This is a genomic window from Frateuria sp. sgz306004 (genome assembly GCF_057750885.1).
This window is the reverse complement of the sequence record NZ_JBYLFE010000006.1, coordinates 226,408-284,078: the sequence shown is the minus strand read 5'-3', so window position 1 is coordinate 284,078 and position 57,671 is coordinate 226,408. Positions and strand designations below refer to the sequence as shown.

Below are 57,671 nucleotides of genomic sequence, written 5' to 3'. Positions count from 1 at the left end.
AGGGCGCGCTGCAGCTGGGTTTGCGCGGCCTTGCGTAGTGCCATGGGGCGCTCGTCTTGGAGCGCCACGGCGGATTTCATCATCTGCTGCACGACCGACGCTGCGGGTCGGAGATCGCCGGCAGCGATGCCTGGCGCATGTATCGCGAGAATCTGACACAGATAATCGCGCATGCGCTGACGTATGGTGCGCCCCAGCAAAGAAGGCAGCTCATGGACCAGGTCCACCAGCGCGACGTAAGACGGATGCTGGCGCCGGTAGTCGGCAAAGGTGCGCAGCAGGCGGGCCGCCAGTTCGTCGGTGTCCCAGCCGGGCGCCTGCGCAACGAGGCGTTCCATGCGGGTGTAAAGCGCCTCGGCGTGCTGTAGCAACAGGGCTTCGGCCAGCGCCTCCTTGGTGGGAAAGAACTGGTAGAGCGAGCCGATCGAGGCCCCCGCCTGCGCGGCGATCTCGGTCATGGTGGTGGCGTCGTAACCTTTTGCGACGAAACAGTCGGAGGCAGCAGCCAACAGGGCGGCAACGCGCTCGTGGCCGCGCCGGCGTTGCGGCGAGCGGCTCTCTTGCCTTGAATTATGTGAGGACATCCTCATAAACTCCTATGTGAGGATTCCCTCACTTATCTATTCTCGCACGGCAGCTCCGCCACGCGCCGAAAACCCGGTTGGCGGATGCGCGCCCGCTCGTTGTTTACCGTCACGGCAGTGTCCCGGCAAGCCGCTCCCCCGGTGCCCGGCACCGCCCCTCGTGGAGCCCGACCATGGAAAAGCTTGACCCGCAGCAGACCGCCCTGGTGTTGATCGACTTGCAGAAGGGGATCGCCGCATTCGCAGGTGGACCGCACACTTGGCAAGAAGTGACTGAACGCGCGGGTCGCCTCGCTGCCCGTTTTCGGGCGTTGGGGGCACCCGTGGCGCTGGTGCGCGTCGGCTTTTCCGCCGACGGCCGCGATGCCTTGCGTCCGCTGGCGGACCAGATGCCACCCTCACGCGAAGTACCGGCGGACTGGCTGGAATACGTGGAAGAACTCAACGCGGGTGATGGCGATATCCACATCATCAAGCGCCAATGGGGCGCCTTCTACGGCACCGAGCTGGAGCTGCAGCTGCGCCGTCGCGGCATCAAGCAGATCGTGCTGGCCGGCGTGTCGACCAACATCGGCGTGGAGTCCACCGCGCGCAATGCGTTCGAGCTAGGCTTCCAGCAGGTACTGGTGGAAGACGCGATGAGCGCGGCCAATGCTGAGCATCACCGCTTTGCGGTGGAGAACATCTTTCCTCGACTGGGTCGCGTGCGCTCCACCGAGCAGGTGCTCGCTGCGCTGGCCTGACGGCTCGCTCTCTCGCTACTCTCCCGCGTATTCCGCTGGAGAGGGTGGTGAGCATGAAGCACATGAAGGGCTGGTTGGCGGCTGGGTTGCTCGGCATGGCGATGTCCGCGCACGCAGGCGGGGCGCATTTCGAGGCGCGTTCGGTCACGGTGGACGGTCACGTGTATCCCTACCAGGTATTCGTACCGCGCGACTGGTCGCCGGAAAGGGAATGGCCGGTGGTGCTGTTCCTGCATGGCAGCGGCGAGCGCGGGCACGACAACCAGGCTCAGCTCAAACAGGGGTTGCCGCCGTGGCTCAAAGAGCATGGCCAGGATTTCCCGGCGGTGGTGGTCGCGCCACAAGCGCCTGACGACACGGTCTGGGATGGCCCGCAGGAACGCGCCGCCCTTGCCGCGCTGGAAGCCAGCGTTCAAGCCTTTCACGGTGACCGTGGCCGCCTCTATCTCACCGGCCTTTCCATGGGTGGGTACGGCGCCTGGCAATTTGCCGCCGATCATCCGCAGTTGTTTGCGGCGGCGGCGGTGATCTGCGGCGGCGTGCGCGCACTCAGCGACATGCCTGAGCTGGCCGTGCATGGCGTGCCTGCGGGGGACGATCCTTTCGCCTGGGTGGCGACCAAGGTGGCGCCGATGCCGGTGTGGATATTCCATGGCGCCGCCGATGACGTGGTGCCGCCGGAGGATTCGCGCGCCATGTATGCGGCCTTGCAGAAGACCTCTAGCGAGGTGCGCTTTACGCTGTTCCCCGGGGTGAATCATGGTTCCTGGGTGCCTGCCTACGCCTCGCCAGCGCTATGGCCTTGGATGTTCGCGCACCGCCTGCCTCGCGTTTCGTAGCGTAGCCATGGGTCAATGGTCTCTGTAGGGACATCGCTCATCCGTTATCGGTGCATGACTTTTGTTGCAGTGCATACCGGGGCGCGCAAGTACCTGAGGCGCTGTGTTAAAGCCTTGAGTCCAGGCTCGTGTGCGCCTGCTGCGCAAGAAAATATTGCGGTGCAGCGAAAGTGCTTTTGTCAGGTTCTTTACAAGGTTTCATGAAAACGTTTACGTTGGCGCCGCCGTGACCCTTTGGTCATGTTTTGCGACGCAGCCACCGTGACGACCAGGAAAGCGACCATCAAAGATGTTGCGCGCGAGGCCAAGGTGTCCGTGGCCTCCGTATCGCGCGCGCTCAACGGCCAAGGTGGCGTCACCGCCGAAACGCTGGAGCGTATCCGTGTTGCCGCGAAGCATCTGCGCTATATCCCGGACAACGCCGCGCGCAGCTTGATCACCCGCCGCACGCATACCATCGGCGCGCTGTTACCCGACCTGTACGGCGAGTTCTTCTCCGAATTGATCCGCGGCATCGACCTGGCCGCGCGCTCGCGCGGACTGCAATTGCTGGTATCCAGCTCGCACGACGGCGTGGAAGACGCCGCCACCGCCATGCGCGCCATGCAGGGCCGCGTGGATGGCATGCTGATCCTGTCGCCCTGGGTGAACGCCGACTTTCTGCATGCCAATTTGCCGGACGACCTGCCCACCGTGCTGATGAACAGCCCGCTCGACGCCACCGGCTGGAGCGTGCTGAACATCGACAACAAGGGCGGCGCGTATGCCATGACGCACCACCTGCTGAGCGCGGCCGGCCATGCCGATGTCGCTTTCATATCCGGCCCGGATACCAACTACGACTCGCAACAGCGTGAGCTGGGCTATCGCGAGGCAATGGCTGCGTTCGCGCCCAAGACGCCGCTCAACATCGTGGCGGGCAACTTCACCGAGCAGTCGGGCTACGACGCGGGCCGCGCCATCCTGGCGCAGCCCACGCGCCCCCGCGCGGTGTTCGCCGCCAACGACATGATGGCTGTGGGCTGTCTCTACGCCTTCAAGGAAGCTGGGCTGCGCGTGCCACAGGACATCGCGCTCGCCGGTTTCGACGATATCCCCATCGCGCGTTACCTCAACCCGCCGTTGAGCACGGTCAGCGTGCACATCGCCGAGCTGGGGCGCAGTGCGCTCGAACGACTGGCCGCGCTATTGGACGGCCAAGCCCAGTCGCCTACCTCGGACACGCTCGGTTGCGCGGTCGTGATCCGGGAAACCTGCGGCGCCAGCCGCGACAACGCTTCAGCAAAAAATCCTTACCAACCTTAACGCCAATCGATCGTTACATCGCTTTGGAGGGGAGCCATGAAGTTGCTGCATCTCAAGAAGAAACTGCTCGTCAGCTTGATCACCGGCTCGGTGATCGCCACGGTTGCCGCTCCCACCATTGCGTGGGCGCAGACCGCGAACGCGACGCTGCGCGGCAAGGGCCCGGCCAACACCGAGGTCACCGCCAAGAACATCGCCACCGGCGCTGTGCGTCGCACCAAAACCGACGCCCAGGGCGGCTACGCACTGGTCGGCCTGCCGCCGGGCACCTATCAGGTGGACGCGGGCGCGGGCACCGAGCGCAACGTCACGCTGACTGTGGCTTCCACCGCGACGCTCGACTTGAGCCAGCCGGCGCCCGCCGCCAATGCGGCTGAAGCGAAGAGCCTCGGTGGAGTGACGGTGTCGGCCACCACGCTGCAGGAAGTGAAAACGCCGGAAGTGGGCTCCACCATTTCGCTGCGCCAGATCGACACCATTCCGCAGGTGTCGCGCAACTTCCTGGAGTTCGCCGATACCGTGCCGGGCATGGTGTTCTCGGTCGATTCGGCCGGCCACACTTCCTTGCGTGGCGGTGCTATGAATAATAGCTCTGTAAACGTTTACATCGACGGCGTGGGTCAGAAGAGCTACGTCAAGGAAGGCGGTGTGAGCGGCCAGGGCAGCAGCCAGGGCAACCCGTTCCCGCAGTTGGCGATCGGCGAGTACAAGGTGATCACCTCCAACTACAAGGCGGAGTACGACCAGCTCTCCAGCGCCGCGGTGACCGCGCAGACCAAGTCGGGCACCAACGAATTCCACGGCGAAGCCTATTACCGCTACACCGACGACTCGTTCCGCGAGAAGACGCCGGCGGAAGAAGCGGCCGGCAAGAAGACGGCGTCGAACGAGAAGGAGTACGGCTTCGCTGTTGGCGGCCCGATCATCCAGAACCAGATGCACTTTTTCATGGCGTACGAAGCCAAGCGCTTCGACACGCCGGTGACCGTGGCGCCCAGCTCCGACGGTGCGCCGGGCGTGCCGTACCTGCCGGCTTCCGCGGCCAGCCAGTTGGGTCCTTCCAACCTACCGTTCCAGGAAGACCTGTACTTCGCCAAGGTCGACTGGGAGCCCACCGACCGCGACCGTTTCGAGATGAGCGCGCAGGTGCGCAACGAAACCCAGCTCGATGGCATGGGCAGCGGGCAGCAGAGCGGCCCGCAGGCGGCGTACAACATCAAGAACGACGACAAGCGCTATTCGCTGCGTTGGCAGCATAGCGGCGAGGCGTACTTCAACGAGTTGCTGTTCACCTACGAAGACGCCAAGAACGCGCCCACCGCGGTCACCCAGGGCAATGGCTACGTCTACACCTGGCAGCGCCCCACCGATGATCCGATCATCGTGATGGCGGGCGGTGCCAACCCGCTGGCCACGCAGAACAAGGGCCAGCGCGGTCCGGCGTTGCAGGAAAGCCTGACGCTCAACGATCTGCAGTGGAACGGCGACCACGTGGTCAAAATGGGCGTGAAGCTCAAGGACGTCACGCTCAACGCAGCAGACGCGGCCGACATCAACCCGCAGTTCTATTACAACGTGACGCCGGATGGCACGGCGAGCACGCCGTACAAGGCGTTCTTCACCAAGCCGGTGCTTGGCCTGGGCCTCACGCCGACGGTTACCACCAAGAGCCGACAGCTGGGCACCTTCATCCAGGACGACTGGGCGGTGAACGATAAGCTCACGGTGAATCTTGGCGTGCGTTGGGACTACGAGCGCACGCCGTCCTACGTGGACTTCGTGACGCCCGCCAACGTCATTGCCGCGTTCAATAGCCAGGACCCGAATGCGCCGGCCGGCCAAACCTACGCGCAAACCCTGGCCAAGGGCGGCGTGAACATCAACGACTACATCAGCAACGGTCACAACCGCTCCGCCTATAAAGGCGAGTGGCAGCCGCGCCTGGGCTTTTCCTACGACCTCAATGGTGACGAGGAGCATGTGATCCACGGTGGCTACGGCCGCGCCTACGATCGTGACCTGTACGACTACCTGCAGCTGGAAACCACCAAGTCGGCGCTGCCGCAGTACACGATCTACTTCAAGGACCCGGCCACCGGCCTGTGCCATCGCAACAGCACGCCGTGCTACGACTGGAACCCGGCGTTGCTTAATGGCCTGCCGAACTTGCAGGCGCTGATCGGCGCGGCGTCCAACGCTGGCACCGAGGTGGACATGCTCAACAACAACCTCAAGGCGCCGTACTCCGACCAGTACAGCCTGGGCATGTCCAACCAGATCGGCCAATGGCACACGGACGCCACCGTCACGCGCATCCTCAGCTATGACGGCTTTGCGTTCACGCTGGGCAACCGCTATCCGGATGGCTCGTTCTTCAAGAACAACAGCCAGCCGTGGGGTAATGGCATCCCGGGCTTCGGCGCGCTGATCATCGGCAACAACGGCATTGCCACGCGCACCACGCAGCTCCTGTTGTCGGCCGAGAAGCCGTATGACAAGGCTTCGGGTTGGGGTGCCACGTTTGCCTACACCTACACCAACGCCAAGCAGAACCGTGACATCAACGAGCACTACTCGTTCGATTACGCCACCGTCCAGGATTACCCGTTCATCACCTCGAATGCGGCCTCCAAGCACCGCTTCGTGGCCACGGGCAACATGGACGGCCCGTGGGGCACGGTGATTTCGGCCAAGCTCACCCTGGCCACGCCGCTGCCGTACAACGGTATCGCCTGCTACTCGGGCGTGACGCTGGCCAACGGCAGCAGTTGCCAGGCGGTGGCAGCCATTCCCAGTGCTTCGCGCTTCCTGCTCGGCGGCAAGATCTGGGGCTACCGCGATATCGACCTGCAGGCCACGAAGGACTTCGACTTGGGCAATGGCCTGACGCTGTACGGTCGTTTCGACGTGCTGAACGTGTTCAACTGGCACAACTACTCTGACTACCTGACCACGTTTGCACCGGGCTCCACGTCGGTGAGCTACAACCCGACCGGCAACATCACGTTTGTGCCGCGTACGTTCAAGTTCGAAGTGGGTCTGAAGTTCTAAGTGTCACCGTTCGCGCAGCCGGCCTTCCCCCTCCCCTTGGGGGCCGGTCTGCCCCCGGCGGCGGGTGCCCCATGGCATCCGCCGCCACCTTTTCAAAGAGAGTGATTGCCATGCGTCCGTTCCTGCGTTCCCGTCTTCTCCCCTTGGCCGCCAGTGCCATGTTGGCCTGGGCCGGCGGTAGCCAGGCGGAACCGGCGCAGCCTGCGCAGTACGCCGAGTTGCCGGCGGCGCAGAAAGCGATGGTCGATGATCTGCAAAAGCGCACCTTCCAGTGGTTCTGGGACAGCGCCGATCCGCAAACGGGCCTGGTGCCTGACCATTACCCGGGTCCTTCGTTCGCTAGCATCGCCTCGTCTGGTTTTGCGCTGACTGCCTACGGTGTGGGCGTGGAGCGCGGTTACATCACGCGTGAGCAGGCAGTGGATCGCACGCTCGTCGCGCTGCGCTTTTTCAACGAAGCCCAGCAGGACGGCAGCGAAGACAACGCTACCGGCTTCCACGGTTTCTACTACCACTTCCTGGACATGAAGACCGGCAAGCGCTTTGCGCGATGGGTGGAGCTATCCAGCGTGGACACCACGCTGCTGCTGGGTGGCGTGCTGTTCTCGCAATCCTATTTCGATCGCGATACGCCCAAGGAAAAGCAGATCCGCGACCTGGCCGACGCCATCTATCGCCGCGTGGACTGGCCGTGGATGCAGGCACACTCGCCGCTGATCAGCATGGGCTGGACCCCTGGCGGCAAGTTCATCCCGTCCGACTGGAAGGGTTACAACGAAGGCATGCTGGTCTACGTGCTGGCGCTGGGCTCGCCCACGCACCCGGTGGGCGACAACGCGTGGCCGGCCTGGACCAAGACCTATCCCGAGCATTGGGGTGAGTTCCAGGGACGCACGTTCCTGAACTTCGCGCCGATGTTCGGTCACCAATACAGCCATGTCTGGATCGATTTCCGCGGCATCCAGGACACCTGGGCGCGCGAGCACCATACCGACTACTTCAAGAACAGTCGCGAAGCGACTTACGCGCAGCGCGCCTACGCCATCGCCAACCCCAATCATTGGAATGGCTACGGGGAGAACGTGTGGGGACTCACGGCCTGCAACGGTCCTGGCGACGCAGTGGTGAAGCGCGACGACGGCAGCACGCGCGCCTTCTATGGCTACACCGCGCGCGGTGCAGGCATCGATTACATTTCCGACGATGGCACCATCGCGCCTACCGCCGCCGGCGGCTCGATCGCCTTCGCACCGGAGATCGTGGTGCCCGCGCTGATGGAGATGAAGGCACGCTACGGCAAGGACATCTACAATCGCTACGGATTCGTCGACGCGTTCAACCCGAGCTACGGCACCGACATGACGCCCAAGGAAGGACGCGCGGTACCCGGCATGGGCTGGGCCGACGACAAGCACATCGGCATCGACCAGGGTCCCATCGTGGTCATGATCGAAAACTGGCGCAGCGATTTCGTATGGCAGGTCATGCGCAAGAACCCGTATGTGCGCAAGGGCCTCAAGCGCGCCGGCTTCACGGGCGGCTGGCTGGACGAGGCGCCCGGCAAGTAAGCCATGCACCAGTCCACGCGCAGCCTTGGCGAGCGAATCCGGCGCGGCCTGCTTGCCGCGCTGGGGCTGGCATGGCTGGCAGCGTGCACACCGGCAGCGCACGAGCCGCGCACGTTGGTGTTCTGGACCATTGGTCGCGAAGGTGAGGCGGTGCAGAAGCTGCTGCCCGACTTCGAGCGAGAGCATCCAGATATTCGCGTTACCACCCAGCAGTTGCCACTGAGCGCGGCGCACCAAAAGCTGCTAACCGCCTTTGCTGGAGATTCCACACCCGACCTGACCCAGCTCGGCAACACCTGGCTGCCGGAGTTCGCCGCGCTGGGGGCGTTGGAGCCGTTGCAGGCACGTGTGGACGCTTCGCCCGTCGTCCAGCCGGACGATTACTTCGCCGCCATCTGGGCCACCAACCGCATTGATGGCGTGCTTTATGGCGTGCCTTGGTACGTGGATACGCGCCTGTTGTTCTATCGCAGCGATCTGCTCAAGGCCGCGGGCTTTGCCTCGCCGCCGCGCGATTGGCACGAATGGCGCCGCGCGCTGGCGGCGCTCAGTCACCCCGAGCGCGGTGTCTACGGCATCCTGCTGCCGACCAATGAGTTCGAGCAGCTCATGTCACTGGCCTTGCAGCAGCCCGATCCGTTGCTGCGCGATGGCGATCGCTACGGCAACTTCGAAAGCGAGGGTTTCAAGCGCGCGTTGGCCTTTTACGTGGATATCTTCCGTTCACGCCAAGCACCCGCCATCACCGCGATGGAGGCGGGCAACCCTTGGGATGAGTTCGGCCGTGGCGTCTACGCCTTCTATTTTTCTGGGCCCTGGAACATCGGCGAGTTCCGTCGGCGTTTGCCGGCCTCGCAGCAAGGTGATTGGTCCACCGCGCCGTTGCCAGGGCCGGTGGGTCCGGGAGTGGGCGCGGCGGGTGGTTCAAGCCTGGTGATCTTCCGCCACTCCGCCAACAAAGACGCGGCCTGGGCGTTGATCGAGTATCTATCCCGGCCCGACGTGCAGCAGCGCTTCTACGACCTGCTGGGCGATATGCCAGCACGACGCAGCGCCTGGGAGGGTGAGCGCTTGCGCAGCGATCCGCAGGTGCGGGCCTTTCGCGAGCAGCTCGAACACGTCAAGCCCACCCCGGCAGTGCCGGAGTGGGAGCGCATCGTCAACGAAATGCAATTGGTGGCCGCCGAAGCGGTGGCGGGTCGCCTCACGGTGGATCAAGCGGCGGCGGAGATCGATCGCCGTGCCGATCGCATTCTGGAGAAGCGTCGCTGGGTGCTTGATCATGACCACCGCGCGCAGGCTGGTGCGCCATGAGTCCGCGTCGCGCTGCTTGGTGGTTCCTTGCGCCGGCCCTGGTGGTGCTGGGTGTGTTCTTCGTGGTGCCGGTGCTGGCGGCGCTGCTGCTCAGCCTGACTGATTACGACCTATACGCGCTGGCGGATATCCGCCATTTGCGCTTCGTGGCGTTGGGCAACTACTGGGAGTTGCTGCATCAGTCGCGCTTCTGGGCGGCGCTTGGGCACACGGTGTACTTCGTAGCGGTGGGTGTGCCGCTTTCCATGGGGGCGTCGCTGGGCGCCGCCTTGCTGCTGAATTCACCCTTGGCGCGTGCCAAGTCGTTTTTTCGTACCGCGTTGTTCGCGCCGGTGGTCACCACCGTGGTGGCCGTGGCTGTGGTGTGGCGTTACATCCTCAACACCAAATACGGCTTTGCTAATTACGTGCTCGGCTCGCTGGGTATCCATCCGGTGGATTGGTTGGGCGACCCGCACTGGGCGATGCCAAGCATCATCCTATTCGCCGTGTGGAAGAACTTTGGTTACAACATGATCATCTTCCTGGCCGGCCTGCAGGCGATTCCTGCGGACCTTTACGAGGCCGCGCGCATTGACGGCGCCTCGGTGCCGCAGCAGTTCCGCCATATCACCCTGCCGATGTTGCAGCCGACCCTGCTGATGGTGGCCATCCTTACCGTATCGGGCTACTTCCAGCTCTTTGCCGAACCCTACGTGATGACCTGGGGCGGCCCGCTGGAGAGCACCACCAGCGTGCTTTACCTGATGTACAACGAGGGCTTCCAGTGGTGGAACTTCGGCACCGCGTCGGCGGTGGCGTTCCTGTTGTTCGTGATCATGTTCGGTGTGACGGCACTGATGCTGCGGCTGGGTCGCCGTAAGGGGGCGTTGTGAGCCAGCGTGCGGCCAAGGCGGTGATCAACGGCTTGCTCATCGGCGCTACGGTGGTGGCGCTGTTTCCTTTGCTGTGGATGCTGTCGGTGTCCTTCATGCAGCCAGGGGCGGCCAGCGCTTTGCCACCGCCGCTGTGGCCGAGCAATCCCACGCTGAGCAATTACGAAGCGCTGTTCGTGCGCGCGGGCATGGGGCGCTACTTCCTCAATAGTCTTTTCATCGCCGGCGCCATCACGGTGCTTTCGCTGGCTTGCAATCTTGCAGCGGGCTACGCCTTTGCCAAGTTACGTTTTGCCGGGCGCGAACGCTTGTTCCGTACCTTGCTTGGCCTGCTGGTGATACCGGCGCAGGTGGCGATGCTGCCGCTGTTCCTGCTGCTCAAGTACCTGGGGCTGGTGAACAGCTACGCGGCAGTGATCATGCCCGCCATGGCGACAGCCTTCGGCATCTTTTTGGTGCGCCAGTACGCGCGCAGCATTCCGGATGAGCTGCTGGAGGCCGCTCGCATCGATGGCGCGAGCGAGGCGCGCATCTTTGGTCAGATTGTGTTGCCGTTACTCAAGCCCATCATGGTCACGCTGGCGATCTTCACGTTTCTCACCGCATGGAACGACTTCATGTGGCCGCTGATTGCCCTGACTGGGCAGGAGCATTACACGCTGCCCATCGGTCTCGCCTCGCTTTCGCGCGAGCACGCGCAGGACAGCGAGCTGATGATGGCTGGCTCGGTGGTTACGGTGATTCCAGTGCTGGCCTTGTTCCTCGCGATGCAGCGCTACTACATCGAAGGCCTGTTGCTGGGCAGCGTGAAAGGCTGAGCGGGGTCAGCCGATGCGAGCGCCGGTTTCGGCGTCGAAGAAGTGCAGGCGCCCCGGCGTCAACGCAAAGGGCAGGGCGCTGCCCGGTGTCGGCAATGCCCCTGGCGGCACGCGCGCCACCAGGGCCTGGGCGCCGTGATGCAGGTTGAGGAACATCTCGTTGCCGATGGGCTCCACCACGTCGAGCACGGCGGTGAGCGCAGCTGCGCTCGGCTCGCAGGGGCGCAGATCCTCCGGGCGAACGCCCAGGATCAGCTCGCGCTCCAGCCACGCCTGCAACGGGGCGGCCTGTTCGTCGGACACGCCCAAGGGCACGTCGCCCTGCGCCGTACGCAGCTGCCAGCCGTCCATGCGATGCAGGCGGCCGCGCCACAGGTTCATCGCCGGCGAGCCCAGAAAGCCTGCCACGAACAGGTTGGCCGGCTGCTCGTAAAGCTTCATCGGCGTATCGATCTGCTGGATCTTGCCGCCATCGAGCACCACGATGCGCTGGCCCAGCGTCATCGCCTCCACCTGGTCGTGCGTGACGTAGATCATGGTGGCGCCAAGCTGGCGATGCAGGCGGGCGATTTCCACGCGCATGGACAGGCGCAGCTTGGCATCCAGGTTGGACAGCGGCTCGTCGAGCAGGAACACCTTGGGCTCGCGCACCAGTGCGCGACCCAACGCCACGCGCTGGCGCTGGCCGCCAGACAGCGCGGCGGGCAGGGCATCCAGGCGATGCTCCAGCTCCAGCAGTTGCGCGGCCTGGCGCACGCGTGCGTCGATCTCGCCCTTGGGCTTGCCGCGCAGGCGCAGGCCGAACGCCAGATTCTGCGCCACCGTCATGTGCGGGTAGAGCGCGTAGTTCTGGAACACCATGGCGATGTCGCGATCCTTGGGCGACACCTCGTTCACCACGCGCCCGTCGATGCGCAGCGTGCCGTCGGAGATCGTCTCCAGCCCCGCGATCATGCGCAGCAGGGTGGTTTTACCGCAGCCGGATGGGCCAACCAGTACCAGCAACTCACCATCGGCGATGTCGAAGCTGGCCTCATCCACCCCCACGTGTCCGTTGGGATAGACCTTGCGTACCCGATCCAGATTCACAGTTGCCATCGACGCTTGCCACTCCTTTCACGGGCGACGCCGAATGCGTTGCCCCCTCCGAATGTGAGCGTACCCGCTGCACATTCGGGGGCCGCTCGGCTATTCTCGTCATGTAATCGTTTACATCAAGCCGCACTGCGGCATAAGGGGACCCTCCCAGATGACCCACAGCTATCGCTTTCCGGCGGACTTCCATTGGGGTGCCGCCACCTCGGCCTATCAGATCGAAGGCTCTCCGCTGGCCGACGGTGCGGGCCCGAGCATCTGGGAGCGATTCGCGCACACGCCCGGCATGATGGCCAATGGCGACACCGGCGACATCGCCTGCGATCACTACAACCGCTACAAGGACGACGTGCAGCTGATGCGCGCGTTGGGCTTGGCGGGCTACCGCTTCAGCATCAACTGGGCGCGCGTGCTGCCGGAAGGCACCGGTCGCATCAACCCCAAGGGTTTGGACTTCTATTCGCGCCTGGTCGACGAGCTGCTGGAAAACGGCATCGAGCCCAACATCACCCTGTTCCACTGGGATTTGCCGGCGGCGCTGGACGATCGCGGCGGCTGGCTCAACCGTGACATCGCCCATTGGTTCGCCGAATACGCCGGCGTGATGTTCAAGGCGCTGGACGATCGCGTGAAGCGCTGGTCCACCCTCAACGAACCCTGGGTGGTGACCGACGGCGGCTACCTGCACGGCGCGTTGGCGCCGGGGCATCGCAGCAAGTACGAAGCTCCCATCGCTGCGCACAACCTGATGCGCGCCAGCGGCGCGGGTATTCAGGCGTATCGCGCGCTGGGCAAGCATGAGATCGGCGTGGTGTTCAACATCGAGCCGAAGTACCCGGCCAGCGACAGCCCGGAAGACCTGGCCGCCACGCGTCGCGCGCATGCGTACATGAACGAGCAGTTCGCCGACCCCGCATTGCTGGGCAGCTACCCGCCGGAACTCAAAGAGATCTTCGGCGCGGCCTGGCCGGATTTCCCCGCCGAGGATTTCAAGCTTACGCAGCAGAAGGTCGATTTTGTCGGCCTCAACTACTACACCCGCGCGGTGGTAAAGCACGACCCGCAGCAGTATCCGCTCAAGGCTTCGCCGGTGCGCCAGGCCAACAAGACCTACACCGAAACCGGTTGGGAAGTGTTTGAGCAGGGCTTCACCGATACGCTCACCTGGTTCAAGCAGCGCTACGGCGACATTCCCCTGTTCGTCACCGAGAACGGGTCGGCTTTCTACGATCCGCCGGTGGCCGAAAGCGCGGTGCTGGACGATCCGCTGCGCACGAACTACCTGCGCAAGCACCTCAAAGCGATGCATCGCGCCATCGACGCTGGCGTGAACCTCAAGGGCTATTACGCCTGGTCGTTGCTGGACAACCTCGAATGGTCGTTGGGCTTCGGCAAGCGTTTCGGCCTGTATCACGTGGATTTCGCCACGCAAAAGCGCACCCCCAAGGCCACGGCCAAGTTCTACGCCCAGGTGATCGAAACCAACGGTGCCGTGCTGGACGACTGATCCCGCGTCACGAATGCCGTAGCCCGGAAACGACATCGGCGCGAACGCAAGCGTCCGCGCCGATGGAATACTCGCTGAGCTGGCTTACTGATACACGTGCAGGCGATCGAAGATCCACGCGTGGTACGACTTGAGAAGCTCCGGCTGCGCGCAATCCATGTACAGGCCATTGCAGCGCGTGCGCAGCGCGATGGCCGCTGAGAAATACGGGTCGGTCGGCAGGTCGGCCGCCTGCAGCACCATGCTCGGTAGCAACGCGATGTCGAGCATCGGGTAGCGCGGTAGCGGCGCACCCTTAAAGTTGCTCTTGATCATGTAATAGGTCAGGTAGTCCTTGTATGGCGACAAAGCTTCCGGCCAGGTGCGTGGCATCTGGCGGATCAGGCCGCTGAACGACGGCTGGTGGTCGCCGAAGTGCACGATCACCGTGGGCTGCTCACGATCGAGGAAATCGTGTTCCAGGCCGCGCATGGCCAGGTCGGAGTTGCGCAGGTTCGACAGGTAAGTGTTGAAGTTCTGCGCCTGGTGCGCGTCGAGCCCCTTCAGCACGCCCTTGTTGAACGGCGCCGGCAGCGACGACTGCGGGTCGGTGTCGTGCGGGCCGTGCTGGGCCAGGGTGAGGATCATGATGAAAACCGGCTGGCCCGGCTTCTTCACCTTGTCGTACACACGCTTGGCCGCATCGAACATCTGCTTGTCGGTTTCCTCCCACTCCTCCAGGCCGAGTTGGCCGGCATCGTAGAACTGGTCGAAGCCGTAGGCCGTGTACGCATTGCGGCCGTTGAGGAAGCTGCCGTTGGTGGGATAGATCGCCACCGTGAGGTAACCCAGTCGCTGCAGTTGGCGCGGCAGGCTGTCCTGCACGTGCGGCGCGAGCACGTAGGGCGCGTACATGCCGCCGGGGCCGAAGATGTCCTGCGGCATGCCGGTGAGCGTGGCGAACTCGCTCACCCAAGTGCCGCCGCCGAACGTGTGCACGCGCATCGGGCCGGTGGCACGGGTGCGCGCGTCCGGCTTGAACATGCCCACGCGGCACTCGGGCACGTTGCAGCGGTCGAAGTTGGCCGGGTTGAAGGTGCTTTCCTCAAGCACCTGCACGATGTCGGGATAGCTCTCAGGCGAACGAGGCGTGGCGGCCGGTTCGCCCGCGGCGGTGGCGCCCCATTCCTGTTCGGCCACCGCGCCGTCGCTCATGGAGGGCAGGCGGATGTCCGAGTCGCTGAAATTGACGAAGAAGTTGGTGATCTGCGCGTCGTCGGAGAGCTTTTCCCACACGTTCTTGGCGTGCACTTCCGCAAACGGACCATCCGGCAGCAGGCACACCCAGAATGCCACGGCCCACAACGCCACGCCGCCGCTGCGCAGCATCCAGGCGCGACGCCGACTCACATGGGCCAGCATGCGCCGATCCCAGCGCCACACTGCCCACAGCACCAGTGGCGTGATCACGCCGATCAGTAGGCACAGCGTCCACAGGTGGGGGTAATGGCCGAGGGTCTCGACCAGGCTGCTGCGCGCGTAATAGACGAAGTCCGCCGGCATCAGCGGCGAATCCAGGTAGCGCAGCTTGAGTACGGAGAGAAAGTTCAGGCCCAGGAACAGCCCGCCAGTCACCACCAGGGCGGTGGCCGGGCGCGCAAAGGCAAACAGCAGTACGCCAAAGGCGCACACCATCAGCGCGATGACGAACGCTTGTTGCAGCAGTTCGGGCTCTCGCAAGGCGGTCATGCTGACGCAGAACAGGAAGAACCCTGCCGCGCACAGCCATGGACCACTCTTCCGCAAGAATGAAAGCGGTTGTCGCGGCATGGTAAGGAAAGGCCCCCTGTTCGGCCTCGGTGTCATCGGAGCGCAATTCTACGGTCTTGTCATCGTCACAGGCACAATGGCCGGCAACGGACAAACGGCGGCCCCAAGCGGTTCAGCAGCGGTTTCGCTGGGCCTGAGACCGGTCGGTCTGTTAGCGTTCCCAACCCCCACCTAGCTAACGCGGATTGCTCGCCATGCTGTTTCGCCTGCGCCCCCTCGCCCTCGTCGCCACGGCCTTGCTCGCCGGGTGCGCCCACCAGGCTTCCCGCCCGGTCGCGCTGCCCGACGGCACGCGCGCCCAGGTCGCCATCCTGGAGACCACCGACGTGCACGCCAACGTGCTCAGCTACGACTACTACAAGCAGCGCGAGGACACTTCGGTCGGTTACGAGCGCACCGCCACGCTGATCCGCCAGGCGCGCGGGCAGTTCCGCAACAGCTTCCTGTTCGACAGCGGCGACACCATCCAGGGCAGCGTGCTGGCCGACTACCAGGCACAGGTGAAGCCGATCGGTTGCGGCGAGGAGCTGGGAATTTATCGCGCCATGGACGCCATGGGCTACGACGGCGGCACCGCCGGCAATCATGAGTTCAACTACGGCCTGGGCTTCCTCTCCCAGGTCACCGGCACGCCCATGAACGTGGACGGCGGCCGCAGCGACCGTTGCGCGGGGCCGCACTTCCCGCTCGTGCTGGCCAACGTGTTCAGCGCCCGCGACGGCGCACCGATCTTCCAGCCCTGGACGGTGGTGCAGAAGACCATCCGCGTGACCACGCCCGACGGCGCCACCCGCGAGGTGCCGCTCAAGGTCGGCATTATCGGCTTCACTCCGCCGCCGATTCTGGATTGGGACAAGCAGAACCTGGCCGGCAAGGTCACCGTCACCGGGGTGGTGGAGGCCGCCAAGAAATACCTGCCCGCGCTTGAGGCCGAGCATCCCGACCTCGTGGTGGCCGTGTTGCACGGCGGCCTCAATACCGAGCCCTATACCCCGGACCAGGAAAACGGCGGCTGGCACCTGGCCGGCGTGCCCGGCATCGACGTGCTGTTGATGGGTCACTCGCACACCGAGTTCCCCGGCCCGCACTACAAGGGCCTGCCCGAAGTCGACGCCGAGCGCGGTTTCGTGCGCGGCAAGCCAGCCATCATGGGGGGCTTCTTTGGCAAGGACCTGGGCGTGATCGACCTGGCACTGGCCCGCAAGGATGGCCGCTGGGTGATCGATGCCAGCCAGACCCACAGCGAAGTACGCCCGATTTGCCCCAAGAAGAACGAATGCGTGCCGGCCGACCCTGCCATCGCCCCGCTGGTGGCGCAGGCACACAAGGCGGCGGTGGCCTACGTGAATACCCCCATCGGCGACACCCTGGTGCATCTGAGCAGCTACTTCGCCGATGAGGGCAATATGACAGCGCTAGCGCCGATTAACGCGGCCATGCGCGACTACGTGAAAGCCGAGCTGGCCAAGACCCGCCCAGACCTGACCGACCTGCCAGTGCTCTCGGCGGCGGCGGCGTTCCGTACAGGCTTTGGCGGCCCTGACGACTACACCGATGTGGCCCCCGGCCCGCTCACCCTGCGCAGCGCGGCCGACCTGTACTTCTATCCCAACACCCTCGCCGCGGTGCAGGTGGACGGCGCCGGCCTCAAGGCATGGCTGGAGACCTCGGCCGAGCGCTTCAACCGCATCGAGCCAGGCAAGGAGGGCGAACAGGCGCTCATCAACGACCACTACCCGGGCTTCAACTTCGACCAGTTGCAGGGTGACCTGAGCTACGAGATCGACGTGTCCAAGCCGGTGGGCGAGCGCATCCTCAAGCTCAGCTACCGTGGCAAGCCGGTGACGTCGAAGCAGCGATTCATCGTGGCCACCAACAACTACCGCGCCAGCGGCGGCGGTAACTTTCCGGGTCTGGATGGCAAGAACATTGTGCTGGCCGCGCCGGATGGCGCCCGCGAGATCCTCGCCAAGTGGCTGCAGAAAAAGCAGACCCTCACCGCCAAGGAGCTGCCCCGCACCTCGTGGCGCTTCGCCCCGTTGAAGACGCGCGGCGAGGTGGTGTTCAAGGGCGCGGCGGGCAAGGCCGAAATCGCTAAGGAAGCCGGTCTGCATGGCATTCGCCAGCTCAAGGATCACGGCGACGGCACGGCGACCTACGCCATCGACCTGTCGCACTGATCCAACGCGGCGCGGTGGCCCGGGGGTTGCCGCGCCGTGCTTAGGCTGAGCAGGCCAGGACGGCTGGACGTCCAAAGTTTCATCTGTACCTGTTGACTGCAATGCAGCAATCGCCCTAAGGTCGGAACCATGTCGCCGTCATTCCTGCCAGCACGCATGTGGTTCAACCCGGTTTCCACCGGGCACATGCTGCCGCGCGCCGGCGTCACGATCATCGCCACTACCACCACCACGACCACTATTACCACCGGGTCGGGGTGGGTGTCCGTGCGCGAGTAAGTTTCCCCTACGCAAACGGCCCCGCCCTCGATGAGGCGGGCCGGAGCACACCCCGAAACCCGCCAGCGAGCACGGGCCCCGAATGGAGGCTACCGTGAACATTGCTGCATCTCCCTTGCTTGAACAGCCCTCGCTGCCACCCCATGCCGTGGCGCTGCCGAGAGTCACCGCACGCACGCGCGTGCTCGCCGTGGGCGTCATCGGCCCTGGCCGCGTCGGCAGCGCGTTGCTTGAGCAGTTGCGGGTGGCGCAGCCGCGTCTGGCGCGTGCCGGATTGCAGCTCAAGCTGTGCGGCGTGGCAGCCAGCCGTCGCATGTGGCTGGACGCCGATGACCCCGAACTCAATGGTCGCCACGGCAGCGCGCAAACCTGGCGCCCGGGCAACCTTGACGAGTTCGTCGCCCATGTGCGCGGTAACGACGGACGCCATGCATTGCTCATTGACTGCACCGCCAACGAAGCAGTGGCGTCGCGCTATCCCGAATGGCTGGCGGCTGGCGTGCATGTTGTCACGCCCAACAAACTGGCCGGCAGCGGCCCGCTGTCTCGTCTGTCGGCCATTCGCGCTGCGTGCGGTGACGGTGCGCGATTCCGTTACGAGGCCACCGTGTGCGCGGGTTTGCCGGTCGTGCAGACGCTGCGCGACCTACTCGATACGGGCGACGAGCTGCTGGCGGTGGATGGCATGTTCTCCGGCACGCTGGCTTGGTTGTGCCATCGCCACGATGGCAGTCGTCCGTTCTCCGCGCTGGTGCGCGAGGCGCATGCGCTCGGTTATACCGAGCCCGATCCGCGCGACGACCTCTCGGGGCTGGATGTGGCACGCAAGCTGGTGATTCTCGCGCGCGAGGCGGGCTGGTCGTTGTCATTGGACGACGTGGAAGTGGAGAGCCTGGTGCCGCCCGCGCTGGCGGCGCTGGATGCCGAACAGGCCATGGCCCAATTGCATCTGCTGGATGACCCCATGGCCCAGCATGTGGCGCGTGCGCAGACTCAAGGTTGCGTGCTTCGCCATGTGGCCAGCCTGGATGCCAAGGGCCATGCCAGCGTGCGCCTGGCTATGCTTCCGGTATCGCATCCCTTCGCGCACACGCGCCTCACCGACAATATCGTGCAGTTCACCACGCAGCGTTACCGCGATAATCCGATGCTGGTACAAGGCCCCGGCGCCGGTCCGGAAGTGACGGCAGCGGGCGTGTTCGCCGATCTGCTGCGCATCGCCGAATCCCTGGAGGTGCGGGCATGAGTGCGCAATGGGCTCCCGTCATGACGTCATCGAAACACGCACTCAGCGCCCACGCCAAAGCCTATGCCAGCATCGGCAACGTGGCGGTGGGCTTCGACATCCTCGGCCACAGCGTCGCGGGCGCGGGCGATCGCGCCATCGTCCGGCGCATCGACGAGCCCACTGTGCGCATCGCGGCCATTCACGGCAGTTCGCATGCGTTGCCATTGGATGCCGCCAGCAATACCGCTGGTGCCGCCTTGCTCTCGTTGCGCCGCGCACTGGGTCTGCGCCACGGGTTCGAGGTGGAGCTGCACAAGGGCATTGCACTCGGCTCCGGCATGGGCGGCTCGGCAGCCTCTTGCGTGGCAGCGCTGGTTGCCGCCAACGCCTTGCTCGAGCGTCCGTTGCCGCGCGAAGCGCTGTATGGGTTTGCACTTGATGGCGAAGCGGTGGCCAGCGGCAGTCGCCATGGCGACAACCTCGGCCCAATGCTGCTGGGCGGTCTGGTGCTCGCCACGCGTGAGCGCTTGGTGCGGCTTAGCGTGCCAGACGCCTGGCACTGCGCCCTCGTGCATCCGCATGTGGTGTTGGAAACGCGCCGTTCGCGCGCCGTGCTGACGGAGGGCTTCGCCTTGTCCGAGGTGGTAGCTCAGCACGGCAACCTTGCTTTGGTGCTAGTCGGTTGCCAGCGCGGCGACGCGTCGCTGGTGCGCGAAGGCCTCAAGGACGTGCTGGTGGAACCTCGCCGCGCGCCGCTGGTCCCAGGCTTTGCCCGTGTGAAGCAGGCTGCCCTGGATCATGCCGCGCTGGGCGCGAGCATCTCCGGCGGTGGTCCCAGCGTGTTCGGATGGTACGAGCGTCGTGCCGATGCCGAGCGCGCGGCGGCGGCCATGGTGGCCGCCTTCGCCGAGCAAGGCATCGCCAGCGACGCGCTGGTATCACCCATCAATGGGCCGGCCGCCGAGCTGGTCGACGAGGACGCTGCATGAGCGAGCCCTTGCACTACCGCAGCACGCGCAGCGCGCAGCACACCGCGCGCATCGATGAGGTCATCGCTGCCGGTCTCGCACCGGATGGCGGCCTCTACGTACCCGAGGCATTGCCGCGGTTGGACACTTCCGCTTTCGACCCACACGGTGCGCTGGCCGATACCGCTATCGCGTTACTCGACCCCTTCTTTCGGGGCAGCGAGCTGGCTGCCGCGTTGCCCGCCATCTGTCGCGAAGCGCTGGATTTCCCGGTGCCGCTGCGCGCTCTACCGCACCACCCGCATGCGCAGGTGCTGGAGTTGTTCCACGGCCCCAGTGCCGCCTTCAAGGATGTCGGTGCGCGCTTTCTGGCCGCGTGCTTCCGTCGCCTGCGCCAGCCCACCCAGGCACCGCTCACCATCCTGGTGGCCACATCCGGCGATACGGGCGCGGCGGTGGCGGCTGCGTTCCATCGCCAACCTGGCGTGCGCGTTGTCATTCTTTATCCGGATGGTCGCGTATCGCCGCGCCAGGCGCATCAGCTGGGTTGCTTCGGCGACAACGTGCAGGCCTTGCGCGTGGCGGGCAGCTTCGACGATTGCCAGCGCATGGTGAAGGCCGCCCTGAACGATGCCTCGGTTCAGGCGGTGACGCCGTTGTCCTCGGCCAACAGCATCAGCCTGGGTCGCCTGTTGCCGCAGATGAGCTACTACGCGCACACCGCGCTGGCGTGGTGGTGGCAGCATCGCGAACCGCTCAACTTCATCGTGCCCACGGGCAACCTGGGGAATGCGCTCGCTTGCGTGTGGGTACGTGAGATGGGTTTGCCGGTGGGAGAGATCCGCCTCGCTTGCAATGCCAACGCCACCTTGCCGGAATTCTTTGACGGTGCAGCGTATGCGCCGCGCGCCGCGGTGCCGACGCTCGCCAATGCGATGGACGTGGGCGCGCCGAGCAACTTCGAGCGACTGAGCTGGACGTTTCCGCATGAGCACGAACTGCGTGCGCAACTGCAGGCCAGCAGCGTGGATGACGACACCATCCGCGCCACTCTGCTACGTCATGCGCGCGAGCACGGCGAGTTGTTCTGTCCACATACCGCGACTGCCATGCACCTGTTCGATGCCCTACCTAACGTGCAAAAAAAGCCGTGGACGATGGTGGCGACGGCGCATCCGGCCAAGTTCGATAGTGTGGTGGAGCCGCTGGTGGGTCACGCGCTGGAGGTACCAACCGCACTCGCGGTGATGCTGGCGCGCCCGGCCAGCGCCGAGCCGATGGTGGCCAGCGACGCAGCGTTGAAGCATTGGCTGTTGGATCGCGTGGGAAAGGATTGGGCGGTGGCGAGCTGAGATGAGGCACTCTTTGCATGCGTCTCACTGGGCTTCAGCGGTCTTGGTATCGATTTGGCGCGATACCTCTGCGCAGACTCGTTTTGGATGAAGAAGACATCGCAGATGCTGATATCGCAAGTTCAGAGGCGGCAATCGCCGCTATGGTCAAAACGAGACACGTCGAACCAAACTTGATCAAGATCCACTGACCTATGACGGGGAAACCAAATATTCCAACAAAGTAGGAGAGCACAAACCAGCATAGGGCGGAGTGTCTGTCTTTGGGATCCGTCCTGTTGACCGCCCAGGTTTGAATGGCTGGATAAGCAAGCCCATAGCCTAGGCCAGTGAGGATGGCCGCGAGTAGATGAAAGGCCGGAGAGTACGGAATTCCAAGCAGAAAGGTGACGCCGACCGCCATGATGGCCAACAACGATGTTGTTGCATGCAGGGGCGAGTAGCGCGCCAGCCTTCCAGCCAGTGCCAGGCGTGCGGTAATAGCTGTTGCTGCATATACCAAGAAAAACAGACTGGCACTCGCCCGAGTGCCAGCGGTGAGTGCTGTCTGGAAAGCCATGGTTCCGGAGAAGACGCATCCGCCTAAGCCAACCATCAGTATCGGCTTTATCGCTTCGGTACGAGAGATTGCACTCAGATTGCGAACCCAGGCACGCGTTGTTGGTATGTTCCTGTGGATGGGGGCCGCAATGGAGAACTTCAAAAATAGAATGGAACCTACGACGCTTACAAGAATGACGCACGCTAGTGCTGCGCGCGTATCAGTGGCTTGCCTGTCCATCAGTGCGCCAAGAAGAACGGGTGATCCACAAATCCCGGCCATCTGGAACGCGCTAAATCTTGTGAACCAGGTTACGCGATCGGCGTCAGCGATCCGCTCCGATAGAGACATGGGTGCGCCAATGTAGAACATTCCCCAGCCCAGCCCAACCAAGAAGCCTGCGAAGCCGGTGGAGAATATGCTATGTAATGGCGCGAAGGAGAAGATTGCATATCCACACGCTATAGCCATCGCTGCGAGAGCAGTCAGTCGTGGCGCGTCGATTCTTCCAGACCACCAGCCAACAACAGGTACGCCAATCAGGGTTCCTATCAAGGCAGCAAAGATCGCCTGACTGGCATCTGTCTCGCCACCACCGTGCATTTTATAGTGCAAAGGAAGCAAGAAGGTGGCGCCGTATCCGGTTGCAACGAACGTTGTCCCAAAGAGCAAGCTCAAAGCGGAAGAATGTCTCATCGGATCGATGCCTGGCTTGATTCCGTCGCTCATCAGGCTGGTGCCATGGACCTCAGTCTCTCGACGGACTGTATGACTTCCTGGCTGACGTACGCAATTTCCTCTGCCGTGTTGAATCGTCCGATGCCAAACCGCACGCTGGATCTTGCGGACCTGTCACTTCGACCCATGGCGGTTAGAACATGAGATGGTGAGGCTTCAGCAGACGTGCATGCGGAGCCAGATGAAAGTGCTATGTCTGGCATCTCGAGTAAAAGAGAGTCTGCGTCAATTCCGTGAAACGAAATGTTGATGAGCCCGGGGAGCGAGAATGGCAAGTTAGTATTGATGGTTATGTCGTCAATGCCAGACTCGATGGCTTCTATCAGCGCCAGGCGCAATGCATGGACCCGAGCAGATTCTTCCGCCATGCCTTCGCAGGCAAGCTTGACCGCCGATCCAAAGCCAACAATACCCGGGACGTTTAGTGTTCCTGATCGAATGCCCCACTCTTGTCCGCCTCCAACGATGAGGCCATCTATCCGATCCCTGACGCGGCACTGGTTTATGTATAGGCCGCCTACGCCCTTGGGGCCGTAGACTTTGTGCGCGGAGAAGGACGCAAGGTCGACCTTCATTGCTTCAACGTCAAACGGTACCTTTCCAAGTGCTTGAGTCGCATCGGTGTGAAATAGGATGTTCCTATCGCGACATGCCGCTCCAATCGCTTCGATGTTCTGAATGCTGCCTACTTCGTTATTTGCAAGCATTATCGATACAAGTTCAGTTTCCGCCGTCATTGCCGCAATGACAGATTCCGGAGCTACAAGTCCATTTGCCCCCGGTGGCACGTAGGTCACCTTGAAGCCGGTGGCCTCCAGTGCTCTACAGCTGTCAAGAACAGCCTTGTGTTCGATCTGGCTCGTAACGATATGGCCGCGTCCGCGAGTAGGTCTGAGGCAACGAATTGCTGTGTTAACTGATTCGGTTGCGCCGGACATAAAAACTATGTTCTCAGCGCTGTCGGCGTTTATGCATGAAGCAATGGTCCGTCGGGCTTCTTCTACTGCTTCGGCGGCGACCCAGCCGAAAGGGTGGCTTGTGCTGGATGCGTTTCCGTACTTGTTGGTAAGAAAAGGCATCATTTCCCCAAGGACGCGGGGGTCGATCGCCGTAGTGGCGTTATTGTCGAGATACACCATGCGTGCTGTGGTCATCAAATGTGCCCTCCGTGATGGCGCGCAGATGGCATGTCTATCCCGCGATCCTGCTGACCACTACTCGCCTCGATAAGTTGACCTTGAACGACTTTTCCATCTTCGTGAACGATGTTCAAACGTATTGATGTCGAAACGCCAAGAAGGTGGCTGAGTTGCATCCCTTTCACATAAGCGAGATCCCTGGACCACGGGCTGTCCTCAAAGAAAACCTCTAACGTGGCTTGTGCGCCATCTTCAGTGGAGGCGGCCTTGTCAAAGTATTCTTTCGTTATTACCGCGCAGGTCAGTTTCTCGGTCGGATGGTCGACGGGGTTAGAGCTTGGCGCGGTGGAGCCGCCTCTCTGGCGGGATACCATGCGATTGCGCACCGCTTCCGGGACGTCTTGCGTTGCAAGAATATGTGATGCATGTTGCCTCGCGGAGTCTTCATGGATAACGCGAATTGCATCAATCGGCACATCGTACTTGGCTGCTACGTGGGCATAGACGTTAACGATTTCGTCCCTTAAGTGCGCGAGTCGTGGATTTCGTTTTTGCGAGTTGGTTAGGTTTTCGCGGAGAAACTGCACTCGAAATATGCCTTGATGATCGAAAGCTAGAGATATCTTTGGTAGGCCTCCAGTTCTCTTTCTGAAATTCGTGGCGAAGCGCATCGCTGCTTCAAAGGCGTGTATCTGAGCCTCAACTTGGATAGTCTTGTCGCTTCCAAGATGAACACGCGAGTTGCCCGCGAGAATCGCAGTGCTGGCCTTGCATTCCGTCATTGTTCGCTTCCTTTGGGCGCGCGGATTTCCCTTTTGGGTGCCGACAGCTACTTAAGTTGGCCGGGATGGCTTCGGTGTGCCCCGTTTGAAGATGGGGCTGGATGCAGTGCCACGAGGTTACTGGAGCGTTCTGGAGCCGCTTGTCGGATTCGCTTGGCTCAGGAAGTCGGGGCTATCTGTGACAAACGACTCGGCGTGAGCGAAGTGCTGGTCCGATTTGTCGATATTCGAAGCGGAAACGACTTACACGAGCAGGGTACGGGCCCTGGCACCACTATCGAGACTGACTTTGCATTCCGTCGATAGCGCTGCTGTGATCATGGGCTTGCGTGCGGTGGGCAGAGGAATGCCAGCTCTTGCTGGAGTTATCACCCAAGCTTCATGGGGCCCGGCAAGAGGCAGTAGCACCACTTAGCGCATAGCCGTTGCGCGAGGTGATGGATTATTCGGTATGCCGTTTAAATTCAGCTCTTTGCGGGAGAGCGGTCAATGGGCGGCATAACGCACGCCGGCGATCCAGGTTTCATGCACCTGCAGGGCATCATCCAGCACGGCAAAGTCCGCTTGCTGCCCGGCGACGAGGCGTCCGCGGCTGCGACCCAGCCCCAGCCACGCCGCCGGATACGCGCTCGCCATGCGTGATGCTTCCGCTAGCGGCAGGCCCACCATATGAACCAAGTTGCGCACGCCGGTGGCCATGTCCAGTGCCGAACCGGCCAGCACGCCAGCGTCGCTCTGGCAAATGCCGTCGCGCGCGATGATGGTCTGGCCGTTGAGCACGTATTCGGGGTTGGCCGCACCCACCGGCGGCATCGCGTCGGTGACCAGCACGCTCTTGCCGCGCGCCTTGGCGGCAATCGCCACGCGCAGGGCGGCAGGGTGTACGTGGTGGCCGTCCACGATCAGGCCGCACCAGCTGTGCGGATCGTCCAGCGCGGCACCGACCACACCCGGCTCGCGGCTGCCCAGTGGCGTCATCGCGTTGTATAGATGGGTGAAGCCACACACGCCAGCGTCCAACGCAGCACGCGTGGTGTCGTAGGTGGCGGCGGTATGGCCGGCCACCACCAGTACGCCGGCCTCGCTGAGCTGGCGGATCACGTCCAGCGGCACTTCCTCCACCGCGAGGGTGATCATCACCACGCCGCGACGCTGGCGCGTGATGGCGGCGATGTCGTTCGCATCCGGCAGGCGGAACAGCGCGGCGTCATGGATGCCCTTGCGCGCGTTGGCGAGGAACGGGCCTTCCAGGTGAATGCCGAGCACGCCCGGCACGCCCTGTTCGATGGCGGCGTCCACGGCGTCGAGCGCCTGGTGCATCACCTCGGCGGTGTCGGTGATCAGCGTGGGCAGGAAGCCGGTGGTGCCGAAGCGCCGGTGCGCGGCGCCGATGGCAGCGAGGGCCTCCACCGTGGGTTCGGCGTTGAACAGCACGCCGCCGCCGCCATTGACCTGTACGTCGATAAAGCCAGGCAACAGGAGGCGACCGCCCAGGTCATGAATTTGGGCCGTGGTCACGCGCGCATCGTCGGCGCGCACGATGGCCTCGATGCGCGCACCGCGCACCAGTACCGCCAGGCCCCCCTGCGGGCCGTGGTCGCCCAGTACGCGGGCGTTGACGAGAGCAGTCAGGGGCGTGTTCATCACACGGTCTCCGTGACCTTGCGCAGATGCGGCGGCACGTCCGGGTCGTAGCCGCGTGCCAGTGCCAGCGCGCTCGCGGCGCGGTAGAAACTCTGCACGGCGAGCAGCGGCGTGACGATGGGCGCGATGTCGGCGGGCAGGGGCAGGGTGTCCGGCTCGTGGCTGTTGGGCGCGGCGATGAATACGCGCGCGCCGCGCGCACGGAACTCACGGGCCACGGCGAGCGTATTGTCCAGCGTGCCGTCGTCCTGCGCCAGGAACAGCACGGGGAAGCCTTCGCCCACCAGCGCCATCGGGCCGTGCTTCACTTCGGCCGCGCTGAACGCCTCGGCATGCAGGCCACAGGTTTCCTTGAGCTTGAGTGCGGCTTCCAGCGCCGCGCCAAAGCCGTAACCGCGACCCACGACGAACAGGTTGCGCGTATCGCGCAGGCCTTCGGTCAGTGCACTCCAGTCACTGTCCCAGCCGCGACGCAGATCATCGGGCAGGCGTTGCACCACTTCGTGCAGCACCTTGTCGTTGCTCCAGTGCGCCGTGAGCTGAAGGATCGCCGCGAGCGTGGCGAGGTAGCTCTTGGTGGCGGCCACGCTGAGTTCCGGGCCGGCGCGCAGCGGCACGAAGGTGTCGGCCATCTGCGCAAGCGGGGAGTCTTCCACGTTCACCAGCGCCAGCACGTGCGCACCGGCGGCCTTGGCGGCCTGCGCGCTGCGCAGCAGGTCCGGGCTCTTGCCGGACTGGGAAATAGCCACGAACAGCGCGCCATCCAGGTGCAGGTCGGCATCGTAGATGGAGGAGATGGAAGGCGATGCCGAGGCGGTGATCAAGCCCAGGCGAGTTTCGAACACGTACTTGGCGTAGGCCGCAGCGTGGTCGGAGCTACCGCGGGCACAGGTGACGATGAAGCGCGGCGGCTTGGCCCGCAGTTGTTCGCCGAGCGCCGCCAGGATCGGCGCGTTCTCGCGCAACTGGCGCTCGACCACGGCGGCCGTTTCATGGGCCTCGCGGAACATCAGGGTGGAGCTGGCTTCTTTCATCGTCTTTCTCAGTGGCAAGCGTGGGCGCGCCACGCGGGGTCGAGGTATGGGCCTCAACCCTTGCGGGGCGCGGAAGTTTGCGGTGGCGCGGTGGAGCCGCGCACGACCAGTTCGGGTACGAAACATTCGCTGTGCGGCGCCTCGTCGACGCCGCCGGCTTCGCGTTGTAGTTCGGCCATCAGTTGCAGCGCGGCGTGGCGACCGATGTCGCTGGTGGACTGGCGCGCGGTGGTCAGCGCGGGCCACGCTTGCTTGGAGAACGGGCTGTCCTCGAAGCCGGCGATGGAGAGGTTCCACGGCACGTCCAATCCGCTGGAACGGGCAGCGGCCAGCACGCCGGCGGCGATTTCGTCGTTGCTGCCGAAGATCGCCGTGGGTGGATCTTTCAGCGCCAGCAGCTTGCGTGCGCCGCGAAAGCCGTCATCGAACGCATAGCGGCCGGGCAGCACGAGCTTCTTGTCCAGTGGCAGGCCGTAATCCTTCAGGGCATCGGCGTAGCCCTGGTAGCGCTCCGGGCTGGAGCGGTGGTGCGGTTCGCCCCACAGGAAGCCGATGCGCTTGTGACCCATCTGGATCAGGTGTTCGGTAATGGCGTAGGCCGCGCTGCGGTCGTCGATGTAGACGCAGGGCGCGCCATCGTGCGGATCCTCGCGCGAGGAAATGATGCGCACGAAGCTGATGCCGTTCTCCGAGAGCGTGGCGATGAGATCGGCCTGTTCGGACATCGGCGGCGCCAGCACCAGGCCGGCAAGGCGATTGCGTTCCACCAGCGCACACAGCTCCTGCGCGAGATCGGGCGAGGTGGAATCGCACGGGTGAATCAGCAAGCCGAAACCACGCTCGCGGCACGCGGAAAGCACGCCATTCTGCATGCTGATCACGTAGTGAGCGTTGGGGTTGTCGTAGACCAGGCCGATGGCATAGGCATGCGCGCTGCGCAAGCCACGCGCGGAAGGATTGGGCTGGTAGCCCATGGCCTCAATCGCGCGTTCCACCTTTTCGCGCGTGTCCTGCCGCACCGAGGCTTCGCGATTGATCACGCGCGAAACGGTCTTGAGCGAAACGCCTGCGCGTTTGGCGACGTCCTTGATGGTGGGGGTGCGCAACGTAATGACTCCGGCAGAACAAGGTGGGGCATCGTAGCCCAGCGGGACGCGCCCTGAGGCGGCGCCCTGCGAGTGGCAAAGGTCAGGAAGCGTGCTGACCCACGCGATGGCCCCTCATGCCGTAATAGAGGATGTACAGGTAGCAGGGCACCATCAGCACCATGAATACCAGCTGGAAGTTGTAGTGCTGTTTCAGATGCACGAACAGTTGGGGCACCAGGGCGCCGCCGACGATGGCCATGATCAGCAAGGCCGAGCCTCGCTCGGTCAGGCGGCCCAGGCCGTGGATGGCGAGCGGAAAGATCGCCGGCCACATCATGGCGTTGGCAAAGCCCAGTGCAGCAACGAAACCTACCGAGATATGCCCCGTGGTGACGTACGCGCCTAGCGTAAACACCACGCCGAGCACGGCCGACACCGCCAGGTAGCTCTGCTGCGAGATAAAGCGTGGGATAAGCAGCAGGCCGGCGACGTAACCTGCCAGCATGGCAATGAGGGTGAACGAGGTGAAGTGCTTGGTTTCTTCCAGCGGCAGGCCAAAGCCCTGGCCGTAGGTGCCAATGGCGTCACCCGCCATTACTTCCACGCCCACATACAGGAACAGGCACAGCACACCCAGCCACAGGTGCGGAAAACTGAAGATGCCGCCCTTGGCGTGGCCGATATCCGACTCGGCATTGGCGCCGGCGGGTTTGATCTCCGGCAGCGGCGAGCGCACCACCCAGATCGCCAGCAACACCAGCAGGCCAGCCATGATCATGTATGGCATGTGGATCTTGGCGGCGAACGCATTGAGCAGTGCCTCGCGCGCTTCAGGCGTAGGCGCTGCCTTGACCTGCTGGTCGAACGTATCGATGCCGCTGAGTACCAGCGCACCAAACACCAAGGGGGCGAGCGCACCTGCCACTTTGTTGCAGATGCCCATGAAAGCAATGCGCTGCGCTGCGCTGTCGATGGGGCCGAGGATGCTGATGTAAGGGTTGGAAGCCGTTTGTAGCAGCGCCAAGCCAGCGCCGATGACGAAAAGCCCCAGCAGCGCGGGATAGAAGATGCGCATGCTCACGAATTGGCCGAACAGCACCGCACCGATGGCCATCACGAACAAGCCCAAGCCCATGCCCTTTTTCATGCCTGTGCGACGCAGCACGCTCGACGAGGGAATGGCCAGGAAGAAGTAGGAGAAATAGAACACGAGCGGCACCAGAAACGCCGACACGTCATCCACGTTGAAAGCTAGCTTCACAAACGTAATCAGCGGCCCGTTGAGCCATGTCACGAAGCCGAAAATGAAGAACAACACACCGATGATCAGCATCGGCACCACGCTGGAAGAGCGCGCCTCGCTGGCGGAAAGCGTAGTGGCAGACATGTGGATGGAAACCCCCGCAAATGACCGATGACTGATGGGCCATGGTGGCCCGACTCCCCCGAACGACCTTTTATCGACGCTAAGCGCAACGTTGTCAATTGTCGCACCGAATGGGCCTTACCGTGGCCTGTCGAAAGGGCGCTTGATGACTTCTGGCAGGGGTGCCAAATGGCGCGTTGCGGCACACATTTCGGGCCAATTTTTACCCCGGTGTTTTTGGCATAAATAACTTTAAAACAATAAATTAACTGCACTGGTCTGGAGCGGGTGCGACCGCCACTGCTGTCCTGCCGCATCGAATGTGTCAGGCGCAACCAATCTTCTTATTGACAACGTTGTCAGGCGTTACCAGACTCCGGCCAAATTCGGGGCAGCTTTGACAGTCCCGTGACATTGGGATGACGAGGGGATAGCAGTGGGGGAAGCCATCAGCCACGGCGCACGCGAGTTGTCGCCAGTAGCCATGTTTCTCGCGGCCGACGTCGGGGGAACGCATGCGCGCATTGGCCTGGTGAGCCCGCAGCCGGATGGTCCGCGGCCGGTCACCGTGCTTGAGTACCACCGCTATGCCTGTGCGGAATGGCCCAGCCTCACTGCAGTGCTCAAGGACTTCGTCGGTCATCTTGGCCGCTCCGTGCACGTGGATCGTTGCGCGGTGGCGAGTGCGGGATACGTGCTGGGCGACGCCATCATCAACGACAACCTGCCCTGGCCGGTGTCCATCCGCGACATCCGCGACAGCCTGGGCATTGCCCAATTGGCCGTGGTCAACGATTTCGAAGCCGTGGCCTATGCCACGCAGTTCCTCGGTCAGGCCGATACCGTCGCCGTGATCGAGAGCAGCGCGGCACCCGCCAGTGGCCCGGTGCTGGTGATGGGGCCGGGTACGGGCCTGGGCTCCGCCGTGCTCTTGCCGGGCGAACCGCATGCCACGGTGCTCGCTACCGAAGCGGGACAGATCGCGCTGGCGCCGGGCAACGAACGCGAAATCGAGATTCTCCGCTACTTTGCCCGCGACCGCGCTTACGTGTCATTCGAGCACGCACTGTCGGGCCCGGGCCTGCTCAATCTCTACCACGCGATCTGCGCGCTCAATCAGCAAGCGCCCGTGCTCGTTGAACCTAGCCAGGTCACGCAAGCGGCGCTGACGCGCAGCGACGCTGCGGCGGTCGAGGCGCTGGATGTGTTCTGCGGTTTGCTCGGCAGCTTTGTCGGTGACCTCGTGCTGCTCTACGGCGCGCGCGGCGGCGTGTTCCTGGCCGGCGGCATCCTGCCGCAGATCCGCGACGTGCTGCTTACCAGCAGCTTCCGTCAGCGCTTCTTCAACAAAGGCGTCATGCGCGCCTTTCTTCAACAGGTTCCCGTTCGATTGATGGAGCACGGCCAACACGGCGTGATCGGCGCGGCCGGCCTCTACCTGGATGGTCGGCATGCAAAGCCAGGAGAAATTGAAGTACCGCAGTAACCACCGTTGCACTGAACCGGGCGCGAGCCCAGATCACCAAGCCGCAGCCGGACAGCCCACACACATCCGCTGCTGAAATACCTTCGAGGGGAGGAAACCATGTCACACCGCAAAACGATTCTTGCCGCTAGCATCATTGCCGGTCTGTGTCTGTCCGGCGCGCTCTATGCTCAGGACGCCAATCAGCAGTCCAGCACGACCCAGTCCAGCGAGAAGCCGGACCAATCGAAGGCCAAGCAGCTTGCGACGGTGACCGTCACCGGCATTCGCGCGAGCTTGCAGGCGTCGATGGATACCAAGCGCAACGCCGACGCCATCGTCGACGCGATCACGTCGGAAGACATCGGTAAGTTCCCCGCCAGCAACGTGGCTGAAGCGCTCGCTCAGATGCCGGGCGTCACGCTCGATCGTCAGCTCGGCGCAACCCAGCGCGTCAGCATCAACGGCATGGACCCCAGCCTCAACCTGACCCTGCTCGACGGTCACCCGGTCGCCCAGGCTGTTTGGCTGTACGACGACGCACCGAACCGCGGCTTCAACTACTCGCTGCTGGCACCGGAAGTCGTCGGGCGCCTTGAGATCTTCAAGAGCCCGGAAGCTCGCCTGCCGGAAGGTGCGCTTGGCGGCACCATCATCATGCACACGATCAAGCCGCTGGACGTGCCGGCCAACACGCTGACCGGCTCGGTGGGCGTGAACTACAACGACATGGTCAGCAACAGCCGCCCGTCCGCGTCGGTGTTCTATAGCTGGCACAACGACGACAAGACCTTTGGCGTCGATGTGTCGGCACAGCACTACGAACAGTTCCAGAACCGCCAGGGCCTGGAGAACTATGGTTATACGCCGGTGTCGGGCATCGTCGGCGCCAGTCCGGTGGCCGCTGCGCTGGTGGCGTCCGGCAAGATCAAGCTGACCGACCAGATCCCGAACCAGATCAGTGTCTCCAACTTCCAGCAGACCGAGAAGCGCGACAGCGTTACCTCGAACATCCAGTGGAAGCCGCTGGAGAACCTGAACTTCAACCTCGGCCTGATGTACGCCAAGGACAACCTCGACAACCTCAATCAGTCGATGTATCCGTGGGCGCTGCACAGCCCGGCCGGCATCACCTCGCTGACCGAAGGCCCCAACGGCATCATCGTCGCTGGTAGCCAGGCGGGTACGCCGTGCCAGAACAACCTCAACTGCACCAGCACCGCGCAGACCTTCGCCGACAACAATGCCCGCCGCTCGGAAATCACCACCAAGGGCGTGGACCTGACCGGCGAGTATCGCGGTGACGGCTGGCGCCTCAACGGCCAGGCCGGTGTGAGCGTGTCGCGCAACCCGATGGAAGCGGGTGTGAAGGAAATTTTCTACGGCGGCGGCTTCGACTGGTCGATCAGCAAGGGCCCGCAGTACACCGATCCGACGACCGCAAACGACCCGAGCTATTGGGCCGACAACGGTTGGGGCGGCAACCTTGGCAAGGAGCTGTACAAGGCCAAGGACAGCTACGGCCAGCTGGACTTCACCAAGGATTTCGACGGCTTCCTCAATTCGGTGGCCGTGGGCGCACGCTACGCCTCGCACTGGGAAAGCCAGACGCTCAACGTGTTCACCGGTCCGCAGGCGCTCACGCTCAACCAGATCGGTTTCGGCGGCCTGACCAACCTTGATGGCGCGCGCAGCCTTGGTTTGAGCCAGACGGCGATCCAGCACGTGCAGACCGCCGGTGCCGAGGCGATCTTCAATGCCATCCAGAACTCGCCGGGCTTTGGCGTGAACCAGGACCCGAACTCGTACTGGGACAACACCTTCGCGGTGCAGCAGCAGAACACCGCCGCCTACCTGCAGGCCAACTTCGGCAACGATAACCTGCACGGCAACATCGGCGTGCGCTACGTGCACACCAAGAACACCAGCAGCGGCTATGTGATTCCGCAGGAATGCGCCTCGGCTGACTCGTGGGACTGCGTGTTCCCGACCGGCTTCGGCTACATCACCCAGAACAGCACGCACAACAACTGGCTGCCGTCGTTCAACATTGCCTACAACGTCACGCCGGACGTGATCCTGCGCGGTGCGGCCTCGGAGACCATCTCCTATGCGCCGTACAACCAGATGGCGCCGTACTTCGCCGCCAACGACACCGTGCTGACGGCCGCGGCAGGCAACCCGAACATCAAGCCGTACCGTTCGGTGAACTTCGATGGCTCGGCCGAGTGGTACTTCAACCCGGAGTCGATGGTCGCCGTGTCGTTCTTCTACAAGAACGTGCTGAACTACATCGTCAATGCGGCCACCGTGCAGGAGCGCATCAACGGCTCCTGGGCGCTGCCTGACTTCGCCAACAGCGCCGCCGCGCTCGTTGCCTCCGGCCAGTGTACGACTGCGGGCCTGTGCGCCTACGACGTGACCGCGCCGGTCGATGGCGGTCGCGCCAAGGTCAAGGGCGGCACCATCAGCTACCAGCAGGCGTATGGCTACGGCTTCGGTCTGCGCGCCAACTACACCTACTCGGATGCTTCCACCAAGACCGGTGGCGCCCTGCCGTACAACTCCAAGAATTCGTACACGGTTGCTCCGTACTACGAAGAAGGTCCGTACAGCGCCAGCCTGGCCTACACCTACCGCTCCAGCTACCTCGCTGGTGGCTACGTGGCGGGTGCGCCCTCGACCTACATCGATGGCTTCAAGGAGCTGGACGCTACCCTGGGTTACGAGATCAACAAAAACTTCTCGCTTACCCTCAACATGCTGAATCTGCTCAATTCCAAGTACTACGCGTACCTGGGCAGCAAGACGCAGATGTCTTCCGAGTACGTGACCGGCCGCCAGTACATGCTGAAGGCCAACTTCAAGTTCTAAGGCGATACACCGCGCGCCAGGGTTCCCCACAGGGCCCTGGCACGCGGTCGAGTCGGGGCGCTCGCGTTCCGGTTCTGCAAGTTCTGCGCGTATCGCAATCACCCGCGATGGCGGTACGCGCAGTTGTACGTCCGGTGTCTACCCAATTTCGAAGCCCATGGGCTTCCTCCCCAACGGACCTGGCGGTATTGCCCGGTCCGATTTTTCTTGTGGCGAGCCTCCCGCCTGGTTCGTCACTTTTTTTTTCGCTTATCTTCTGCACATAAGCCGACGACGCGAGACATTCGATGAGCCTTCACCGTTATGTGCTGTGCCTGGCCCTTTGTGGGGTCGCTGCCGCTGCCCACGCCACGACCACGGTCGAGGTGATTCCCATGCCTGCCGAGGTGCGTGTGCAAGGCGATGGATTCACGGTCACCGCGCAAACGCCCATCGTGGTAGACGCTGACGACGCCGATGCTCGCCGCAGTGCGGATTACCTCGCCACGCTGCTGAACAAGACGCGGCGGTTGCCGTTGAAGGTCAGCACGGCAGTGGGTGCCAGTCCGGCCATTGTGCTCAAGCGCGATGCGCAGGCGCCGGTGGCACATGGCGAAGGTTACGCCCTCGATGTGGATAGCCAGGGCATTCGTGTGGTGGCGCGGGGCGAAGCCGGTCTGTTCTACGGCGCCATCACCGCGTGGCAGTTGCTCACGGCCTCTGCCGGGCAGGGCGATGTACGGGTTGCTGCCGTGCACATCCGTGATCAGCCGCGTTTCGCCTGGCGCGGTTTCATGCTCGACTCCGCGCGCCATTTCCAGACCACCGACGAAGTGCGCACGCTCATCGATCAGATGGCCCAACACAAGCTCAACGTGCTGCATTGGCATCTCACCGATGACCAGGGTTGGCGCATCGAGATCAAGCGCTACCCGGAACTCACCCGCATTGGCGCCTGGCGTACGCCGCCGGATGCCGGACACAACGGCGAACCCGCGCGCTACGGCGGCTTCTATACGCAAGACGAGGTTCGCGCCATCGTCGCCTATGCCGCCGATCGCCACATTACCGTGGTGCCGGAGATCGACATGCCAGGCCACGCGCAGGCCGCGGTGGCCTCGTATCCGGAGTTCGGCGTGACCGGAAAGCGTCCGCCGGTGTCGGTGGATTGGGGCGTCAACCCGTACCTGTACAACGTGGACGATGCCACCATCCAGTTCCTGCACAACGTGCTGGACGAGGTGATGGCGCTGTTCCCGTCCACCTATATCCACGTGGGCGGTGACGAAGCCATCAAGGATCAGTGGCAGGCCTCACCCGCGGTGCAGGCGCGCATGCGCTCGCTCGGCATCAAGAACGAAGACGCGATGCAGAGCTGGTTCATCGGGCAGATGGGCCAGTACCTCGCGGCACATGGCCGTCGTTTGATCGGATGGGACGAGATTCTGGAAGGCGGTCTGCCGGCCAGCGCCACCGTCATGTCCTGGCGTGGTACCCAGGGTGCCATCAAGGCCGCCCAGCTTGGTCACGATGTGGTGCTCTCGCCCGCGCCGCAGCTTTACCTGGACCAGATGCAGAGCGATCGGGCGGATGAAACCACCGGTCGCTTGCCGGCGGTGTCACTGGAAAGCTACTACCGCTTCGAAGCGGTGCCCAAGGAGCTGAGCAAGGCGCAGGCCGAGCACGTGCTTGGCGTGCAGGCCAATATGTGGACCGAGCACATGCCCACCTTGCGCCATGTCGAACACGCCGTGTTCCCTCGCCTGGACGCGCTTGCGGAAACGGCTTGGACACCCGCGGCCGAGCGCCATTGGCCGGATTTCCTGCAGCGCCTGCCAGCCCAGCTTGCCCGCTACCGCGCGCAGGATATCGGCTATGCGGACAGCGCCTTTGCGGTTTCCATCGAGACGGATCGCAACGCGGCACTGGCCAGCGGGCACGCCAGCGTGAACCTGTTCAACCAGGCCAAGTACGGCCAGCTGCACTACACCACCGATGGCAGCGCACCCGGTGTCGACTCGCCGCTCTACATCAAGCCCTTCGCCGTCACGCTGCCGGCGACGATCAAGGCCGTGGCGTTGGATGCGGCCGGCACGCCGCTCGCGGCGGTGCGCGAGCGCACGCTGGATGCCAACACCTTGCGCACGCGTAGCACGGGCGAGCTGGCCAATTGCGCGGGCAGCGATTTTTACCTGCGCGTGCAGCCCACGCCCGATGCCACCAGCCTGGCGCCCAGCTACGCCATCAACGTGTTCGACAACTGCCGCATGTATCGCCAGGCCAGGCTGGATGGAATCACTGCCATTCGCGTCGACACCGCCCGATTGCCGCGCAACTATGCACTCGCGCACGAAGCCAAGCTGGTGGTGTCGCACCCTGCCAGCACGCCAAACGGTGAGCTGGTGGTGCACCTGGATAGCTGCAAGGGCAAGGCGCTGGCCACGCTCCCGCTACCAGCGGATGGCCCGGCCGCGTTCACCTTGCAGGGCACGATGGCCAAGCAGCAGGGCGTGCACGACCTGTGCCTGGTGTTCACCTCGCCCATCACTGGGCCGATCTACGGCATCGGCGCCGTGACGTTGCAACCGGTTGGCCAGAGCACACCGTGAGCACACCGTTGCGGCGCCTTGCCTCGGTGGACGCACTGCGTGGCTGCACGGTGGCGTTGATGTTGCTGGTGAACGACCCAGGTGATTGGGAACACGTGTACTGGCCGCTGGAACACGCGGCCTGGCACGGCTGCACGCCGACCGACCTGGTGTTTCCTTTCTTTCTGTTTGTGGTGGGCGTTTCCATCGCGCTGGCCATCGGGCCGCGCGTGGAGCAGGGCGCGGCGAAGGGCGTGCTGGCACGTGCGGCACTCATGCGCGCGCTACGTATTGTGCTGCTGGGTGTGGCGATCAATGTGCTGGCGTGGCTTATCATGCCGGGCGCGCATGTGCGCCTTCCTGGCGTGCTGCAACGGATAGGTGTGTGCTTCGCGGGCGCGGCCATGTTCGCCATCTACACCTCGGCACGCGTGCAGTGGGGCGCCATCGTTGCGCTATTGCTAGGCTACTGGGCGCTGTTGTGGAGCGGCGGAACGCTGGAGCCGTTCGTCAATATCGTCAGTCGCACCGACTTCGCCGTGTTCGGCGGCTTCGTCTACCAGATCGATCCGTTGACCGGGTTGGGTCACGATCCGGAAGGTCTGCTCAGTTGCCTGCCATCGCTGGCGACCAGCCTGCTCGGTCTGCGGGCGGGTCAATGGTTGCGGCAGGGGCGCTCGGTCGCGCTGGCAATTGCCGGGGTGTCATCGTTGCTTCTGGGCTACCTGTGGTCGTGCTGGCTGCCGTTGAACAAGAACCTGTGGACCTCCTCGTTCGTGCTGTGGACCGCGGGGTGGGCCATGCTGGCGCTGTGGGTGTGCCACGGGTTGATCGATCGCCGCGGCTGGCCCGCCCTGGGGCGCCGTTTCGGCATGAACGCGGTGGCCGCCTACGCTGGCTCGGAGCTGATGCAGATCGTTCTGCCGGGGCTGGGCTGGCAAGAACCGCTCTATCGGCACGGCTTCGCCGGCTGGATCACCCCACTCGCCGGCCCCTACGTGGCGTCGCTGGCCTATGCGCTGGTGTTCGTGGCGGTGTGGTGGTTGATCGTCTATGCGATGGACCGGCGGCGGATCTACCTCAAGCTCTAAGAGCCTGGGCCTCGCCCTACTTGCGACTGTCATCGGCGATAGGCACGCTATCGGGCTTTCTGTGCCCTGAGCGGAGTAGTCATGTCGAGCCAAGAAACCATTCTCCAGATCATGCCGGCCACCGGCTGGGTCGCCGTGTACGACGAAGGCGGCGAAGAAACCGCCGAGGCACTCGTGTGCTTTGCCCTCGTTGACGGTGGCCGCGCCGTGCGCCCGATGCGTGCCGATGGCACCAAGATCGCCTTCGCCGATGCGCTGCCGAACTTCGTGCGCGTGGAAGAACTCGCCGAGTTCGAGGAAGAAGAGGAAGACGAGGACGAGGAAGAAGAGGAAGACGAGGAGGCCTGAGCCCCTCGTTGTACCCGGTGATGCGGCGCCCTGCGTCGCATCACGGTGACACGGCCAGCGCCGTCGACAGCGTTTCGCTGCGCGGCGCGGCCAACCCGCCATAGCGGGCATCGATGCGGATGAGCAACGCGCGGGCATCCGCCACGGCGCCCTTGCTGCGCAGCGCTTCCACCTTGTCGAGTTGAGTATCCATGTCGCGCTGCAGGCGTGTGCGGCAGGCGGCCAAAGCCGTCGCATCCGAGGGAGTCGGCGAGTCCAGTATCTGCAAGGCGCGGCCTAGCGCCGTGGCGTCGGCCAGCTCGTGGCCGGTGTGGCGCACATCGAGCGTGGCAAGGTGGCTTACGCACCAGTCCTTCAGCGATTGGCGGCTTTGTCGGTCGGCATCGAGACGGGCGGGATCTTCGTCACCCGTTAGGTAAACCAGTCGGCTCTCGGCCTCAAAGCTTTCGAGCAGTTCGCGCGGCGGCGCCGGTACCTGTACGCCGATGGCATCGCTGCCGGCATCGAGCAGGGCGCCCTTGAACAGGTCCGGGTAGCCCAGCGCCAGGCGTAGCGCCACGCGCGCGCCACCGGAAAAACCACCCACGTACACGCGTGTCGAGTCGATGGGGTAACTCGCCATCACGTTGGTGGCGGCCAGCACGGCGAGCGGTTCGCGTCGGTCGAGCACGTCGGCGTCGTTGCCCATATGGGCAGCGGTCACCAGGATGGTGCCATGCGCGGCCAGGGTTTCCAGCCACGCGGCGGGCACGCGCGCCTCGTCCCAGGGTGGCACGAACACCAGCAACGCGTAGCCATGGGCCGGCCTTTGCGGCGGTACGTACAGCGCAAAGTGTTCGTGGGCGAGATCGATGGGTTGCTCGCGCAAGCTTGCCCTTTGGGCCGCCATGCGCTGTTTCAGGCGCTGCGCGTTGAGTGGCGAGAGCAGCCGGCGCATCAGCTCCGTGCTGGCGGAGAGGGGCGTATAGGCCTGAAACGTCACATCCTCGCGCACCGCTGGCGTCGTGGTTGCCCCCAGTGGGGTCGCAAGGATCAGGCCGATGAGCAGGCGGCGCCATGGCATGGCGCCACGCTAGCATCAGCGTGGCCGCAGGTTGTCATCGTAAATTATTACGGCTTGGCTATGATCGGCGGTTCACCCTATGTCCTTACGATCGAGGTTGCCGATGACTGCTCCGTCGCCGCTGGTGCGCCGTGCCTTGCTGCTGGGTTCGTTTACGTTGCTGACGGCCTGTGCCGGCCAGGTGGCTTCCGAGCTACCCAGCCGCAGCACGGCCATCGACGTACCGGCGATCCAGCGTCCCGGTGGGGAAACCCCGCAATGGTGGTTCCGCAGCGGCGCTGCGTCGGCGGCGCGGCTGGCGGCGCAGGCCAACACGGGTGGGCAGCGTGCGAAGAACGTCATCGTGTTCCTGGGTGACGGCATGAGCATTCCCACCATCGCGGCCGCGCACGTGCTTGCCGGCCAGCGCAAAGGCCTGGATGGCGAGAGCTATCGCCTGAGCTTTGAGCAGTTTCCCTTCAGTGCGCTCAGCCGCACCTACGAAACCGATCAGCAGACGCCCGACTCGGCCGGCACCATGACCGCGATCATGAGCGGTGTGAAAACGCGCGGCGGCTATATCGGCGTGTCGCAGGTGCCGCGCCGGCAGGATTGCGCCGGCACGCGCGGGCAGGAACTGGTAAGCGCGCTGGAGCTGGCCGCCACCGCCGGCATGAGCACCGGCGCCGTCACCACCACGCGCATAACCCACGCCACGCCGGCCGCCACCTTCGGGCACCTGCCCGAGCGCAACTGGGAGGTCGATGCCGACCTCACCGCCGAAGCCAAGGCGCAGGGCTGCAAGGATTTCGCCGCGCAGCTCATCGACTTTCCCGCCGCCGGCGGCCTCACCGTGGCCATGGGCGGCGGTCGCACCGAGTTCATGGTGGCCGGCGAAGACGACCCGGTGGAGCAGGGCAAGGTGGGCCAGCGTCTGGACGGGCGCGACCTCATCGGCGAATGGAAAAAGCAGCACCCCGACGGCACCTATGTGTGGACCGGCAGCCAGCTCAAGGCACTGGACGCCAAGCGCACGCCGCGCCTGCTCGGCCTGTTCAACAGCTCGCACCTCAACTACGACCACGAGCGCGTGAGCGACAAGCTCGATGAGCCCAGTCTGGCCGAGATGACCACCAGCGCCATCGAGGTACTCAAGCAGAACCCCAACGGCTTTTTCCTGATGGTGGAAGGCGGCCGCATCGACCACGCCCTGCATGCCGGCAACGCCTACCGTGCGCTGGACGAAACCGAAGCCTTCGCCGACGCCGTGCAGGCTGCGCTGGACCACACCGACCCCAGCGAAACACTCATCGTGGTGACCGCCGATCACGCACACACGCTGACCTTTGCCGGTTATCCCAAGCGTGGCAACGATATCCTCGGCCTGGTGCAGGGCCACACCGACAGCTACGACGACGAAGGCGCCGCTGGCGTGGCACGCGACGCCACCGGCAAGCCCTATACCACGCTGGGTTTCGCCAACGGCCCGGGCTACACCGGTGCCAGCGACACCCAGCCGGAGGGCAGCAAGCGCTTTCCGCACGTAGTGCACGACTACTCCGCCATCACCAAGGGCCGCCCCGACCTGGGCAAGACCAACACCGCCGATCCGAACTACATGCAGGAGTCGGTGTTGCCGCTCAAGGCAGAAACGCACGGCGGCGAAGACGTGGCGATCTTCGCCACCGGGCCTGGCGCATCGGCTTTCCATGGCGAGATGGAACAGAACACCATTTTCCACGTGATCGTGCAGCACGCGCCGCTGCTGCGTGACGAGCTGTGCAAACTGCACAGTTGCAACGCCGATGGCGTGCCTGTGGATCGCCCCACTTACCAGGCATGGTTGCAGCAGGCCAGTCAGGGCAGCGCCCGCTGAAACCTTCGACACCGGCTAGCCGGTGTCGCGTGAAATCTCGGTGTAAACGTAACTTCATACGCGATGCGCAGGATGCGGGGAGGCTTGCCAATGGCAAGCGCTCCCCTTCCCCTGGAGTCGCGTTTTCATGAAGAAGAATCTGCTTGCCGCCGCGCTTGCGGCGGCCATGGTCGTTGCGTTGCCTCAAGCCAACGCGGCCGACAACGACCAGCCCGCTGCTGCCGCCGCGCCGGCGTCCGACAGTGCCAAGAACCTGGAAACCATCTCGGTGATCGGCCAGGGCGAAACGCGCCAGGTGCAGCGCATCACGGTGAAGGACATCGCGGTGCTGCCGGCCGGTACCAGCATCCAGAAGCTGCTCAACCGTATCCCGGGCGTGAACGTGCAGTCCAACGATGCGTTCGGCGCCAACGAAGAATCGCAGACCATCAGCCTGCGCGGCTTCAACACCGTGCGCCTGGGCTACACGCTCGATGGCCTGCCGCTGGGCGACAACGCCTACGGCAACTACAACGGCCTCAACATCAGCCGCGCGCTGATCGCCGAGAACTTCGGCGGCGTGGAACTGGCCTCGGGCATCGGCAGCTTGGGCACCGCCTCCACCAGCAACCTTGGCGGCACGGTGCAGTACTACTCCGACGATCCGGCCAGCACCTTCGGTGGCCGCTTTGGCCAGACCGTGGGCAGCGACCAGAACCGCCGCACCTACGTGCGCCTGGATTCGGGCGACTACCACGGCTTCTCCATGTATCTCTCGGGCATTCGCGCCACCGCCGACATGTGGGCGCCGCCTGAATCGCCCACCACCACCAAGCAGTTCAATGGCAAGGCGGTGTATCAGTTCGATGGCGGCAAGCTCACCGCCTTCGCTGATACCTCGCGCACCTCGCAGGCCGATTACGCCTACCTCTCCAAGAGCGGCATGTCGCGCGGCCTGGGTTGGGACTGGAACCTGTACGCGCCCGATTGGAAGCGCGCACTGGCGGCGGCGTACTGCTCGCCGATCTACACCAAGGGCGGCAAGCGCGATCCGCGCTGCGGCTTCTCCGGCGGCGTGGACAACATCGATGACGCCTACTACCAGAGCCGCGCGCTGCGTCGCGATGACCTGTACTACATCGCGGGCGATTTCTTCCCCAGCGATGCGGTAACCGTGCACACCCAGGTCTACCATCACGAGAACGCCGGCCAGGGTCATTGGTGGTCGCCAGGCCAGCCGTCCTATCCAGGCACCGCGCAGGAGCTGCCGATCTCCATTCGCAGCACCAACTACACCATCAACCGCAATGGCGCGATCGCGTCGGTGAGCTGGGACGTGGAAGGCCATCACCTGGAAGGCGGCCTGTGGTACGAGCAGAACCATCACTCGGTGCAGCGCAATTTCTACTGGATCTCCGGCCCGATCAACGACGATACCTACCTGAGCGATCCCAACCGTCGCCTGTTCTATCAGAAGTACCTGATCACCACGCGCCAGGCTTATCTACAGGACAGCTTCAAGCTGCTCGATGATCGCCTGAGCGTGGACATCGGCGTAAAGAGCCCGCACACCACCATGAAGGCCAACGAAGTAGCCGGCGTGCCGGTGGAGTCGCCCGTCGCCAACGGCGAACTGCGCGCCAGCAAAGCGCTGCTGCCGGAAGTGGGCGTGGGTTACCAGTTGGGCGGTGGCCAGGAGCTGTTCCTCTCCTACGCCAAGAACATCGCCGCGTTCCAGGGCGGCGGCGCCAGCGGCCCGCTGCTGGTCACGCAGGGCGCCTATGACGCCACGCGCGGCAACCTCAAGCCTGAGCAGTCGCGCACCATCGAAGGCGGCTACCGCGTGGTGCAGCGCGATTTCGAGGCCTCGGTGGCGCTGTATGACGTCACCTTCAACAACCGCCTGCTCTCGCTCAACCCGTGCCCGAGCATCCAGCAGGGCACCACGCCAGCGTGTACCACGCGCTTCTACAACGTGGGTTCGGTGAGCAGCCATGGCGCCGAGTTCACCTTCATCTGGAAGCCGTTCACGCACTTCGAGTGGTACAACTCCGCCTCGTTCAACCGATCCACCTATGACAACAACTACACCCAGAATGGTGTGGTGATCCCCACCAAGGGCAAGGTCACGGTGGATACGCCCAACAAGCTGTTCGCCAGTGAGATCAATTGGGTGTACGGCCCGTGGAACGTGGGCCTGCGCGGTAAGTACACCGGTACGCGCTATTACACCTACACCAACGATCAGGGCTTCGGTGGCTACACCTCGTTCGACCTGGGCGCGGGTTACGACTTCGGCGCGCTGTATGGCCTCAAGGACGTGAAGCTCTCGCTCAACGTCACCAACCTCACCGACAAGCGTTACGCCTCCAACCTCGCCGCGTTCACCAACAGTGATCCGGCTGGCCGTGCCCTGGCGTTCCACGCCAGCGCCCCGCGCCAGGCCTTCCTGACGCTGGATGTGAAGTTCTAAGGATGCTCTGATTCTGATCGTCATCCCAGCGAAAGCTGGGATCTCGAGTCTGTAAGTGCCCGAAGGCAAAGGCACTGGATTCCTGCTTTCGCAGGAATGACGAGCAAGATGTCGTTTAATCAGACCTTCCCTAACGATGCTCTGATTTTAATCGTCATTCCTGCGAAAGCAGGAATCCAGTGGCTTTATGCTCAACGACTTTCAGGCCATGGATGACCAGCCCTTCGGCTGTTGAAAAGCGCTTCAAGCTCTTGCCCCCTTTGGGGGAGGGCGCTGGGATGACGAGCAAAATGTCGCTAAATCAGACCGTCCCTAAGAGAAGAGGGATGAGGATGCGCCCCGTGCGGACGGGGCGCATCCTCGGTGCTGGTGCGCATCACGGGCTGCCACTGGCTTTGGCATCGGGCGACATCACCACGCTGCTGTCACCGTAGGGAGCGCGCCAGTTGCCCTTGGCGTAGTCGATGGTCATGCGCATATAGCCTTGTGCGTAGTGTGTCTCCATGCGCTCGCCATCTTTCATCTCGAACTCGGTCATCCCGTGCTGGGCATGGGGAAACACCGCTGTCGTGATCGGCATGCCCTTGGCCTGGAGCGTGGCAAGACGGCGCAGCGTTTCGCCGCTAGGCGCATCGATATCCATTCCGCCGAGTATCCACAGTTGCGGCGTGCGTAACTTCGAGAGCACTGCCATCGAGTCGTAGTGCCACGGCGTATGGAACATATACGCCTTGCCCTTCTCGCGAATGTCGTCGGCGGACATCGGCAGCACCAGGTAACTGAAGTCGCCACGCACGTCCTTGTACCAGGGCTCGTTGCGATACTTGGCGCGAGCGGCATCGAGCTGCGTATAACCCTCCTTGAGGTCGCTGGAGAGAATCAGGCCGATGGCATCGGAGAGCTCCCAGGCCTTGTCGATCACCGACTGGTCGTAGCCCTTGAGTTTGAGCTGGAAGGCAACGGCCTCGCGATCTTCCTCCAACGGCGAGATCGCCAACCCATAGCTCACGATGACGAAATCCGCAGCCGTGCGCGTCGCGGCCAGTGGTGCCACCCAGCCGCCCTGGCTGCCGCCACGAAAGCCCACGCGACCCGCGCGATCGCCGGCCAGTTCGCGCGCCTTGGCCATGGCCGCCACGGCGTCGTTGGCGAGCACGCTGTAATCCTGCGTATAGGTGCCGGCGGAGTCGCCGGTGCCGCGCTTGTCGTACACGAACGCGCCGACACCTTCGGCCGGCAGTTCGCGCTGCATGGCATCAAGGCGGCGCGCGGAGTCGTGCTCCGAGCCATGCACCAGCACCACAATCGGCACCTTGCCCTTGCCTGGCGGAAGAATCAGTCGGCCGACCAGTCGCGTGCCGCCTTCGCCGGCAAAGCTCGTATCGCGCACCACCAGCGGAATGCGCACGCCCTTCATGCCGGCAAAGGTGAGTCGTCCTTCGTTGCACGCGCCAAAGCGGACATCTTTGCCATCCGGGTGGCCGGTCCAGCCTAGTGTGCTGGTCCAAGTGCCGTCAGGGGATGGCGTGAGTTGGCCGGTGCTGCCATCGATACGGCGCCAGCGTAGCGTGTTGCCTTCCGAGGGAGCGATGTCGAGCGTGCTGCCATCGGCCATGCGGTAGGCGCCGATCGCGCAATTGGCGGTGACGGGAACAGGGGCAGCGGTCAACAAGGCGGTGAGCAGGTAGGTGAGCATGAGCCAGGCCGTGGCGGCGGAAAGTGACCCTCACGCTAGCACTCGGCGCGCCGCGGACCATTGGCCGCAAGTCATGCGGGTGCCGTCAGTCATGTCTGTTAGCTTGCGCCTCGCTTGCTTGGTGATGAGCCATCTGTGTGTCAAGGAAACGACATGGACGATGGTCAACATGGCGTGATGGTCGGCGCCAAGGTGGCGCCTCGAAACGTATTGCGAGGGAGTAGCCGTGGGTCGTTTATGCTGGGCCATCCTGATGGCGGGTGCGGTGCTGATGACGGGCGACCTGAAGGCTAACGAGGCGCCGCTGGCGTCCAAGGTGCTGGTGATCGGCCACCGCGGTGCCAGTGCGCTGCGTCCGGAACACACGCTTACCTCCTACGGCAAAGCCATTGCCGATGGCGCCGATTTCATCGAGCCGGACCTGGTGATGACCCGCGACGGCGTGCCGGTGGCGCGTCATGAGAACGAGATCAGCGGCACCACCGACGTGGCCTCGCATGCGGAGTTCGCTAGCCGTAAGACCACCAAGAGCGTCGATGGGCAGAAAGTCACCGGCTGGTTCACCGAAGACTTCACCCTCGTCGAGCTGAAAACGCTGCGCGCCCGCGAGCGCTTGCCGCAACTGCGCAGCACGGCCTACGACGGTCAGTTCCAGATTCCCACGCTCGACGAAATCATCGATTTCGTGGCGGCCGAATCGGCCACGCAGGGGCGTGTGATCGGCATCATCCCCGAGATCAAGCACGGCACCTATTTCCAGAAGGCCGGCCTGCCAATGGAAGACCGCGTGCTGTCCATTCTCGCCGCGCATGCCTATACGCGCACCGCGCCGGTGGAGATCCAGTCGTTCGAGATCGCCAACCTGCGCTACCTGCGCGACAAGCTGGGCAAGAGCCACCCCAACATCCGCCTGCTGCAGTTGCTGGACGATCCCAAGGAACAGCCTTACGACGTGGTGGCGGCGGGCGGCAAGCTGAGCTACGGCGACATGATGAAGCCCGCCGGGCTGCGCGATATCGCCACCTATGCCGATGCGATCGGGCCCAATATCCGCGCTATCATCCCGCTCAAGGCCGATGGCACGCTGGGCGAGCCCACCGCGTTGGCGCACGATGCGCACGCGGCGAAGCTCGAACTGCATCCTTATACGTTCCGCCCGGAAAACTATTTCCAGGCCAAGAACTTCTGGCAGGGCAGCGATCCCAAGACTTTCAACGAAGCCGGTTCGGTCGCGGAGATTCGCGCCTATCTCGATGCCGGCGTGGATGCCTTCTTCACCGACGACCCGGCCTTAGGCCGCAAGGCCGTCGACGGCCGCTGAGCGCCGCGTGATTGACGCTGCCATGGCATGGGCCGACGCAAGCGCGCCGCGCCCGGCGAAGGCGGCTGCATACGACTGCACACCGTTTTCCTTCCAAGAGTGACACTGCCATGCGCTTCCCCATGTCCACGCTCGCGGCCGGTTTGTTCGCGCTCACGCTCGCGCTGCCCGCTGCCGCCGAACCGGTCTTGATGATCTCCATCGACGGCCTGCGGCCGGCGGACGTGCTCGACGCGCAGCAGCGCGGACTCAAGCTGCCGAACTTGCAAGCGTTTCTCACGCAAGGCAGCTATGCGCAGGGTGTGCGTGGCGTGTTGCCCACCTTGACCTATCCCAGCCACACCACCCTGATCACCGGCGTGACGCCAGAGCTTCACGGCGTGGGCGGCAATCTCACCTTCGATCCGTACAACAAGAACCAGCAAGGCTGGGACTGGTATGCCAGCGACATCAAGGTACCCACGTTGTGGGATGCCGCGCACGCGGCCGGCCTGCACACTGCCAACGTGCATTGGCCGGTAAGCGTCGGCGCACCAGTGGATTGGAACCTGCCGCAGATCTGGCGCACCGGCACCGCGGACGATCGCAAGCTGGTCGCCGCGCTCGCCACACCGGGCCTGTTGCCGTCGCTGGAGGCGAAGCTGGGCCCGTACGCCGACGGCATCGACGAGAGCCTGGAAGGCGATAAGACGCGCGCGCGTTTCGCGGTAGCGTTGCTGGAGTCGCGCAAGCCGGATTTCATGACGGCGTACCTCACCGCGCTCGATCACGAGCAACACGCCAGCGGTCCGGATACGCCACAGGCGCGCGCCGTGCTCGAGCAGATCGATGCGTTGGTGGGTGAACTGGTGAGCACCGCCAAGCGCGTTCACCCGGATGGTGTGATCGCCGTGGTGTCCGATCACGGCTTCCTGCCGGTGCAGAACGACGTGAATCTATACGCGCCTTTTATCCAGGCAGGCCTGGTGACGTTGAAGGACGGCGCGGTGGCCGATTGGCAGGCCATGCCGTGGAACGACGGTGGCAGCGCGGCCATTGTGCTGCGTGATCCCAAGGACGCGGCCGTGCGCGCCAAGACGGCGGCGTTGTTGGCGAAGCTGGCGGCCGACCCGGCGTTCGGTATCGCGCGTGTGCTCGAACGCGAGGAAATTGCCAAGCAGGGTGGCACGGACAAGGCACAATGGTTCGTGTTGTTCAAGCAAGGCTTTGAAATGGGCGCCAAGCCGGACACGGCGATGCCCGCCGTCAGTCACTACCGTGGCATGCACGGCTACGATCCGACACTCGCGGCGATGCGTTCCACCTTTCTGATCGCCGGCAAGGGCGTGCCGGCAGGCAAGAACCTCGGCGAGATCGACATGCGCGATATCGCACCCACCGTGGCGCATGCGCTAGGCGTGAGCATGCCGCAAGCTCAAGGCAAGGTTCTGTTGCCGTAACCGCTGTTTTTCAGGGGTTTTCGCGCACGTTTTAAATATGCGTGTAACGGTGGGTACACACGGCGCATTCACACTTTTCTAATGCCGTCCGAGTGGCTTGGACGGCTAAGTCCCCAAGTTCTGTCCTTCACTTGCTCGTGCGGACTCAAGGTGAGTCCGCGCGTAAGGATTCGTCATGCCCAAGCATTCCCTTCGCAGGACCGCGATCGCGCTGGCTACGTTCGCTTCCCTCTACGGCGGCATCGTGCACGCCGACGATGTGACCGCTCCCAACGCGGCTCCCGCCGCCGATGCCACGGCCGACAGCAATCGCGACAAGGCCAAGAGTCTTGAGGCGATCTCGGTGGTCGCTTCGGGCGAAACGCGCCAGGTGCAAAAGGTCACCGCCGAAGACATCAAGGCGCAGGTGCCGGGCACCAGTCCGCTGAAAGTGATCGACAAGCTGCCGGGCGTGAACTTCCAGTCCGCCGATGCCTTTGGCGCCTACGAGTGGTCCACACAGATCTTCCTGCACGGTTTTGACCAGAGCCGCCTGGGCTTCACCCTGGACGGCATTCCGCTGGGCAACATGACCTACGGCACCACCACGGGCCTGCAGATCACGCGCGCCATCAGCAGCGACAACATCAGCACGGTGGAGCTGGCGCAGGGCGCCGGCGCGCTGGGTACCGCCGCCAACACCAACCTGGGCGGCACCATCCAGTTCTATTCGGCCGACCCGGAAGCGGTGGCCGGTGCACGCATCAACCAGACCATCGGTTCGGACGCCACCAACCGCACCTTCGTGCGCTTCGACACCGGCGACTACCATGGTTTCTCCGCGTACGTGTCTTACGACCACGCCACCACCGACAAGTGGAAGGGCTATGGCGACCAGCGCTCGGAGCAGGTGAACCTCAAAGCCGTGTACCAGTGGGAAAGCGGCAGCGTGAGCCTGTTCTACGACAGCTCGCGCCGCAAGGAATACGACTACATGGATCTGTCCCTGGCCAGCCAGAAGGCGCTGGGCTGGAACTGGGATTACCTGCAGCCCGATTGGGGCACCGCCGTGCAGATCGCCAATGCCGCCAACGGCAAGGGCAGCTACCCGGGCGTGCTGTCTCCGCTGCCCGCCGGTTATGACCTGGTGGACTCCACCTACTACGCAGGCGGCGGCATTCGTCGCGATACGCTCACCGGCTTGAACGGCACCTTCAACCTGGCCGAGCACACCACGCTCAACCTCGGCACCTACTACCACGACAACCGTGGCGAAGGTCAGTGGGCCACGCCGTATGTCGCCTCCTCGCCGACCGTGCCGCTCGCCATGCGCACCACCGACTATGGCCTGGATCGCTACGGCGGCACCGGCTCGCTCGCCTTCTCGCTGGGCAACAACGATATCGAAGTGGGCTTTTGGGCCGAGAACGCCAAGACCAATCAGGAGCGCAATTACTTCTACCTGACTGGCGCGTACAACTACCTGAGCAACTTCTACGAGAACCAGGAGCCGTTCCTGCGCGGCTTCTTCCAGCACTACAACACCAACACCCGCATGGCCTATGCGTCGGACACCATCCATTTGATGGATGACCGCCTCACCGTCAATGTGGGCGCCAAGGCGCTGGGTGTCACTAACACGGCTGATTCGATGGTGGCCAGCAGCGCGCTGGCGCAGGGCCGCATTCGCGCCAGCGACGGCTTCCTGCCGCAGGTGGGCGTGAACTACAAGCTCGACGCCAACCAGGAGGTGTACGCCTCCTATAGCAAGAACCTGGCGGCGTACGGCTTCCTGCCGTTCACCCAATCGCAGACCTCGTTCAACGCCAGCAAGGGCACGCTCAAGCCGGAGCAGTCGCAGACCTTCCAGCTCGGCTACCGCGTGCATGGCGACACCTTCGAGGCCTCGGCCGACGCGTACTACACCCGCTTCACCAACCGCTTGCTGGCGGTGTCGCCGTGCAGTGCGGTGCAGACCTGCTCGGCGGTGCTCAACAACGTGGGTTCGGTAAAGAGCACCGGTGTGGACCTGGCGGTGATCTGGCGCCCGATCGATCACCTGCGCTGGCTCAACACCGTCTCCTACGACAACTCCAAGTACCAGGACGACTACCTCAACAACGGCGTGGTCGCCACCAAGGGCAAGTACGTGGTGGGCATCCCCACTTGGATGTTCACCAGCGACCTGAGCTACAGCTACGGCGGCTGGACGGCGAGCATCGATGGCAAGTACACCGGCCGTCGCTACATCACTTACATCAACGACTCCCAGGTACCGTCCTACTGGCTGTTCGAGGCGGGCGTGAACTATGACGTGGGGGCGGTGTCCTTCATCCAGGACCTGAGCCTGGGCCTGAATGTCACCAACCTGTTCAACAAGCGCTACTTCGCAACCACCGGTACCAACGGCTACGTGGCCTCCGATCCGATGGGCTGGAACCAGACGTTGATGGGCGGCGCGCCGCGCCAGGTGTTTTTCAACGTCAACGCCAAGTTCTGATCCAGACCGGTTCATTGCGTGACACCCCTCCCTCGGCGTGTGGCTGAGGGATTCAGGAGAGAGGCTGCCTCCCGCCGGCGCCTCTCCCTTGCCAACCCTCCCTGTTCGCAGGGAGGGTTTTTTTTGCGCTGCGAAAGCGGCGATATCGCGCAGGCTCTAAGATCGCTCGGTTATCGGGGGCAGGGGGAATAACGCATGTCCGTTTCAAACACCGCCGTGGCCCGCGTGCCATCGCGGAGCTACGACGTCGCCATCGTGTTGGCGGCGCTGGGTGCCATTGTGGGTTCGCAACTGGCATCGGGGGATGCCATCGACGGTTGGCACTGGTTGCATTGGGCGTGCAAGCCGCTGGCGACGTTTCTGATCCTGTGGTCGGCCTGGCATGTGCGGCACCCGGTGTCGGTGGCGTATCGTCACTGGATCGGCCTGGGCATGGTGTTTTCGCTGACGGGCGACGTGTTCCTGATGCTGCCGCTGGATGGGTTCGTGGCGGGGCTGGTGGCGTTCCTGATCGGGCACCTGTGCTTTCTGCGGGCGCTGTTGAGCGACAGCCGGTTCGCCAAACCGTGGTGGCCGTTGCTCGCCACCCTCGGTTTTGGCGCAATCAACCTGTGGCTGCTCTGGCCGATCTTGCCGGCGGCACTTCACGCGCCGGTGGTGGTCTATGTGGTGGTGCTCACCAGCATGGGCGGTCAGGCAGTGGCACGTGCGTGGGCTCAGCGTCAGGGCGTGCTGGCCGGCGCCGCGCGTTGGGCGGCGCTGGGTGCGCTGAGCTTCATGCTCAGCGATACACTGTTGGCCTGGAACCGGTTCCGCGTGGCCATTCCGTGGTCGCCACTGTGGATACTGGCGACTTACTACGTGGCGCTGTGGTGTCTGGCGCGTTCAGTACGGCGGGGTGCGTGAGTCACGATGAATACGCAGGAAATCATCATTACCTGGGCGACGCCGGTGTTCTTTGCGCTGATCGCGCTGGAGCTGCTGGTGGCGCGCATGCGCGGGCGCCGCGTGTATCACAGCAGCGATGCCATCAATAGCCTCGGGCTGGGCGTGATCTCGCAGATCGTGGGTGTTTTCAGCAAGGTGCTCACGCTGGGCATCTATGCGTGGTGCGTGCAGCACCTGGCGCTGTTCGCACTACCGGCGAACAACGTGCTGGTATGGGTTACCGCATTGATCGCTTACGACTTCTGCTACTACTGGCTGCATCGCGCCGGGCATGAGGTGAACCTCCTCTGGGCCGCGCACGTGGTGCATCACCAGAGCGAGGACTACAACCTCTCCACCGCGCTGCGCCAGACCGGCAGCGGCGTGTTGCTGGGTTGGCTGTTCTATCTGCCGATGGCGGTGGTGGGCTTTCCGCTGGAAGTGTTCGTGGTGGTGGCGCTGATCGACCTGCTGTACCAGTTCTGGGTGCACACCGAGCTGGTGGGGCGCCTGGGCTGGTTCGATCGCGTGTTCTGCTCGCCGTCCAATCATCGCGCGCATCACGCGGTGAACGACAAATATCTCGACAAGAACTACGGCGGCATCCTGATTCTCTGGGACCGCCTGTTCGGCACCTTCGTGGAAGAGGACGACCGCGACCCGCCGGTATTTGGCACACGCGCGCCGCTGCGCAGCTGGAACCCGCTGTGGGCCAACGCCGAGGTGTACTGGGCCACCGTCAAGGACGCCTGGCATGCGCGGCGCTGGCGCGACAAGTTGCTGGTGTGGATCAAGCCGCCGGGCTGGCGCCCGGTGGATGTCGCCGAGTGTTTTCCCAAGCCGGCATTTGATATTCAGCGCGAACGCTTCGTGCCCGCCTTGTCGCGTGGCTACGTGGTCTACAGCCTGGTGCAGTTTGCCCTGTTGTTGTTGATGGCCGTGCAGTTCCTCGATCTTGCCAAGCAACTGCCTGGGCTGGCCTTGCTCGGCTACGCGGTGTTTCTTGTGCTCAGCCTGACCGCATTGGGTGCGCTCACCGAAGGTCGCCGCGTGGGCGTGGTGCTGGAACTGCTGCGCCTGTTGGCAACGGCTGCCATTCCCCTGCTCACCGGCGGCTGGTTTGGTGTGCCGCACATGGGTGTTGGCGGCGTGGCGGTGCTGGCGGTCATTCCGGCGCTCAGCGCGTTGGTGCTGGGCTGGCTGACTCTCTCGGCGCCACGGGGCGCGGACAGCGGCAAGCCCATTCCGGGCTGAGCCCGGACGCGGGTTCAAGCACTTCAGGTCATCGCCATCCCCGCCGCGCGGGGTTGGTGAGGCGCCACTAGGGCAGCATCCAGGCCTCGCCACGGCGCCTATCGCGAGCGCCGGCAGCGTTCTCGCACGCCCACCCACGGCGGGCCCCCGCGCAGCTGCAGCATGGCAGGGGCGGGGGCTTTCGTTATGATCGCGGCTCACTCTTGGGGATGAGCTGTATGGGTTTCTTCAATAAATTGGTGCGCCACAAGCCGGTGGAGATGCTGCAAGCGGAGGCCGGCAAGCGTGGCGACTTCCGTCGCGTGCTGGGTCTGTGGCAGCTCACCGCCATCGGCATCGGCGGCATTATCGGCGTGGGCGTGTTCGTGCTGGCGGGCCAGCAGGCAGCCATGAACGCCGGTCCGGCGGTGGCGATCTCCTTCCTCATCGCGGGCATCGCCAGCGCGGCGGCCGCGCTGTGCTACGCCGAGTTCGCCGGCCTTATCCCGGTGACCGGCAGTGCCTATACCTACGGTTACGCCGTGCTCGGCGAACTGGCCGCCTGGCTGATCGGGTGGGATCTGCTGCTGGAGTACGCATTGATCGTCGCAGTGGTGGCGATCGGCTGGGCCGGCTACGTGCAATCGTTCCTGGCCAGCATGGACCTGGGCCTGCCGGTATGGGCGCAGGGCGCCATGGGCACGGGCGAAGGCCATGTGTTCAACGTGGTCGCCGCGCTGGTCACGCTGGGTGTGGCGGCGCTGCTCACCTTCCGCACCGAATGGGGCGCGCGCTTCAACACTCTCGTGGTGGCGATCAAGGTGGCCGCGGTCGCGCTGGTGATCGGCATTGGCGCGTTCTACGTGAACCCGCAGAACTGGGTGCCCTTTATTCCGGAACGCGTGATGGGCGCCGATGGCGTGCCGCACTTTGGCTTCCAGGGCGTGGCGACGGCGGCGGCGGTGGTGTTCTTCGCGGTGTTCGGCTACGACACGCTGACCACGGCGGCGGAGGAGTCGAAGAACCCGCAGCGCGACCTGCCGCGCGCGGTGCTGTTGTCGCTGGCGATCTCCATGGTCATGTACCTGGCGGTGTCGCTGGTGCTCACCGGTATTGCCCATTACTCCACGCTCAACACCGACGCGCCGGTGGCCGATGCCTTCAAGGGCCTGGGCCTGCACTGGGTGGCGGTGGTGATTTCGGTGTCGGCGGTGTTCGGCCTGATCAGCGTGCTGTTTGCCTTCATGCTGGGTGCCACGCGCATCTGGTTTGCGCTTTCGCGCGACGGTCTGCTGCCCGGCTGGTTCGCCAAGGTGCATCCGCGCTACGGCACGCCGCATCGTCCCACTATCGTGCTCGGCGTATTCACCGCGCTGGTGGCGGGCCTGCTGCCCATCGAAGAGGTGGCCAAGCTGGTGAACATTGGCGTGCTGTCCGCCTTTATCGTGATCTGCAGCTCGGTGATCATCCTGCGCAAGCGCAAGCCCGATCTGCCGCGCTCGTTCCGCACGCCGCTGGTGCCGTTGATCCCGCTGATCGGTATCGGCTTCTCGATCTGGCTGCTGGCCGAACTGCCGGCCGTGACGTGGAAGGTGTTCCTGATCTGGGTGAGCCTGGGGCTGGTGATCTATTTCAGCTACGGCATGCGCCACAGCAAGCTGGAGAAGCAGCCCTAACTGGGCCGCTTGCAAACGGGTAACGAAAAAACGGCCGCGAAAGCGGCCGTTTTTCTTTCAACCAATCAGCTGGGGCGCTGATCGCGCGCGTTACTCCCGCGAACCCCACGAGGGGGGAAGTGCGGAAGCCCAGCGTTGTTGCGCTTGGCTACCGTGCGGTGCGGAGCCGCTACCTTTGGCGGAGCCGACCCGCATGGCTCAGTGCACCGCTTAGAAACGGAACTCGGCCGAAGCGGTGTAGCTGCGGATATTGGTGTGACCGCTCACGCCCTCGTTGTAGTTGTCGTAGTTGAGGCCCAGCGACATCATGGGCGTCACCTGGTAGGCAACACCGGCACCGGCATACCAACCGTTGCCGTTGTGGCTAGCTTTGCCATACGCGTAGGCCGAGTCCACCTTGAAGGTCATGCGCGAGCGCAGGTAGCCGCCATGCGCATTGATCGACCAGTTCGGAGCGAAGCTGTACTTGCCCGACACGCCGGCCAGCGCGGCCGTGGTCTTATTCGACACGGTGGCGCCAGACAGCTCGTGAGTTTGGGTATCCATCAGCGTGAAGCTCGCCTTGCTGCGACCCAGCGAGGCAAAGCCGATCTCCGGGCCCACGATATCGCGCCAACGCCAGCCGGCGCGGTAGCCCAGCGCCATACCCGTGCTGTTGTTGAACGGCTCGGACAGCGGCGACGCCGATCCGGCATTGATCGTGGCGAAGAAACGGTTGGTGTTGTCGGCCTGAGCAGCGTGGGCCGCAACGGGTGCCAGTGCCGCCAGCGAAACGGCGGCAAACAGGGTCTTCAAACGCATGGAAAGTCCTTGGTGAGTGTGTACGAATGCGCGCATTCGGTAGCAACGGCTACGCGTTGACACGCAGCTTTCCATTCTCACGGCGACCCACACCAAGCTTCTATCGTTCGGGCGTCAGATAGTTCTGCAAACAAACCAAGGATTTATCTCGGCTGCGTGTATGTTTACGCGCGACAAAAAAGGGCGCCCGAAGGCGCCCTTTCTTTCTGGTCACGCGCCGGTAGGCAGCGCAATCAGATGACACACGCTCATTAGAAGCGGTACTCGATCGATGCCGAGTAAGCAGCCACGTTGGCGTTGATCTGCTCTTCGCTAGCGCCGGCGCGGCCGTACTTCACGTGGTAGTTGTCGTAGTTCAGCGCCAGGCTGACGTTCTTCGTCACGTCGTAGCCCACGCCTGCACCGGCGTACCAACCGTTGTTCCAGCTCTTCTCCGAAGCGTAGGCGTTGCCAACGGTGACAGCACCGGTGGTGCGCGAACGCAGGTAGCCGCCGTGACCGGTGACGTACCAGTTGTTGTAGAAGTTGTACTTGGCGGTAACGCCCAGCTGAGCCACGCGCGGCTTGGCCGTGACGCTGGCGAAGTCTTCGACGTTCTTGGCCTTGCCCAGGTAGGCGTAGCCGACTTCGGCGCCGACGATGCCGTTCCAGCGCCAGCCGAAGCGCACGTTCTGGAACACGTCGTTCTTGTCGGACAGGCCGCCGATGCGGTAGTTGCTCTGGCCGAGGTTACCGGCGACGAAGAAGTTGTCGAGCTGGTTGGACTCGTCGGCCTTGGCGGCGAACGGCGCAACAGCAACAACGGCCAAGGCGGCCGCCATCAGAGTCTTGTTCATGGAGTGCTCCATCTCTTTATTTTGTGGTTCCGCAACGACATCAAGGGGGGGAGTGTCGAGCGGCCCGCGCTGGGGATCGCGGACTGCAAAGGATACGGGTTTTTAACGCTTGAGAACCCTCTTGACGTTCCACCGGGAAGGGAGAGGTTCAGGCATGTCATGACCAATGGCAGGGGGTGCTGTAAGTCATCGCCCACTAGGATCGATGGTTCATGCCTGGTGCAGTTTCGATCCACCTGCACGCATCACCCTCGGAGAACCTCTTGAAAGTCTTGCGTCTTGCCACCGCCATTGCAGCCTCGGCCCTGGGCCTGGGCAGTTTCGCCGCACTCGCCGACGTTCCTGCGCCGCAGGACATCCCCTTCGAAGGCACGCTGAAAATCAAGGTCGACGCCACGGATCTGGCCCACCGCATTTTCCGCGTGCATGAAGTGGTGCCGGCGAAGCCGGGTCCGTTGACCTTGCTGTATCCGCAGTGGCTGCCGGGCAATCACTCGCCCACGGGCTCGATCGACAAACTCGCCGGCCTGGTCGTCAAGGCCAATGGCAACGTCGTGCCGTGGAAGCGCGATCCGCTCAACGTGTTCGCCTTCCACGTGGATGTGCCGCAGGGTGCGGACAGTGTGGAGGTGGAGTTCCAGTTCCTCACCGCGCAGGATTCCCGCCAGGGCCGCGTGGTGATGACGCCGGAAATGCTCAACCTGCAGTGGAACTCGGTGTCGCTGTACCCGGCCGGTTACTTCGCCAGCCGCATCAAGGCCGAAACCAGCGTGACCTTCCCGGCCGGCTGGCAGTACGGCAGCGCGCTGGAACTCGCCTCGCGCGATGGCGACACCGTGCACTTCAAGCCCATCGACTACGACGACCTGGTCGACTCGCCCATCTACGCCGGCAAGTACTTCAAGCGTGTGGATCTGGACCCGGGCGCCAAGACGCCGGTGTTCCTCAACATCGTGGCCGATGATCCGAAGTACCTGGAGATCAAGCCCGAGCAGCTCAAGCTGCACCAGAACCTGGTGCAGCAGATGTACAAGCTCTATGGCGCGCATCACTACGACCACTACGACTTCCTGTTCTCGTTGAGCGACAAGATGTCCGGCAACGGCCTGGAGCATCACCGCTCCAGCGAAAACGGCGTGCCGCCGGGCTACTTCACCGAGTGGGACAAGAGCATGGTCATGCGCGACCTGCTGCCGCACGAGTTCAACCACTCGTGGGACGGCAAGTACCGTCGCGGCGCCGACCTCGCCACGCCCAACTTCAACGTGCCCATGCAGGACAGCCTGCTGTGGGTGTACGAAGGCCAGACCCAGTTCTGGGGCTACGTGATGGCGGCGCGTTCGGGCCTGTGGAAGCAGGACGAAGCCCTCGACATGCTCGCCAACGTGGTTGCCACCTACGACAAGGGCCGCCCGGGCCTGCAGCTGTGGCGCAACATCCAGGACACCACCAACGACCCCATCATCGCGATGCGTCGCCCGCTGCCCTACCGCAACTACCAGATGAGCGAGGACTACTACTCCGGTGGTCAGATGATCTGGATGGAAGTGGACAGCAAACTGCGTGACCTCACCGGCAACAAGCGCTCCATTGACGATTTCGCGCGCGCCTTCTTCGGCATGAAAAACGGCGAGTGGGATGTGAACACCTACACCTTCGACGACGTGGTGAAGACCCTCAACGACGTCGCCCCGTTCGATT

General features: G+C 63.8%; 42 protein-coding genes (2 of these 42 only partly in view). 28 read left to right on the top strand and 14 right to left on the bottom strand.

Annotated elements, in window-relative coordinates; genetic code table 11:
• Positions 1-584: the 5' portion of a TetR/AcrR family transcriptional regulator gene (locus tag AC3G2C_RS14950; protein WP_488385418.1), read on the bottom strand. 58 nt of this gene lie to the left of the window's left edge; the window shows 584 of its 642 coding nt (coding positions 1-584); it begins with the start codon at positions 582-584; its stop codon lies off the left edge, out of view.
• Between the two features lie 173 nt (positions 585-757).
• Between AC3G2C_RS14950 and AC3G2C_RS14945 the strand changes: the two genes are divergently transcribed.
• From AC3G2C_RS14945 to AC3G2C_RS14910, 8 genes are all read left to right on the top strand, one after another.
• Positions 758-1,327: a hydrolase gene (locus AC3G2C_RS14945; protein WP_488385417.1), complete on the top strand. Its 570-nt coding sequence runs from the start codon at positions 758-760 to the stop codon at positions 1,325-1,327.
• Between the two features lie 53 nt (positions 1,328-1,380).
• Positions 1,381-2,166 carry a carboxylesterase family protein gene (locus AC3G2C_RS14940; protein ID WP_488385479.1) on the top strand — a complete coding sequence of 262 codons (786 nt, stop codon included), beginning with the start codon at positions 1,381-1,383 and terminating at the stop codon, positions 2,164-2,166.
• A 261-nt stretch (positions 2,167-2,427) separates the two neighbouring features.
• Entirely contained in the window at positions 2,428-3,471 is a 1,044-nt protein-coding gene (locus AC3G2C_RS14935) for a LacI family DNA-binding transcriptional regulator (protein ID WP_488385416.1), read from the top strand.
• 36 nt (positions 3,472-3,507) lie between these two features.
• Complete coding sequence (locus tag AC3G2C_RS14930) at positions 3,508-6,522, top strand: TonB-dependent receptor (RefSeq protein ID WP_488385415.1); 3,015 nt, start codon at positions 3,508-3,510, stop codon at positions 6,520-6,522.
• Positions 6,523-6,632: 110 nt separating this feature from the next.
• Positions 6,633-8,090 (top strand): glucoamylase family protein, encoded by a 1,458-nt coding sequence (locus AC3G2C_RS14925; protein WP_488385414.1) that lies wholly within the window; start codon positions 6,633-6,635, stop codon positions 8,088-8,090.
• 3 nt (positions 8,091-8,093) lie between these two features.
• The gene (locus AC3G2C_RS14920; protein WP_488385413.1) at positions 8,094-9,404 is read left to right on the top strand and encodes a sugar ABC transporter substrate-binding protein; all 1,311 of its coding nucleotides are present in this window, start codon (positions 8,094-8,096) and stop codon (positions 9,402-9,404) included.
• Positions 9,401-10,279 carry a carbohydrate ABC transporter permease gene (locus tag AC3G2C_RS14915; RefSeq protein ID WP_488385412.1) on the top strand — a complete coding sequence of 293 codons (879 nt, stop codon included), beginning with the start codon at positions 9,401-9,403 and terminating at the stop codon, positions 10,277-10,279. Before AC3G2C_RS14920 ends, AC3G2C_RS14915 begins: the two co-directional genes overlap by 4 nt.
• On the top strand, positions 10,276-11,097 hold the full coding sequence (locus AC3G2C_RS14910; protein WP_488385411.1) for a carbohydrate ABC transporter permease: 822 nt from the start codon (positions 10,276-10,278) through the stop codon (positions 11,095-11,097). The genes AC3G2C_RS14915 and AC3G2C_RS14910 overlap by 4 nt, the downstream gene beginning before the upstream one ends.
• Before the next feature lie 6 nt (positions 11,098-11,103).
• On the opposite strand, the gene AC3G2C_RS14905 is transcribed toward AC3G2C_RS14910, so the two are convergent.
• The gene (locus AC3G2C_RS14905; protein WP_488385410.1) at positions 11,104-12,195 is read right to left on the bottom strand and encodes an ABC transporter ATP-binding protein; all 1,092 of its coding nucleotides are present in this window, start codon (positions 12,193-12,195) and stop codon (positions 11,104-11,106) included.
• A 151-nt stretch (positions 12,196-12,346) separates the two neighbouring features.
• Between AC3G2C_RS14905 and AC3G2C_RS14900 the strand changes: the two genes are divergently transcribed.
• Complete coding sequence (locus tag AC3G2C_RS14900) at positions 12,347-13,699, top strand: GH1 family beta-glucosidase (protein WP_488385409.1); 1,353 nt, start codon at positions 12,347-12,349, stop codon at positions 13,697-13,699.
• Positions 13,700-13,783: 84 nt separating this feature from the next.
• Here AC3G2C_RS14900 and AC3G2C_RS14895 read toward each other — a convergent pair whose 3' ends face one another.
• Entirely contained in the window at positions 13,784-15,427 is a 1,644-nt protein-coding gene (locus tag AC3G2C_RS14895) for an LTA synthase family protein (protein WP_488385408.1), read from the bottom strand.
• 275 nt (positions 15,428-15,702) lie between these two features.
• Here AC3G2C_RS14895 and AC3G2C_RS14890 point away from each other — a divergent pair, with 275 nt between their 5' ends.
• The 5 genes from AC3G2C_RS14890 to thrC all read left to right on the top strand — a co-directional run bounded on the left by AC3G2C_RS14890 (position 15,703) and on the right by thrC (position 21,515).
• Positions 15,703-17,688, top strand: a complete 1,986-nt coding sequence (locus AC3G2C_RS14890) for a bifunctional 2',3'-cyclic-nucleotide 2'-phosphodiesterase/3'-nucleotidase (RefSeq protein ID WP_488385407.1) — start codon at positions 15,703-15,705, stop codon at positions 17,686-17,688.
• A 129-nt stretch (positions 17,689-17,817) separates the two neighbouring features.
• Positions 17,818-17,967, top strand: a complete 150-nt coding sequence (locus tag AC3G2C_RS14885; RefSeq protein ID WP_488385406.1) for a hypothetical protein — start codon at positions 17,818-17,820, stop codon at positions 17,965-17,967.
• A 94-nt stretch (positions 17,968-18,061) separates the two neighbouring features.
• Positions 18,062-19,213 carry a homoserine dehydrogenase family protein gene (locus tag AC3G2C_RS14880; RefSeq protein ID WP_488385405.1) on the top strand — a complete coding sequence of 384 codons (1,152 nt, stop codon included), beginning with the start codon at positions 18,062-18,064 and terminating at the stop codon, positions 19,211-19,213.
• Between the two features lie 20 nt (positions 19,214-19,233).
• On the top strand, positions 19,234-20,184 hold the full coding sequence (locus tag AC3G2C_RS14875) for a homoserine kinase (protein ID WP_488385404.1): 951 nt from the start codon (positions 19,234-19,236) through the stop codon (positions 20,182-20,184).
• Positions 20,181-21,515 (top strand): threonine synthase, encoded by a 1,335-nt coding sequence (thrC, locus tag AC3G2C_RS14870; RefSeq protein ID WP_488385403.1) that lies wholly within the window; start codon positions 20,181-20,183, stop codon positions 21,513-21,515. The genes AC3G2C_RS14875 and thrC overlap by 4 nt, the downstream gene beginning before the upstream one ends.
• 34 nt (positions 21,516-21,549) lie before the next feature.
• Here thrC and AC3G2C_RS14865 read toward each other — a convergent pair whose 3' ends face one another.
• The 7 genes from AC3G2C_RS14865 to AC3G2C_RS14835 form a co-directional block, all read right to left on the bottom strand.
• Positions 21,550-22,785: an MFS transporter gene (locus AC3G2C_RS14865; protein ID WP_488385402.1), complete on the bottom strand. Its 1,236-nt coding sequence runs from the start codon at positions 22,783-22,785 to the stop codon at positions 21,550-21,552.
• Positions 22,785-23,948 carry a cysteine desulfurase family protein gene (locus AC3G2C_RS14860; RefSeq protein WP_488385401.1) on the bottom strand — a complete coding sequence of 388 codons (1,164 nt, stop codon included), beginning with the start codon at positions 23,946-23,948 and terminating at the stop codon, positions 22,785-22,787. The genes AC3G2C_RS14865 and AC3G2C_RS14860 overlap by 1 nt, the downstream gene beginning before the upstream one ends.
• Positions 23,948-24,715 carry a hypothetical protein gene (locus AC3G2C_RS14855; protein ID WP_488385400.1) on the bottom strand — a complete coding sequence of 256 codons (768 nt, stop codon included), beginning with the start codon at positions 24,713-24,715 and terminating at the stop codon, positions 23,948-23,950. The genes AC3G2C_RS14860 and AC3G2C_RS14855 overlap by 1 nt, the downstream gene beginning before the upstream one ends.
• Before the next feature lie 486 nt (positions 24,716-25,201).
• Complete coding sequence (nagA, locus tag AC3G2C_RS14850) at positions 25,202-26,359, bottom strand: N-acetylglucosamine-6-phosphate deacetylase (protein WP_488385399.1); 1,158 nt, start codon at positions 26,357-26,359, stop codon at positions 25,202-25,204.
• Positions 26,359-27,393, bottom strand: a complete 1,035-nt coding sequence (locus tag AC3G2C_RS14845) for an SIS domain-containing protein (RefSeq protein ID WP_488385398.1) — start codon at positions 27,391-27,393, stop codon at positions 26,359-26,361. The genes nagA and AC3G2C_RS14845 overlap by 1 nt, the downstream gene beginning before the upstream one ends.
• A gap of 53 nt (positions 27,394-27,446) precedes the next feature.
• A complete protein-coding gene (locus tag AC3G2C_RS14840; RefSeq protein ID WP_488385397.1) occupies positions 27,447-28,499 on the bottom strand; it encodes a LacI family DNA-binding transcriptional regulator in 1,053 nt (350 codons plus the stop codon).
• 82 nt (positions 28,500-28,581) lie between these two features.
• A complete protein-coding gene (locus AC3G2C_RS14835) occupies positions 28,582-29,868 on the bottom strand; it encodes a sugar MFS transporter (RefSeq protein ID WP_488385396.1) in 1,287 nt (428 codons plus the stop codon).
• A 415-nt stretch (positions 29,869-30,283) separates the two neighbouring features.
• Here AC3G2C_RS14835 and glk point away from each other — a divergent pair, with 415 nt between their 5' ends.
• The 5 genes from glk to AC3G2C_RS14810 all read left to right on the top strand — a co-directional run bounded on the left by glk (position 30,284) and on the right by AC3G2C_RS14810 (position 38,192).
• Positions 30,284-31,333 (top strand): glucokinase, encoded by a 1,050-nt coding sequence (gene glk / locus AC3G2C_RS14830; protein WP_488385395.1) that lies wholly within the window; start codon positions 30,284-30,286, stop codon positions 31,331-31,333.
• Between the two features lie 99 nt (positions 31,334-31,432).
• On the top strand, positions 31,433-34,186 hold the full coding sequence (locus AC3G2C_RS14825; protein ID WP_488385394.1) for a TonB-dependent receptor: 2,754 nt from the start codon (positions 31,433-31,435) through the stop codon (positions 34,184-34,186).
• 287 nt (positions 34,187-34,473) lie between these two features.
• A complete protein-coding gene (locus tag AC3G2C_RS14820; protein ID WP_488385393.1) occupies positions 34,474-36,774 on the top strand; it encodes a family 20 glycosylhydrolase in 2,301 nt (766 codons plus the stop codon).
• 8 nt (positions 36,775-36,782) lie between these two features.
• Positions 36,783-37,844: an acyltransferase family protein gene (locus tag AC3G2C_RS14815; RefSeq protein ID WP_488385478.1), complete on the top strand. Its 1,062-nt coding sequence runs from the start codon at positions 36,783-36,785 to the stop codon at positions 37,842-37,844.
• An 81-nt stretch (positions 37,845-37,925) separates the two neighbouring features.
• Positions 37,926-38,192, top strand: coding sequence for a hypothetical protein (locus AC3G2C_RS14810; protein WP_488385392.1), 267 nt, complete (start codon positions 37,926-37,928; stop codon positions 38,190-38,192).
• A 40-nt stretch (positions 38,193-38,232) separates the two neighbouring features.
• On the opposite strand, the gene AC3G2C_RS14805 is transcribed toward AC3G2C_RS14810, so the two are convergent.
• A complete protein-coding gene (locus AC3G2C_RS14805) occupies positions 38,233-39,255 on the bottom strand; it encodes an alpha/beta hydrolase family protein (protein WP_488385391.1) in 1,023 nt (340 codons plus the stop codon).
• 103 nt (positions 39,256-39,358) lie between these two features.
• Here AC3G2C_RS14805 and AC3G2C_RS14800 point away from each other — a divergent pair, with 103 nt between their 5' ends.
• Together AC3G2C_RS14800 and AC3G2C_RS14795 are read left to right on the top strand one after the other, a co-directional pair.
• Positions 39,359-41,110: an alkaline phosphatase gene (locus AC3G2C_RS14800; RefSeq protein ID WP_488385390.1), complete on the top strand. Its 1,752-nt coding sequence runs from the start codon at positions 39,359-39,361 to the stop codon at positions 41,108-41,110.
• A gap of 127 nt (positions 41,111-41,237) precedes the next feature.
• Positions 41,238-43,562, top strand: a complete 2,325-nt coding sequence (locus tag AC3G2C_RS14795; RefSeq protein WP_488385389.1) for a TonB-dependent receptor — start codon at positions 41,238-41,240, stop codon at positions 43,560-43,562.
• A 376-nt stretch (positions 43,563-43,938) separates the two neighbouring features.
• Here AC3G2C_RS14795 and AC3G2C_RS14790 read toward each other — a convergent pair whose 3' ends face one another.
• On the bottom strand, positions 43,939-45,258 hold the full coding sequence (locus tag AC3G2C_RS14790; RefSeq protein ID WP_488385388.1) for an alpha/beta hydrolase family protein: 1,320 nt from the start codon (positions 45,256-45,258) through the stop codon (positions 43,939-43,941).
• A 253-nt stretch (positions 45,259-45,511) separates the two neighbouring features.
• Between AC3G2C_RS14790 and AC3G2C_RS14785 the strand changes: the two genes are divergently transcribed.
• The 6 genes from AC3G2C_RS14785 to AC3G2C_RS14760 all read left to right on the top strand — a co-directional run bounded on the left by AC3G2C_RS14785 (position 45,512) and on the right by AC3G2C_RS14760 (position 54,333).
• A complete protein-coding gene (locus AC3G2C_RS14785; protein ID WP_488385477.1) occupies positions 45,512-46,579 on the top strand; it encodes a glycerophosphodiester phosphodiesterase in 1,068 nt (355 codons plus the stop codon).
• A 110-nt stretch (positions 46,580-46,689) separates the two neighbouring features.
• Entirely contained in the window at positions 46,690-48,018 is a 1,329-nt protein-coding gene (locus AC3G2C_RS14780) for an alkaline phosphatase family protein (protein ID WP_488385387.1), read from the top strand.
• A 175-nt stretch (positions 48,019-48,193) separates the two neighbouring features.
• The gene (locus AC3G2C_RS14775; protein ID WP_488385386.1) at positions 48,194-50,497 is read left to right on the top strand and encodes a TonB-dependent receptor; all 2,304 of its coding nucleotides are present in this window, start codon (positions 48,194-48,196) and stop codon (positions 50,495-50,497) included.
• A 195-nt stretch (positions 50,498-50,692) separates the two neighbouring features.
• Positions 50,693-51,403 carry a lysoplasmalogenase gene (locus tag AC3G2C_RS14770; RefSeq protein WP_488385385.1) on the top strand — a complete coding sequence of 237 codons (711 nt, stop codon included), beginning with the start codon at positions 50,693-50,695 and terminating at the stop codon, positions 51,401-51,403.
• Positions 51,404-51,409: 6 nt separating this feature from the next.
• Positions 51,410-52,678: a sterol desaturase family protein gene (locus tag AC3G2C_RS14765; protein WP_488385384.1), complete on the top strand. Its 1,269-nt coding sequence runs from the start codon at positions 51,410-51,412 to the stop codon at positions 52,676-52,678.
• A 218-nt stretch (positions 52,679-52,896) separates the two neighbouring features.
• The gene (locus AC3G2C_RS14760) at positions 52,897-54,333 is read left to right on the top strand and encodes an amino acid permease (RefSeq protein ID WP_488385383.1); all 1,437 of its coding nucleotides are present in this window, start codon (positions 52,897-52,899) and stop codon (positions 54,331-54,333) included.
• Positions 54,334-54,543: 210 nt separating this feature from the next.
• On the opposite strand, the gene AC3G2C_RS14755 is transcribed toward AC3G2C_RS14760, so the two are convergent.
• Both AC3G2C_RS14755 and AC3G2C_RS14750 read right to left on the bottom strand, forming a co-directional pair.
• Positions 54,544-55,134, bottom strand: a complete 591-nt coding sequence (locus tag AC3G2C_RS14755) for an outer membrane protein (protein ID WP_488385382.1) — start codon at positions 55,132-55,134, stop codon at positions 54,544-54,546.
• 251 nt (positions 55,135-55,385) lie between these two features.
• Positions 55,386-55,970, bottom strand: coding sequence for an outer membrane protein (locus AC3G2C_RS14750; protein ID WP_488385381.1), 585 nt, complete (start codon positions 55,968-55,970; stop codon positions 55,386-55,388).
• A 263-nt stretch (positions 55,971-56,233) separates the two neighbouring features.
• Here AC3G2C_RS14750 and AC3G2C_RS14745 point away from each other — a divergent pair, with 263 nt between their 5' ends.
• On the top strand, positions 56,234-57,671 hold the 5' portion of the coding sequence (locus AC3G2C_RS14745) for a M61 family metallopeptidase (RefSeq protein ID WP_488385380.1). 461 nt of this gene lie beyond the right edge of the window; only the first 1,438 of its 1,899 coding nucleotides appear in the window; its start codon is at positions 56,234-56,236; its stop codon lies off the right edge, out of view.

What these genes read in the sequence shown, in the direction of transcription:
- AC3G2C_RS14765 (WP_488385384.1), top strand. Translation starts at nt 51,410, where the DNA reads ATGAATACGCAGGAAATCATCATTACCTGGGCGACGCCGGTGTTCTTT.
- AC3G2C_RS14925 (WP_488385414.1), top strand. Translation starts at nt 6,633, where the DNA reads ATGCGTCCGTTCCTGCGTTCCCGTCTTCTCCCCTTGGCCGCCAGTGCC.
- AC3G2C_RS14900 (WP_488385409.1), top strand. Translation starts at nt 12,347, where the DNA reads ATGACCCACAGCTATCGCTTTCCGGCGGACTTCCATTGGGGTGCCGCC.
- AC3G2C_RS14930 (WP_488385415.1), top strand. Translation starts at nt 3,508, where the DNA reads ATGAAGTTGCTGCATCTCAAGAAGAAACTGCTCGTCAGCTTGATCACC.
- AC3G2C_RS14860 (WP_488385401.1), bottom strand. Translation starts at nt 23,948, where the DNA reads ATGACCACAGCACGCATGGTGTATCTCGACAATAACGCCACTACGGCG.
- AC3G2C_RS14845 (WP_488385398.1), bottom strand. Translation starts at nt 27,393, where the DNA reads ATGAAAGAAGCCAGCTCCACCCTGATGTTCCGCGAGGCCCATGAAACG.
- AC3G2C_RS14825 (WP_488385394.1), top strand. Translation starts at nt 31,433, where the DNA reads ATGTCACACCGCAAAACGATTCTTGCCGCTAGCATCATTGCCGGTCTG.
- AC3G2C_RS14795 (WP_488385389.1), top strand. Translation starts at nt 41,238, where the DNA reads ATGAAGAAGAATCTGCTTGCCGCCGCGCTTGCGGCGGCCATGGTCGTT.
- AC3G2C_RS14750 (WP_488385381.1), bottom strand. Translation starts at nt 55,970, where the DNA reads ATGAACAAGACTCTGATGGCGGCCGCCTTGGCCGTTGTTGCTGTTGCG.
- AC3G2C_RS14770 (WP_488385385.1), top strand. Translation starts at nt 50,693, where the DNA reads ATGTCCGTTTCAAACACCGCCGTGGCCCGCGTGCCATCGCGGAGCTAC.
- AC3G2C_RS14890 (WP_488385407.1), top strand. Translation starts at nt 15,703, where the DNA reads ATGCTGTTTCGCCTGCGCCCCCTCGCCCTCGTCGCCACGGCCTTGCTC.
- AC3G2C_RS14875 (WP_488385404.1), top strand. Translation starts at nt 19,234, where the DNA reads ATGACGTCATCGAAACACGCACTCAGCGCCCACGCCAAAGCCTATGCC.
- AC3G2C_RS14885 (WP_488385406.1), top strand. Translation starts at nt 17,818, where the DNA reads ATGTCGCCGTCATTCCTGCCAGCACGCATGTGGTTCAACCCGGTTTCC.
- AC3G2C_RS14835 (WP_488385396.1), bottom strand. Translation starts at nt 29,868, where the DNA reads ATGTCTGCCACTACGCTTTCCGCCAGCGAGGCGCGCTCTTCCAGCGTG.
- AC3G2C_RS14895 (WP_488385408.1), bottom strand. Translation starts at nt 15,427, where the DNA reads ATGACCGCCTTGCGAGAGCCCGAACTGCTGCAACAAGCGTTCGTCATC.
- AC3G2C_RS14940 (WP_488385479.1), top strand. Translation starts at nt 1,381, where the DNA reads ATGAAGCACATGAAGGGCTGGTTGGCGGCTGGGTTGCTCGGCATGGCG.
- AC3G2C_RS14905 (WP_488385410.1), bottom strand. Translation starts at nt 12,195, where the DNA reads ATGGCAACTGTGAATCTGGATCGGGTACGCAAGGTCTATCCCAACGGA.
- AC3G2C_RS14800 (WP_488385390.1), top strand. Translation starts at nt 39,359, where the DNA reads ATGACTGCTCCGTCGCCGCTGGTGCGCCGTGCCTTGCTGCTGGGTTCG.
- AC3G2C_RS14790 (WP_488385388.1), bottom strand. Translation starts at nt 45,258, where the DNA reads ATGCTCACCTACCTGCTCACCGCCTTGTTGACCGCTGCCCCTGTTCCC.
- AC3G2C_RS14945 (WP_488385417.1), top strand. Translation starts at nt 758, where the DNA reads ATGGAAAAGCTTGACCCGCAGCAGACCGCCCTGGTGTTGATCGACTTG.
- AC3G2C_RS14820 (WP_488385393.1), top strand. Translation starts at nt 34,474, where the DNA reads ATGAGCCTTCACCGTTATGTGCTGTGCCTGGCCCTTTGTGGGGTCGCT.
- AC3G2C_RS14855 (WP_488385400.1), bottom strand. Translation starts at nt 24,715, where the DNA reads ATGACGGAATGCAAGGCCAGCACTGCGATTCTCGCGGGCAACTCGCGT.
- AC3G2C_RS14760 (WP_488385383.1), top strand. Translation starts at nt 52,897, where the DNA reads ATGGGTTTCTTCAATAAATTGGTGCGCCACAAGCCGGTGGAGATGCTG.
- AC3G2C_RS14780 (WP_488385387.1), top strand. Translation starts at nt 46,690, where the DNA reads ATGCGCTTCCCCATGTCCACGCTCGCGGCCGGTTTGTTCGCGCTCACG.
- AC3G2C_RS14810 (WP_488385392.1), top strand. Translation starts at nt 37,926, where the DNA reads ATGTCGAGCCAAGAAACCATTCTCCAGATCATGCCGGCCACCGGCTGG.
- AC3G2C_RS14775 (WP_488385386.1), top strand. Translation starts at nt 48,194, where the DNA reads ATGCCCAAGCATTCCCTTCGCAGGACCGCGATCGCGCTGGCTACGTTC.
- AC3G2C_RS14755 (WP_488385382.1), bottom strand. Translation starts at nt 55,134, where the DNA reads ATGCGTTTGAAGACCCTGTTTGCCGCCGTTTCGCTGGCGGCACTGGCA.
- AC3G2C_RS14915 (WP_488385412.1), top strand. Translation starts at nt 9,401, where the DNA reads ATGAGTCCGCGTCGCGCTGCTTGGTGGTTCCTTGCGCCGGCCCTGGTG.
- AC3G2C_RS14865 (WP_488385402.1), bottom strand. Translation starts at nt 22,785, where the DNA reads ATGAGCGACGGAATCAAGCCAGGCATCGATCCGATGAGACATTCTTCC.
- AC3G2C_RS14805 (WP_488385391.1), bottom strand. Translation starts at nt 39,255, where the DNA reads ATGCCATGGCGCCGCCTGCTCATCGGCCTGATCCTTGCGACCCCACTG.
- AC3G2C_RS14920 (WP_488385413.1), top strand. Translation starts at nt 8,094, where the DNA reads ATGCACCAGTCCACGCGCAGCCTTGGCGAGCGAATCCGGCGCGGCCTG.
- nagA (WP_488385399.1), bottom strand. Translation starts at nt 26,359, where the DNA reads ATGAACACGCCCCTGACTGCTCTCGTCAACGCCCGCGTACTGGGCGAC.
- AC3G2C_RS14785 (WP_488385477.1), top strand. Translation starts at nt 45,512, where the DNA reads ATGGCGGGTGCGGTGCTGATGACGGGCGACCTGAAGGCTAACGAGGCG.
- thrC (WP_488385403.1), top strand. Translation starts at nt 20,181, where the DNA reads ATGAGCGAGCCCTTGCACTACCGCAGCACGCGCAGCGCGCAGCACACC.